Consider the following 57,671-nt stretch of genomic DNA (forward strand, 5'->3'; position numbering starts at 1 on the left):
AGACAGGCCAGTCCAGTGCGTCGGCCAGCTGCGTACTGGTGATCTGTCCCCCCGGGGCGGTGTACCGCAGTCCCCTCAGACGCACGCCCAACGCCTCCCGGGCCTGCTGATAGTCGGTCACCAGTACCTTCCTGCTTCTACTCTGCTGCGGCCACCTGCGCCGCGAGGCGCTCGTACGGGACGGCGTGATGCGTCGCTGTGTCCCGTGCGATGGAGTACCGCACCACTTCGGCGGGCTCCGTCTTGACCTCGTAACTGGCCAGTTCGTCGGCGTCGTTGAAGTGCAGCACCACCACCAGACGCGCATCGAAGATCCAGAAGTCCTCTTCGAGCAGCCGGATCCGCTGCGCGTCCTCGCGCCACAGGCAGCCGACGGCCTCGCCGGTGGCGGCGTTGCAGGCGGCGTAGCCGAGAAGGTAGCGCTGCCCGTCGGTGGGCGGGTTGTCCACGACGCGCACCCGGCCGATGGCTTTACCCGCGTCGGCCTGGCGCCGGATGGTCCGGTGCCACTCGCCGGCCATGTCCTCTTCCCATGCCACGATGCCGGTCCTGAGGAATTCCTCGAATGTCTCGTCGCGGTCCGAGGCGTAACCCTTCCGGGTCTCCAGGTGCCACGCACTGTGCTCGAAATCCCGGAAGAGGCGGGCAAACTCGGTCTTGTCGATCAGCTTGGGCACGGCGTCGGCCTCCTTGGGGCCCCAGTTCACGAGAAGCTCGCGCGGCACGACGACGGCCGCGTCCCTGGGGCCGAAGTGATGCAGCTGGGCGAGGTCGTCCGGGTCGGTCAGCGGCCTGCCCTGCACCACGACCTCTTGTGTGTCGGTGCTTTCGTGGAGGGCCGGGCAGTCGCCGATCTTGCTGTCGGTGCCGGTGAAGCGCAGTCGCATGTCGTGATCCCTTCATGGCGTCGGGTCACCTCAGGATGTGCGAGCTGCTGTTCACAGGCCACAGCGTGCAACCGAGGCTATGAGAAATGACGAGAAAAGCAATCGGCCGGTGAGAAAAATCGAGCAAGGACGCCGTGCGGTCCAGCCTGCCGTCTCTAGCGTCCTGTTCATGGCCACACCCGTCGAGGCAGGTGAGGACGGCCCACTCCGGTTGCAGAGCCCCTGCCCATCCCTTCGAGAAGGAGGAAGACAGCATGACCATCCTCGATGCGGACCCGGTTGTCACAGCGAGCCGAGACCCACGCGAACTCCTCAACGCGGTTCGGCCGTACGTAAAGGAGTGCACCTACAACGTTCTTGTCGCTCCCGGAAATGAGGGCGACCTGTGGGACCGTGAGATCGCGCTGCTCATGCGTGACAACACGCTGACCCGCTCATGGGCGGCGGAGATCCTGCGCAATGCGGTGATGTATCTGATCACTGCCATGGAGCGGCCGGACCTGCACATCGGAGTCGGCAGGATCGTGGACATGGGGGTGCACCAGATCATCCTCGACAGTCCCGTGTACTTCGCTTTCTGCGAGGTCTACAACGGTAAGCGGGGCGGCGGGTACAAGCACCATGCGCCGCTCGTGCAGCGGCGTACCGACGGCCTTGTGCTCCGTACCGCCGATGTCATCCGGGGGCGGGGCTTCGAACCGAGTGAAGACCTGTGGGAGACGGACGGCGCCGACTGCTCGCCGTGCGACGACAAAGTGCCCGACAGTCACTGATCGCCAAGAGCGCCCGCGCCGAGTGGCGGCGGGCGCTCACTCTGACCCACTGCGAAGGAACCACGCCGTGCCCGTACCTCACGACATCGCCGCAGAGGCCGAGCTCTGGGACGCCTACGCGGAGTCCGCGTTCAAGAGCGACGCCGAACCCGTCTTCAACTGGACGCAGTACGCCGGGCACGGGCCTGGGCCCGAGCTGCTCGGGAGGCCGACGAGCGTCCTGGAGATCGGGTGCGGTACGGGACGCGCCCTGGCCTCGCTCGCGCAGCGCGGCACCACCGCCCGGGGGGTCGACCTTTCGCCGGTCATGGTCAAGAAGTGCGGCGATCGGTGGGCGGGGACGGGGGCACAGTTCGAGTGCGGCGAGGTGCTCGATTTTCTGCGCGAGGACACCCGGACGTACGACGCGGTCTACTCGATCTTCGGTGCCGCCTGGTTCGCAGACCCGAGCAGGCTGTTCCCGCTGGTGCGTGAGCGTCTGGCTCCTCGCGGAGTGTTCGTGTTCAGCCAGCCTCCCGCGATCCCCGGCGCGTACGGTCCGCAGGGCATGTACAAGGGAGGCTTCGCGGGAAAGGCGATGTTCACCTACCGCTACAGCTACAAGCCCGCCGTCTGGGAGCGGCTGCTCCTGCGCGCCGGGTTCACCGACGCTGAGGCAGTGGTGCTGGGTGCGCCCGAGCCGGGACACATCGGGACGCTTGTCGTGCGTGCGGGGACGGCCGTGGGCTGACTCTCCCTCTCGGGGACGGCGCTCAGTGGTCTCCACCCCGCGTTTTCACGCTGCGTATGAACGCGGCGAGTTGGGCGGGGGAGGTGGACAGTTCCGTGTCGTGGGATTCGCTTTCGCGGAGGCGGATGGTTCCGGGCGTAGCGGTGAGCTCCACGTAGTCAGGGGCGTCGCCGCCGCCGGAGTACGAGGACTTCTGCCATACGGTGTCCTGCGCCATGTCCGTGCCTTTCACATGCCGTCGTCTACGGGCGGCTCCCGATCCGTGTCTTCACGCTGCGCAGGAGGGCGGCGAGTTGGGCGGGGGAGGTGGATAGCTCCGTGTCAGGGACTTCGCTTTCACGGAGGCGGATGATGCCGCCGGTGGCAGCGGTGAGCTCCACGCAGTTGGGGGCGTCTTCGTCGCTGGAGAATGAGGATTTCTGCCACATGGGGGCCATTGCCATGACGGGGCCTTTCAGGTGTTCTTCGCCAGCCGGTGAATGAAGTTCCTCGACTCTACGGGGTCCAGGGCGGCCCCTTCCACGTCGTTGATCACCTGTCGATACCGGGCGAGCTGTGCCTCGGCATCCATGTATCTCGCGCCGTGCGCGGTGTCCAACAGCACTGTGTCCAGGGTCGGTACGGAACCACCCGCAAGCAACATCGGATTGCCGATCCGCGTGAAACCGTCAACGTCAAACGGCACCACTCGAACGGAGACGCGAGGGCGTTCCGACTGCTTCACGATGTGCAGCAGTTGCCTCTGGGACGCCTCGCGATTCGCGACTCTGACACGCAATGCCGCTTCATGGATCACTACTTCGTAGCAGAACGGCTCTTCCCTGGCGAGCACCGTATGCCGGGCCAGGCGGAACCTCACGCGTGCCTCTAGCTGGTCGCTCGGAAGTCGCGCTGCGGAGGAAGAGTAGATCGCCCGAACGTGCTCCTCGGTCTGCAACAGGCCGGGGATGTGCACACTCTCGAACGACCTCAAGTACGCCGCGTGGTGTTCCAGTTCCGCCAAGTCCAGGAAATCCTGAGGGAGCATGCGGCGGTGCGTCTCCCACCAGCCGCGCACTCTTTCGCCAGTCATCGCTACCAGGGCGTTGACCAATGCGGTGTCCTCACAAGCGTATTGGCCGACGAGGAGCCGTACGCGGTCGGCGCTCGTCGCGACGCGCCCCGACTCCATGCTCGATAGCTTCCCCTCGTTGACCCCTGCGGCGCGAGCCGCGTCCCGAAGTGACATTCCTGCCCGCTCCCTGAGTCTGCGCAGCTCCTTGCCCAGGCGCTCTTGTCGTGCCGTGACGGTGACCCTGGCTGCCATGTGCGCCCGCTTTCAAGGTAGTTAACGAAGCCATCGTAGGGGGGAAGCTTGACCGTGGTCCAGTTTTACCCCTACCGTCAGTGACGCAACGCACACGCTGCGAAATCGCCGGGATCCCGGAAGCGCACCACCCCGTCATGCCAGGACGGCCGTGACACTGCCACCGCCCGCACCCGGCATCGCGGCGCCTCCACCGCCCCCTCACCTCGCCCGGAGCACCGCCATGCCGGAATCACCCGGAGACCGAGCCGCCGCCCCCGAACCCTGGGAGTACACCCTCTACGTCCCGCACGACCTCCGCGCCGTCACCATCTGCCGCCGTACCCTCCGCCTCATCCTGGCCGCCCACGGCCTGCCCCACCTCTGCGAGGCCGCCGAGCTCCTCGCCACCGAGCTGGTCAGCAACGCCCTGTGCCACACCAAAGGTCCCGCCGCCCTCCGGCTGCGCTGGGCGGGCAGCGGCCGGCTGCTCCGCATCGGGGTGTGGGACGCCGACCCGAGGCCACCCCTCCCGGCCGCCCCCGCCCCGCACGCCGAGCAGGGCCGAGGCCTCGCTCTCGTGCGGTCCTGCGCCGACGGATGGGGCTGGTATCCGCTCACGGACGCGGGGGACAGCGGCAAGTACGTGTGGTGCGAGCTGGCTGCCGCGTAGCCGTAGCGAGACTCGCAACAGCCCGAACGGCCCGGGACGTGGTCAGCTGAGTCCACGGATGTCGAGAACGTGAGATCGGCTCCGTCCCAGGGACATCAGGACTTCAGCGGCCACCACCGGCCGTGCACGCAAGCCAGAGGGAGAACACCAGCATGGCGATTCAGCGGATGGACAACGTAGGCATCGTCGTTGAGGACCTGGACGCCGCCGTCGCGTTCTTCGTGGAACTCGGTCTGGAGCTGGAAGGCAGGGCGGAGGTCCAGGGCCCCGTCGCCGACCAGTGCACCGGGCTCGACGGCGTCCACTGCGAGATCGCGATGGTCCGTACTCCGGACGGGCACAGCCGGCTCGAACTGGCGAGGTACCTCAGCCCCGCGGCGACCCGCACCGAGCCGCGCGACCAGCCGCACAACATCCTGGGCACGCACCGCGTCATGTTCGCCGTCGACGACATCGAGGACACCGTCGCCCGCCTGCGTCCGCACGGCGCCGAACTCCTCGGCGAGATCGCCCGGTTCGAGGACAGCTACCTGCTCTGTTACGTGCGCGGCCCCGAGGGCGTCATCGTCGGGCTGGCCGAGCAACTGGGCTGAGACACGGGCCGGGCACGGCCTCCGCGTAGCCGTACCGAGACCCGTTCGCAACGTCCCAGGCCGATCCTTCGAGCCGCCCCCCGCGTCACAGGCATGTAAGCCGACGACCGATGCAACCGATCCAGGGGGAGAGATGCGGACACGGAAGGTACTACGGCGCGGGCTGCTCGCCGCTGCCGTGGCGGGCGGAGTGCTGCTCACCGGCTGCAGCGGGAGCGGCGGCAGCGGCGCGAGCGACGACCGGGCCACTGCTGACGGCAAGGGCAGGCAGCACGGTGCGGCGCCGCTCCCCGGCCCCGCTTCCGGCACGGGCGACGCGGCACCCGGCGAGGACGGACGCCGTGCGGAGATCGCACCCTCACCCGACTACCTCTCCACCTTCGCCCTCGACGTCGACACCGCCTCGTACGGCTACGCGCGCCGCACCCTCGCCGAAGGGCGGCTGCCCGACCCCGCGACCGTCCGGCCCGAGGAGTTCGTCAACAGTTTCCGGCAGGACTATCCGCGGCCCGACGGGGACGGGTTCAGCGTGAGCGTCGACGGGGCGCGGACCGGCGACGACGGCTGGTCGCTCGTGCGCGTCGGCCTCGCGATGCGCGGAGAGGCGGCGGAGGCCGAACGGCCGCCCGCCGCCCTCACCTTCGTCATCGACGTCTCCGGCTCCATGGCCGAGCCCGGCCGCCTCGACCTCGCCAAGAAGTCCCTCGGCATCATGACCGACCGGCTGCGCCCCGACGACTCGATCGCGCTCGTCACCTTCAGCGACACCGCCGAGACGGTCCTGCCGATGACCCGCCTCGGCGGCACCGGGGAGGGCGAGAAGGGCGGGCAGGGCCGCACCCGAGCGCACCGGGCGATCGACGGGCTCGAACCCACCCAGTCCACCAACCTCGAAGCGGGCGTCACCAAGGGCTACGACACGGCCGTCCTCGGCAGGACAGCGGGCGCCACCAACCGGGTCGTGCTGCTCTCGGACGCCCTCGCCAACACCGGCGAGACCAGCGCCGACGGCATCCTGGAGCGGATCTCCGACGCCCGCCGCGCGTACGGCATCACCCTCTTCGGCGTCGGCGTCGGCAGTGACTACGGTGACGCGCTGATGGAGCGGCTCGCCGACAAGGGCGACGGCCACACCACGTACGTGTCGGACGTCGAGGAGGCCCGCGAGGTCTTCTGCGAGCGGCTGCCCGCCCACATCGAGCTGCGGGCCCGCGACGCGAAGGCGCAGGTCGCCTTCGACCCGGAGACCGTCGACCGGTTCCGGCTCATCGGGTACGACAACCGCGCGGTCGCCGACGACGACTTCCGCGACGACTCCGTGGACGGCGGCGAGGTCGGCCCCGGGCACACGGTGACGGCGCTGTACGCGGTGCGCGCCAAGCCGGGCGCGACCGGGCACCTTGCCACGGCGAGCGTGCGCTGGCTCGACCCCGAGAGCCGGACCCCGCACGAGGAGTCGGGCCGGATCGAGTCCGGTGATCTCGACGGTTCGCTGTGGCGGTCGGACGACGGACTCCAAGTCAGCGCCATCGCCGCGTACTTCGCCGACGGGCTGCGGCAGGGTGTGACCGGCGGGCAGGTCGAGAAATACAAAGTGGAGAAATACCAAGCCGAACCCCTGCCCGGCGCCCCGTCGCTCACCGAACTGGCCGCCCGCGCCCGCCGGTTGTCCGCCCAGGGCAAGCCCGTGCGCGAGCTGGCCACCGCCATCGACCAGGCCGCCCGGCTCACGGCCACTGCCACCGCCCCCGCCCCGGAGTCGACACCGTCGCCCCGGGGCGAGATCCGGCCCGGCGAATCCCTCGCGGGCTAGTCCACGGAGGAGCGGTCCGCCGCCCGCAGCCGGTACGCGTACGTATACGTGCGCCCCGCATGCAGCAGATAGGGCTCAAGCGGCGGCGCGCCCCACGAGTCGTTGCCGCCGACGCCCATCTGGCGGTGGGCGACCCGCAGCACGGTCTCCGCGCGGCGCTTCACCTCGTGCGGGTGGCGTGGCCCCGCCAGGTCGAGAGGGGTGTGGTGCAGGGCGCTTGCCTCCAGGAACGGCTCGCCGTCCGCCGGGTCGGCCAGCACGGTGAGGCCGTCTCCCGACCGGTCGGCGAGCGTGATCCGCCGTACGTCGGTCTTGTTCCCGGTCTCCTGCGGGCGTTGGTACGGGGCGGTCTGCTCGTCGACCGTCGAGCGGTAACGGCCTACGAAAGCACCGGACTTGCGGTCCTGGTAGTTCTCGTGCGGCCCTCGCCCGTACCAGTCGAGCCGCTCGAATCCCGCGGGCACCGTGAGGAGCGCGCCCACCAGCGGGAGGTCGGGCAGTCCTGCGGCGGCCTTCAGGGTGTGCCGGACGCGAACCTCGCCGTCGCCGCGCACCGTGAACACGGTGTGCCATTCGGAGGGCGCGGGGGAGGTCGGCAGCGTGGCGCTCACCTCGACGGTGACCTCGCCGAGGGAGGCCTGGGCAGCCTTGACACCGGTGACCTTCGCCTTGGCGCCCGCCTCGCGCCAGGTGGCCGCGTCCTGGGGAAAGTTGCGGCCGATGTCGTTGTCGGTGGGCGCGCGCCAGAAGTCCGGCACGGGGCCACCGGAGAGCAGCTTGCGCCCCTTGACCTCGTACGAGGAGAGCGTGCCGGTCGCCTTGGAGAGCACGACCTCCACGTCCCGGCCGCTGATCCGCACCTCCTTCGCGTCCTCCGACAGATCGAGGCGGGGCAGCGAGCCGGGGTCCGGGTCTGCGGGCGCGGGGGCGTGCCAGTCGAGGCGGAGCTGCTCGGCGGCGACGGTGTGCCCGGCCCCGGCCCAGCTGGTCTTCTTCCGCAGTACGAGGGCGAGGTTCAGCCAGTACTCGGCGCCGGGCGCCGGGTGCGACGGCTTCTCGTACGGGATGTGCACGGTCCCGGACGCGCCGGGTGCCACGTCGGGACCCGGCAGCTTCCCGTCCTGGATCTCCGTGCCCTCCCGGGTGACGGTCCACCGCAGGTCGTACGCGTCGAGGTTGGTGAACAGGTGCTTGTTGGCGGCCCGCACGGTGCCGGACCCGAGGTCGGCCGCCGTGAAGGACGCCTGCTGGTAGACCTTCTTGATCTCCAGGATGCCCGGGTGGAGCGCGCGGGTGGAGGCGACGAGCCCGTTGCCGCTGAAGTTGCCGTCGGTGGGGTACCCGGGCTTCCAGTCGCCGCCGTACGACAGGTAGGTGTGCTTGCGGTCGCCGGGGATGGGCAGCCGGATGTTCTGGTCGACCCAGTCCCACACGAACGCCCCGTGCAGGTTCGGGTACTTCTCGAAGATCTCCCAGTACTCGGTGAGGTTGCCGCTGCTGTTGCCCATGGAGTGGCAGTACTCGCACAGCAGGAACGGTGTCGGGTTGCCCGACGTGCCGTACTTCTCGACCTCCGCGGGCTTGGTGTACATCTCGCTGTGCACGTCGGCGACGGAGTTCATGCCTTCGTAGTGCACGGGCCGGGAGTCGTCGCGGGCGCGCACCCAGTCCGCCATCGCCTTGAAGTTGCCGCCCTCCCCGGCTTCGTTGCCGAGCGACCAGAGGACGACGCTCGGGTGGTTCTTGTCCCGCTCGACCATCGACCTGATCCGGTCCACGCAGGCGTCGGTCCACTCGGGCAGTGACCCGGGCAGCCGGTCCCGCACGCCGTGCGTCTCCAGGTTCGTCTCGCCGACGACGTACAGGCCGTACTCGTCGCAGAGTTCGAGCCAGTAAGGGTGGTTGGGGTAGTGCGAGGTGCGGACGGCGTTGATGTTGTGCCGCTTCATCAGCAGGACGTCCTGGCGCATCACCGACTCGGGGACGGCCTGGCCGTGGTCGGGGTGGGACTCGTGGCGGTTGGTGCCGCGCAGCATGACGGGCTCGCCGTTGACGGTGAACCTGCCGGGCCCGGCGTCGACCTGCCGGAATCCGACCCGGGTGCCGTGCACGTCCACCGCCTTGCCGGAGCCGTCCCGCAGGGTGACGACGAGGGTGTAGAGGCTGGGCCGCTCGGCGGACCAGAGCGCGGGCCGCTCGACGGTGGCCTTGAGGGTGAGGGGACGGTCGGGGACGGGCTCGCCGGTCAGCTTCGCGCCGGGCACGGGCCGCCCGTCGGCGTCGTGCAGCACGGCCTCGATCCGGAGCTTGCCGCCCGTGGCCTCGGCGTTCTCGGCCCCGCGCTCGCGTACGACCGCCGTCACGGACAGGACCGCGTCCCGGAAGTCACCGTCGAGATCCGTCCGCACCCCGAGATCGTGCAGATGCGTCCGGGGGAGGGAGTACGCGTACACGTCCCGGAAGATCCCGGACAGGTCGATCATGTCCTGGTCCTCCAGCCAGCTGCCGTCGGACCACCGGTAGACCTCTACGGAGAGGGTGTTCTCGCCACCCGGCCGCAGGTGCTCGGTGATGTCGAACTCGGCGGGCGTGTAGCTGTCCTCGCTGTAGCCGACCTTCTCGCCGTTGACCCAGACGAAGAAGGCGGACTTCACGCCCTGGAAGGAGAGCAGCGTGCGGCGCCCGCGCCAGCCGCGCGGCACGGTGAAGGTGCGGCGGTAGGAGCCGACGGGGTTGAAGTCCTTGGGCACGTCGGGGAAGTCGGGCTTCTCGTAGCCCTCCCACGGATACTTGATGTTGAGGTAGATCGGGTGCTCGTACCCCTCGATCTCCCAGTTGGCGGGCACGGGTATGCGGTCCCAGCCGCTCACGTCGTACGCGTCGGCCTCGAAGCCGGTCGGCCGCTGCTCCGGGTTGCGGGACCAGTGGAAGGCCCAGCGCCCGTTGAGTGAGCGGTAGTAGGGCGACTCGGTGAAGTCGCCGCGCAGGGCGTCGGCGGCGGAGGCGTACGGGACGAGGCGGGCGCGGGCGGGCTCTCTGTTGACCTGGAAGACGCGGGGGTTCGCGTCCCACTCGGGGGACCCGGCGGCCCCGCCGCGGGGGCTGCCGCCGCTCGCAGCGAAGGCCTGCTTCTGCGCGGCGAAGGCGGCCCATCCCGCGAGTGCGGTGCCGGTGGCGAGGAAGGACCTGCGGCTGGGGCGGCCGGGACGGCTCTGGCGGCTCGGATGGCTCGGACGGCTCGGACGGCTCGGACGGCTCATGCGGCAACTCCGAACGTAAGGCAACAAGAACCGGCAGCATCCAACGCAACCACTCACGACGCAAGAGGTCGGTACGCGCCGGGAGTTGCCTTCAAGCCGGTGATCGCCCCGTCACCACCCGGAACCGCCCGTCATCGCCCGGACCCGCCCGCCATCACCGTCGCGGGCCGCACAACTCCCGCTCCGCACGCACCGGATCGTTGGCGAAGCGGAACGAGGTGCGTCCCACGGCCCCCGTCAGGTTCCGCCAGAACCGCCCCGCCGTCATCGGCGCCCGCGTGGCCTCGCGCAGCTCAGCGAGCGGACCGCAGCGCAGCGCCCGGCGGGCCGCGTCGACCCGGGCGGGGTCGAACTTCCGGTTCGCGGACTTCCGGTTCGCGGACGTCCGGTCCGCCGCGCCCCTGGTCGTGCCGCGGTCGGCGACGATCCACTCGTCGGGCAGGCGCTTGTCGTGGCCGACCCGGCCGGGAAAGGACTCGGAGTGGGCGGCCAGCGGATAGGCGAGGCCGATCTGGTCGAGGGCGGCACCGGCGAGGGGGACGACGGTGCCGTTCATGCCGAGCACGTTGTAGACGCCGGTGACAGAGGCCGACTTGGCGGCGAGCGGTGTCCAGGCGATCAGGAGGGTGGGCTCGCCGGAGCGGGCCGCCCCGCGCACCGCGCGCAGGTAGGCAGCGTTGCCGGGGGAGCCGGTGAAGGCGTGGTGGAGGGGGTGCGGGGCGGCGTTCTGGATGACGTACACGCCTCGTTCGTCCGCGATCCCGGCGGGGCCGATCTTCCCCTCGTACGGGATGCGCAGCGCACTCGCGCACACCACGGCCCACACGCCGACGGCCACGGCGACGACGCCCCACGCGCGCGTGAGCGGCACCAGGAAGACGGGCAGCAGCATCAGGAGCAGTCCGGGCAGGAACATCCGCCCGTGCATGAAGTCGCCGCCCACCTTGATGACGTAGACCCAGCACAGCACGCCCGCGACGACCGGGGCGAGCACGGGGACGTGCACCCGGGACCGCCCCGGGAGGGAGGAGGCCAGGAAGACGCCGACGGCGATGACCAGCAGGGGCAGCCACAGCCAGTACGGACCCGTGAAGTCCCCCAGGTAGTCGAACCCCCGCCCCCACAGGCTCCGCGAAGCCTCCTTGGTGACGCCGGGCAGCGGCACCAGATGCCCGTAGTAGCCCATGCGGAAGATCTCGTACGCGACGGGCAGCGCACCCGCGACACCGGCCCCCGCGAGCACCCCGCGCCACGACGGCCTGACCACGATCCACTGCGCCGCGAGGAAGACCACGGAGACCAGGGCCAGGTCGGGCCGGACGAGCGGCCCGAGCCCCAGGAGCGCACAGGTCGTCAGGGACCTCGGCCGCGCGAGGAGCGCGAGCCAGGCTCCGGCGATCCAGCAGGTGGCGAGCCCCGTCTCCAGGCCCGACGTGGCGAAGTCCCAGACGGGCGGCAGCGCGAGCAGCACCAGCGCGCCGCACGGCAGCACGTACCCGCCGCCGCCCCACACGCGCAGCGCACCGGCCCCGGCAAGCGCGAAACCGGCGGCGGTGCACAGCAGCCCCCCGTACATCGCCACCGTCGCCACATCGAACCCCGGCGCCCCACCGGCCACGAGCAGCCACTGCCACAGGGTGCCGGTGGACGACTCCGCGCGCTCCCCGGCGTTGAAGACGGGCCCGTTGCCCGCGAGGATCTGGCGGACGGTGCGCACGTAGATGTGCCCGTCGTCGGACATCCACCGCCGCTGGAACCCAGCGAAGGCGATGACGAGAGCGGGCAGCAGACAGGCGCCGACCCGGACGTGGCCCCGCCATCGCCCGAGCCCTCCGCCGGGGGAAGCTCCGGCTTCGGCCTCCGACGACTCGCGGGCAATGGGGGAGTACGTAGATGTCATGACCCGTAGATCGGCGCAGGTCAGCACGGCCTTGAGTCGGGACGCCGCCAGGGGAGGTGCCGCTAGGGGATGTGCTGCTGGGGATGTGCCGCTAGGGAATGTGCCGCTGGGGATGTGCTGCTAGGGAATGTGCCGCCCCGAGATCGCGCGGGCGATCACCAGGCGCTGTATCTCGCTGGTCCCCTCGAAGATCGTGTAGATCTTCGCGTCCCGGTACATCCGCTCCACCGGGTGCTCGCGGCTGTACCCCGCGCCGCCGAGCACCTGCACCGCCTTTTCGCTCGCGGACACCGCGAGTTCCCCCGCCCGCAGTTTGGCCATCGAGCCCTGGCCCGCGTCGAACACCTTGTCGTTCCTGGCCATCCACGCGGCCTGCCAGATCAGCAGCCGTACGGACTCGATCTCGGTGCGCAGGTCGGCGAGGGCGAACGCGATGGACTGGTTCTCGATGATGGGCCGCCCGAAGGCGACGCGGTCACCGGCGTACTCCAGGGCGTACTCGTACGCGGCCCGTGCGATGCCGAGCGCCTGCGCGCCCACCGTGGGCCTGCTGACCTCGAACGTGGCCATGGCGGCCTGCCCGCGCCCCTCGCGCCGGCCGCCCTCCCGGGCGCGGGCCAGCCGCGCGTCGAGCCGTTCCCTGCCGCCCAGCAGGCAGTGCCCCGGCACCCGCACGTCGTCCAGGAACACGTCCGCGGTGTGCGAGGCCCGCAGGCCCAGCTTCCGTATCTTCCGGCCGCCTTCGAGGCCGCGCGTCCCCGGCGGCACGACGAACGCCGCCTGCCCGCGCGCGCCCAGCGAGGGGTCCACGGACGCCACCACGACGTGCACGTTCGCGATGCCGCCGTTGGTGATCCACGCCTTCTGGCCGGACAGCGTCCACTCGTCGCGCGCCGCGTCGTACGTCGCGCGCGTGCGCAGCGCGGAGACGTCGGAGCCCGCCTCGGGCTCGGAGACGCAGAACGCCGCCACCGCGGGCGCGTCCTCGTCCCCGAAGCACTGCGGCACCCACTCCGCCAGCTGGTCGGGTGTGCCCGCGGAGAAGATCCCGGCGACCGCGAGGGACGTGCCGAACAGGGCCATCCCGATGCCCGCGTCGCCCCAGAACAGCTCTTCGTTGGCGATCTGCAGGGAGATCCCCGAGGGGTCGCCGAAGAAGTCGGCCAGCGACTCGAATCCGTAGAGCCCGATCTTCGCCGCCTCCTGGATGACGGGCCACGGGGTCTCCTCGCGCTCGTCCCACTCGGCGGCGGCCGGGCGCACCACACCGGCCGCGAAACCGTGCACCCAGTCGCGCAGATCCCGTTGTTCCTCGGCCAGTTCGAGGGAGTAGGCCATGGCGGGCTCCTCAGGCCTTCGGGATGTCGAAGTAGCGGGTGAGCCCGGCGGCGAGCGCCACATCGCCCGCGATCTTGACCTTGCGCATCATGAACAGCGTGACGGGGCTGGCGTTCCCGGAGACGAGCTTGAGGAACTCGGGGTCGGCCATGATGAGCGTGACCCGCGGCTCGGCCTCCGAGCGTCCCTGGCGCACGGCACAGGTGCCGTCGGCGATGTCCGTCTCGTACACGGCTTCCTCGTTGTCACCGCTGCCCGTGATCTTCCATCGGATGAGAGCCTTCAGCGGCCCGGCCGCATCCGGCTTGAACTGCCGCTCCATGCGCCCGAAGACCTCGTCGAGCACGCGGGCGCGCAGGGAGCCGTCGTGGGCGATCTCCGCGATCTCCTTGCCGGAGAGGCCCTTCACGATCCGGGCGAACTCCTCGGGCGTGACACTGGCGAAGTCGAGGTCGGCGATCCTGCTGATGTCGTCCGCCACCGCAATCTCCTTACTCTGAAGTAAACTTACTAAGGGGTAAGGTAAGGCGGAACCGTGAGGCTGACAAGGGCGCCAGGAGGCTGACGAGAGTGAGCGACATGTCCGAGGGCGCACCGGGGCCGCGCAGGCGCCGGGTCCCGCGCCGCGAGCGCGAGCGGCAGATCGTCGACGTGGCGGTCCAGGTCTTCGCCAAGCGTGGCTACCACGGGGCATCGGTGGACGAGATCGCCGAACTCGCCGGGATCTCCAAGCCGATGGTGTACCTGTACCTGGAGTCCAAGGAGGGCCTCTTCCTCGCCTGCCTGCGCCGCGAGGCGGACCGCCTGGTCGGCGCGTTCCAGGGCGCGGCGGCGGCGAGCGGCGCGGCGCCCGAACTCCGGCTGCACGCCGGGCTCCTGGCGTTCTTCACCTTCGTCGCCGAGCACCGCGACAGCTGGGTCGTGCTGCACCGGCAGGCCTCGGAGCTGAGCGAGGCCATCGCGACGGCCGTCGCGGAGGCCCGCCGCGCGGTGATGGGCGAGGTGGCGGGCCTGGTGTGGGCGGGCATCGCGGAACGCGGTCCCGGCGTACAACTCTCCGACGAGGACGCCGACTTCGTGGCGCACGCCCTGGTGGGCGCGGCGGACTCGCTGACGGACTGGATGGCGGGCCACCCCGGCCAGTCCCCGGAGGGCGTGACGCTGCGGCTCATGAACATGGTGTGGGCGGGGATGGGCCGGGTTCTGGAGGGGGATGTCTGGAGGCCGACGGCTTCCGGCTGAGGCGGCGGCCTCCGGCTGGAGCGGGCGGGTCGCGGGGCTTTCCCTGTTGCCGTCCATGGGGCTCCTCCCGTCCGACCCATTGAATTTTCCTTACGGGTGAGTAAGTTGACTCCCGAGTAAGTACGCGCCGATCGCCTGCACATCAGCTGGGAACCGGAAGCCGGGGAGCCGTCATGGGCGTACGCAAGGATCTGAAAAGAGCACAACGCCACAGCGGCCTGGCCGACCGTGCCGAGGCCGTCCTCATCAGGGACGAGCACGGCACCGTGCGCGAGGTCCGCACCGCACCGCTCGTCCCCCCGGCCACCACCGGAAGCACCGCCGACATCCCCTTCACCAACGCCGCCGAGGCCCCCGACGCCGTGGTCCTGCGCCGCAAGCAGGACGGCCGGTGGCGGCCCGTCACCGCCGCCGCCTTCGCACGCGAGATCACCGAGATCGCCAAGGGCCTGATCGCGGACGGCCTCGAACCCGGCGGCCGGGTCGCCCTGATGTCGCGCACCCGCTACGAGTGGGCCGTGCTCGACTTCGCGATCTGGGCGGCGGGCGGGCAGAGCGTGCCCGTCTACGCCACCTCGTCGGCGGAGCAGATCGAGTGGATCGTCCGGGACTCCGGCGCCCGCATGATCGTCGCCGAGACCGCGGAGAACGCGGCGACCGCCGAGGAGGCCGTGCGCGACCACGCGGACCCGCCGCGCGTCCGGCATCTCGACGGCGGCGCGATGGCCGAACTCACCGCACTCGGGCGGGACCTCTCGGACGAGGAGGTGACCAAGCGCCGGTCCGCGCTCACCCCGGACTCCATCGCCACCCTCTGCTACACCTCGGGCACCACGGGCCGCCCCAAGGGCTGCGTCCTCACCCACGGCAACCTGCACGCGGAGGCGGCGAACACCGTCGACCTGCTGCACCCGGTCTTCAAGGAGATCACCGGACAGGTCGCCGCCACGCTCCTCTTCCTGCCGCTCGCCCACGTCCTCGGCCGCACCATCCAGGTCGCCTGCCTGCTCGCCCGCATCGAGCTCGGCCACTGCCCCAGCATCAAACCCGACGAACTCCGCCCGGAACTGCGCTCGTTCAAGCCGACGTTCGTCGTCGGCGTCCCCTACCTCTTCGAGAAGATCCACGACACCGGCCGGGCGACCGCCGAGAAGATCGGCCGCGGCGCCTCCTTCGACCGCGCGGAGCGGATCGCGGTGCGCTTCGGCGAGACGTACCTGAACAAGTTCCTGGACAAGAGCGGCCCCGGCCCCTCCCTCGGCCTCTACGCGGGCTGGGCGCTCTACGAACTCCTCGTCTACCGCCGCATCCGCAAGGAGGTCGGCGGCCGCCTGCGCTACGCGATCAGCGGCGGCTCACCCCTGGACCGCGACCTCAACCTCTTCTTCTACGCCGCCGGAATCGTCATCTACGAGGGGTACGGCCTGACCGAGACCTCCGCCGCCGCCACCGTCACCCCGCCGCTGCGTCCCCGCCCCGGCACGGTCGGGCTGCCCGTACCCGGCACGTCCGTGCGCATCGCGGACGACGGGGAGGTGCTGATCAAGGGCGGCATCGTCTTCGGCTCGTACTGGAACAACCCGGCCGCGACGGACGCCGTCCTCACCAACGACTGGTTCGCCACCGGCGACCTCGGCGCACTGGACACCGACGGATATCTCACCATCACCGGCCGCAAGAAGGACATCCTCGTCACCTCGGGCGGCAAGAACGTCTCGCCCGCCGTCCTGGAGGACCGCCTGCGCAGCCGCGCGCCGGTCGGCCAGTGCATCGTCGTAGGGGACAACCGCTCGTACGTCGCCGCCCTCGTCACCCTCGACCCCGAGGCCGTGGCGCACTGGCTCGCCGTACGCAAACGCCCGAAGGACACGCCCCTCGCCGCACTGGCCCGCGACCCGGAGATGACCGCGGAGATCCAGAAGGCGGTGGACCACGCCAACGCGGCGGTGTCGCGGGCCGAGTCGATCCGCAGATTCGCCGTCGTGGGAGGCGAGTTCACGGAGGACAACGGCCTGCTGACGCCATCCCTGAAGATCAAACGTCATGCGGTGACCGCGGCTTACGCGACGGAGATCGAGGCGCTGTACGGGGAGTGAGGGGCGCGGCACGCACGTACGGACACGCACGTACGGACACGCACGTACGGACACGCACGTACGGAACGGTCCTCACCAGCCGGTCAGCAACAGGTGGTTGACCAGGAGCGCGACGGTGGCCTGGGCGGCGAGCCAGCCGCGGGGGCGCCCGAGGAACGCGCAGGCCGGGAGCAGCCACACCGCGAACGGCAGCCAGATGCGCTCCGTCTCCGCCTTGCTCATTCCGGTCAGATCGGCGACGAGCAGGGCGAGCAGCGCGGCGAGGACGAGCAGGGCGAGCCGGGGTCCGGCGGCTGGGCGGCCCGTGCGGAGGTCCGTGCGGAGGCTCGTGCGGAGGTCCGTGCGGAGGCTCGTGCGGAGGCCCCTGTGGAGGCTCGTGTCCGGTCGGGCGAGCGCGGCCGCCGCCCGCCGTAGACCCGCCGCCGTCGCGAGGCCCACCACGAGCACGGTGCACGCGAGGTTGGCCCACACCCAGTAGCCGTAGGGCCGGATGCCGCCCGCCCCCTGGTAGTAGCGCTCGACGAGCAGCCGGTACGCCTCCCACCAGTTGAACCCCGCGAGCGTGAACAGGGCGGGGACGACCACGAACCCGGCGAGCACGAGGGGCAGCAGCCTCAACCGGTCCCGGACCGGCGCGCTTCCCAGGAGCAGCACGCCCGCCCCGATGAGCGCGAACAGCGTGAGCCCGTACGAGAGGTAGCCGGTCAACCCGAACAGCAGCCCCGAGCCGAGGGCGGCAAGCCGCGGTCGGGACCCCGTCACCGCGAGCGCGAGGAGCGCCAGGGCCCAGGCGGCGACCGCCGCGAAGTAGCCGTCCGCCGAGGTCCCCATCCACACCGCGGCGGGCGCGAGGGCCAGGAACGGCGCCGCCCGTCGCGCCAGAGCCTCACCGGCCAGCGCCCGCACCGTCACCAGGACGGCCGCGCCCACCGTGGCGCCGACGGTGATGCACCAGACCCCGGCCCAGGCCCCGCCGCCGAGACCGATCCGGTCGAGGAGCACGAAGGTGAGGGTCGCGCCCGGTGGGTGCCCGGCGACGTGCGCGGGCCAGTGGTCGGGGGAGTCGATCAGGATGTGCCGGGTGAAGTCCCGCAGGGTGCCGTGGACATCGTCGAAGCGGTCGATGACCTGGAGGTACTCGTACTTCGTGGTGAGGCGCCCCGCGATGCCGCGCTGCCAGCCGTCGATCAGCGCCAGCGACCACGTCCACGCCGCCGCCGTCCCCCACGCCGCGCCGAGCAGCACCCGCCAGGGCAGCCGCCGGGCCAGCGAGGGCCCGTACGCCACCACGGCCACCGCGACGGCGAGCGCGGCCGGGGTGCCGGGGCCGACGTGCGGCTCCCAGTGCGCGTACAGCGGTGGCAGGCGGACGTGCAGGGAGCCGTCCTCGCGCTCGATGGCGGTGCCGACCAGCACGGCCGTCACGACGAGGAGGACGGCGGCAAGGGCGGTGCCCAGATCACGGACAAGATCGCGGTTCACGTCGGGAACGCTAGGGCGGCGGGGCCCTTACCGGGACGATCACGGCCCTGACGTCAGCGTTTCGTCATGAGTCGCACGTCAGCGTTTCGTCATGAGTCGCGCCCGCTTCGGAGGGCCGGTTCCGGCCTACGGTCGGGACATGCGCGACCCACGGCATCCACGGCATCCACGGAGCCCACGGAACCTACGGCATCCAAGGCTCCCCACCTCGCCCGGCTTCTGGCGCAGCCCCGTGCGCGGCCCCTGGTTCACCTCCGTGCTCGGTGTCGTCCTGCTCGGCGGCATCACCGTGCTGTTCGTGACGGGACTGCTCTCGTACGCCGCGTACAACCCGAACCTCGCGCCGGTGAACGACAAGACCCCGGACAAGGGTCTCCTTGGCCTCTACCTCTACCTCTTCTCCTGGCCCACCGACCCGCCCTGGCTGTACCGGCTCACGCAGGGCGTCCACGTCACGCTCGGGATCACCCTGATCCCCGTCCTGCTCGCGAAGCTCTGGTCGGTGGTGCCGCAGCTGTTCGCGCTGCCGCCCGTACGGTCCCTCGCCCACGGCCTGGAGCGGCTCTCGCTGCTCCTGCTGGTGGGCGGCGCGCTCTTCGAGTTCGTGACCGGCGTACTGAACGTGCAGCTCGACTACCTCTTCCCCGGCTCCTTCTACCCGCTGCACTTCTACGGAGCCTGGGTCTTCTTCGCCGCGTTCCTCACGCACGCGGTGCTGCGGGTCCCCGTGGCCTTGCGCAACCTGCGCGCGCCGCGCCGATCCCGGCTCGGTGGCGAGGAGGAGGAGAAGGGGGAGGAGAAGGGGGAGGCGGAGACCGGTGAGCTGGTGTCGCCGCGACCGGACCGGCCGACGGTGTCCCGGCGCGGCGCGCTCGGACTGGTGGGCGGCGGCTCGCTGCTGCTGTTCGGCACGACGGCCGGCCGCAGCTTCGAAGGGCCGCTGCGCGAGACCGCGCTGCTCGCCCCGCACGGCGGCCCGGAGCCGGGCGGCGGTCCGAACGGATTCCAGATCAACAAGACGGCCGCGTACGCGGGGATCCACGCACGCGAGACGGGTGAGGACGCGTGGCGGCTCGTGGTCACCGGGCGCGGCGGAACCGTCCGGCTCGGCCGGTCCGAGTTGCTCCAACTCCCCCTGCACAGCGCCGCGTTGCCCATCGCCTGCGTAGAGGGCTGGTCGACGTCCGACCAGTGGTGGCGCGGCGTACGGCTGCGGGAGCTCGCCGCGCTGGTCGGCCACGACGAGCCGCCGGACGTCCTGGTGGAGTCCCTGCAACGGCGCGGCGCGTTCCGCCGTGCCGCCCTGCGCGCCAACCAGGTCGCGGACGCCCGTTCCCTGCTCGCTGTGCAGGTCAACGGCGAGGACCTGACCCTCGACCACGGCTATCCGGCGCGGATCATCGTGCCTGCCGCGCCCGGCGTACTCAACACCAAGTGGGCGGCTCGTATGACGTTCGGAGAGCTGTGATGGGGTGCGGGTGCGGGTGCGGGTGCGGGTGCGGGGGCGAGTGCGGGGGCGGTGGACGGGTGTCCGGTATCGGGAGCCCACTGCGACTCCTCCTGCTGGCCTGCTCGTTCGCGCTCGCCGGATACGCGGGGGTGCGGCTCCTCGCGGGGGACGCGCTCGGTGTGGCCCTGTGGTTCGTGGGGGCGGCGCTCGTGCACGATTTGGTGCTGCTGCCGCTGTACGCGCTTGCGGACCGCGCCCTCGTGCGGACGGTCGCCCGGCGCCGGGAGCGGGCCGGGTACGTACGCGTACCGGCCGCGCTCTCCGGGCTGCTCCTGCTTGTGTGGTTTCCGCTGATCACCGGGCAGGTGTCCGGGCGTTACGCGTCCGCCACCGGGCTCTCGGGCGACGGGTTCGCGGCGCGCTGGCTGCTGATCACGGCCGCTCTCTTCGGCGGCTCGGCGCTGCTTCTGGTGCTGCGGCTGCGGCCCCGGCTGTGTTCCCGGCTGTGTTCCTGGCTGCGTGCCTGGCTGCGTTCCCGGCTGCGCAGGGCGACGAAGGAGCGGCCGCCCGCGCTCCACTGACCAGCGTCCCGCCACCCCGCGCGCCGGGCGTGCCGGAGCAGGGCGGGGGTGCCGAGGCGGGCCCACGGGAAGGCGCTGCCGTGCGCGCCGTACGGGCCGTGCGCGTCTCCGGCGGGTACGAGGTGGACGTCCACGCGCTCGTCGATGTCCACCGGAGCGGTCTCGGCCAGCAAAAGACCGCCCGGGGCCAGGAGTTGGGCGACCCTCTCCAGGAGGGCGGCGGGGTCGCCGCCGATGCCGAGGTTGCCGTCCATGAGGAGCGCGGTCCCCCAGCGGCCCTCGCCCGGCAGCGGCCCGAAGACGGAGCGGTGCAGGGCCTGGCCGCCGAGCTCAGCGGTGTGCTCGACGGCGGCCTCGCTGACGTCGATGCCCAGGGCGCGCCGCCCCGTCGCGGCGAGCGCGGCGACGAGCCGTCCCGGCCCGCACCCGATGTCGAGCACGGCCCCTTCACAGTGCTCCACCACGCCCAGGTCCGCCTCGTCGGCCGCCGCGCACCAGCGCTCCACCTCAAGGGGCAGCAGCCAGCCGTCGGCGCGGCGCAGGAAGAGCGGGCCTCGTCCGGCGCGCAGCGCGTCGGCGTACGGATCGGCGCCCCAGGAGAGCGGCGGCGCGTCGAACGGACGGTGGCCCGGAGCGGTGACCGGTCGTGCGACCTCGCGCGCGGTGCTCATCGTGCCACCTCGCGCGCGGTGCTCATCGTGCCACCTCGTATGCGGTGCTCATCGGCCCGTGACCGCCCTGGACTGCCTCGGCCCCATGCCCTGCGGGGGCCCGAGCCGGGCCAGTTGGGCCGCGAACCGGCTGTGCGGCGCCGCGGCCGCGACCGCCGCCGCGTCGGCCGCCGTGTCCACGTCCCGCAGCCGCGGCAGGTCGCGTACGCACAGTCCCGCGGCCATCAGCCGGGCACGCTGCGCGGCACCCGTCGTGGGCGTCGACATCGGCACGCCCCGCAGCAGCCCGGGGTCGGGCTCCGCGAGCCCGAGCGCCCAGAAGCCGCCGTCCTCCGCGGGCCCGAAGAGGGCGTCGCACCCGGCGAAGTCCACGCTCAGCAGCTCCGGTGTCACCTGGGGGGTGTCCATGCCGATGAGCAGGGTGGGCCCGGTACAGGCCGCGAAGGCGGCGGCGAGACGCTCGTCCAGGCCACCCGCGCCCTGCGGCACGACCTCGAAGCCGGTCGGCAGCCAGGGCCCCGACGCACCGTCAAGGACCAGCACGCGCCGCCGCGCGGACGCGTCCGCCACGGCCCGCAGCGTGTCAGCGAGGGCTGCTTCCGCGAGGCGGGCGGCCTCATGGGGTGTGAAGGGTGGCGTGAGCCGCGTCTTCACCCGCCCTGGCAGCGGTTCCTTGGCGATGACGAGGAGCGTGGTCACTGGGATGGTCACCGGGATGGTCACTGGGGGGTGCCTCCTGGGGGAGAGGGGCGGGTGGGGTGGGTGGAGTGTGGTGCTGCGGGTGTCGTCTCGCGTGTAGCAGTCGGCGCCGCCAGCGGTGGTTCGGCCAGGACGCGGCTCATGTCCCGTACGGCCTGCCAGGTCCCGCGCCACGTGCCGGTCACCTTCGACGCGCCGGTCCGGGGCAGATAGGGGACGTCGTGCTCGGCGACGCGCCAGCCCGCGTCGGCCGCGCGGACCACCATCTGCAGCGGGTAGCCGCTGCGGCGGTCGGTGAGGCCGAGGGCGAGGAGGGGCGCGCGGCGGGCGGCCCGCAGGGGGCCGAGGTCGTGCAGGCGCAGCCCGGTGCGGCGGCGCAGCATCCGGGCGAGCGCGAGGTTTCCCGCGCGGGCGTGCGGGGGCCAGGTGCCCCGGCTCCGGGGGCGGCGGCGGCCGAGCACCAGGTCGGCCTCGCCGTCGCGCACTTCCCGTACGAAGGGGACGAGTTCGGACGGGTCGAGCGAGGCGTCGCAGTCGCAGAAGCACACGATGTCGGCGGTGGCGGCGGTCAGCCCCGCGTGGCAGGCGGCGCCGAAGCCGCGCCGCGTCTCGCGTACGACGGTCGCGCCGAGCCCGCGGGCGATCTCGGCGGAGCCGTCCGTGGAACCGTTGTCCACGACGAGGGCGCGCCAGCCCGCCGGGATGCGGGCCAGCACCCAGGGCAGGGCGCCCGCTTCGTCGAGGCAGGGGAGGACCACGTCGACTGCCGACTGCGGGGGACCCGTCGGCTGTGGGGGATCCGTCGGATCCGGGGGAGGGGTCGTCACGACTTTCACCCTACGAGCGCAAAAGGCGCATATCGGGTGGCGGGTCCTTACGAAACACGGACGTCAGCGGCGGCGGCCCGCTCGGATGCGGCGCGGTCGGGGCGGCGGTGCGAGGCTGGCGGCATGGAGCAGCAGCAACCGCAGGACCCGCAGGATCCGGCAGAGGCTGGGGCCGGTACGCACCGGACCGCCGGGGCCGGTACGCACGGGGCCGCCGGGGCCGGTACGCACGGGGCCGCCGGGGCCGGTACGCACGGGGCCGCCGGGGCCGGTACGCACGGGGCCGCCGGGGCCGGTACGCACGGGGCCGCCGGGGCCGGTACGCACCGAGCCGCCGGGGCCGGTACGCACCGAGCCGCCGGAGCCGGTACCCACCGGACCGCCGGGGCCGAACGGGTCCTCGTCGTCGACGACGACCCGACCGTCGCCGAGGTCGTCTCCGGATACCTCGCCCGGGCCGGCTACGTCGTGGACCGCGCGGGGGACGGCCCCGCCGCACTGGCCGGCGCCGCCGCGCACCGGCCCGACCTGGTGGTCCTCGACCTGATGCTGCCCGGCATGGACGGCCTGGAGGTCTGCAGGCGACTGCGCGGACGCGGGCCCGTACCGGTCATCATGCTCACCGCCCGCGGGGACGAGGACGACCGCATCCTGGGCCTGGAGGTGGGAGCGGACGACTACGTCACGAAGCCGTTCAGCCCGCGCGAGCTGGTCCTGCGGGTGGAGTCGGTACTGCGCCGCACCCGGCCGAGCACCGCCACGCGCCCCCTGAGCGCGGCCGGCCTGACCGCCGACCCCGCCGCCCGCCGCGCTACCAAGCACGGCACCGAACTCGCCCTGACCCTACGCGAGTTCGACCTCCTCGCCTTCTTCCTCTCGCACCCTGGCCACGCGTGCAGCCGCGAGGACCTGATGCGCGAGGTCTGGGGCTGGGACTTCGGCGACCTCTCCACGGTCACGGTCCACGTGCGCCGCCTCCGCGGCAAGATCGAGGACGACCCGGCACGCCCACGGCTGATCCAGACGGTCTGGGGGGTGGGGTACCGCTTCGATCCGGCGTCGAGCCCGGCGTCCGATCCGGCGTCGAGCCTGGCGTCCGATCTGACGTCGAGCCTGGCGTCCGATCTGACGTCGGGTCCGGCGTCGGGTCCGGCGTCGGGTCTGGCGCCCGATCCGGCGGAGGTGACCGGGCCCGGCCCCGCCGTGCCGCCGGACGCGACGCACTCTTCCGCCCCCTCCGCCCCGTCCATCCCGTCCGCCTCCTCCGCCCTGCCCCTCCCGTCCGTCCCGTCCGCCCCGTCCGTCCCGCCCGTCCCGCCCGTCCCGTTCGCCTCCTCCGCCCTGCCCCTCCCGTCCGCCCTGCCCGTCCCGCCTATCCCCTCCGCCCTACCCGTCCCGTCCGCCCTGCCCGTCCCGCCTATCCCCTCCGCCCTACCCGCCCCCTCCGCCCAGCCCCTCCCGTCCGCCCCATCCGCCCCATCCGCCCCATCCGCCCCCTCCGTCCTCGTCGGGAACGACCAACCGCACGCCCCCACCCGGAGCTGACCGTGCGCGACACCCTCCTCATCGCCCTGTTCGCCTTCCTCGGAGCCGTCGCGGCCGGGCTGCTCGGCGCGGTCGCGCTGCGGCTGCTCCGGCGCCGTTCGCTCACCGCGTCCCTGGCCGTCGTGGCCTCCGTGGCCGTGGGCGCGATGCTCGCGGGAACGCTGGCCGTGGCCTGGGCGATGTTCCTCTCCCCGCACGACCTGACCGTCGTCACCACCGTCGTCGCGATGGCGGCCGTCGTCTCGCTGGCCACCGCGCTCGTGCTCGGCCGCTGGGTCGTGGCCCGCAGCCGTGAACTGGCGGTGGCCGCCCGCTCCTTCGGAGACGGAGGCGACTTCGCGGCGCCCGCCGCGCCCGCGACCGCGGAACTGGAGGCGTTGAGCCGGGAGTTGGCGGCGACCAGCGCCAAGCTCGCCGAGTCCAGGGACCGGGAGCGTGCTCTGGAGACCTCACGGCGGGAGCTCGTCGCCTGGATCTCGCACGACCTGCGCACCCCCCTCGCGGGCCTGCGCGCGATGTCCGAGGCGCTGGAGGACGGCGTCGCCACCGACCCCGACCGCTACCTGCGCCAGATCCGCACGGAGGTCGAGCGCCTCAACGACATGGTCGGAGACCTGTTCGAGCTCTCCCGCATCCACGTCGGCGCCCTCGCCCTCTCGCCGTCCAGGATGTCGCTGTACGACCTGGTCGGCGACGCCCTCGCCGGGGCCGACCCGCTCGCCCGCGAACACGGCGTCCGGCTCGTGGGCGACCGCGTCGAGCCGGTGCCGGTGGAGGTGGACGGCAAGGAGATGAGCCGGGTCCTCGGCAATCTGCTGGTCAACGCGATCCGCCGGACACCGGCCGACGGCACGGTCGCGGTGGCGGCGGAGCGGTCGTCCGAGGGTGTGGTCCTGTCGGTCACCGACGGCTGCGGCGGCATCCCCGAGGAGGACCTGCCGCGCGTCTTCGACACCGGCTGGCGCGGCACGCACGCGCGTACGCCTCCCGCCGGGGCGGGCCTGGGCCTGGCGATCGTACGGGGCATCGTGGAGGCCCACCAGGGCCGCGCCGCCGTACGCAACATCCCGGGAGGCTGCCGCTTCGAGGTGACGCTGCCGACGCTCGAGGCCTGAACCCCGAGCCGTCCCCCGTCAGCATCCCTCCCATCCCCATCCCCATTACCGCTACCGGCTTCGGTGGCTCCGCAACCGGGCCCCGGCGAACTCCGCCATCCCTACCAGGAAGCCGACTTCGGCCTCGCAGCCCAGCTCGGCGCGGAGCCGGGACGAGTCCGCGGTGATGTGGCGCACGTCGCCGAGCCGGTACTCGCCGGTGACGACGGGCTCGGGCCCGCCGTACGCCGCCGCCAGCGCCCGCGCCATCTCGCCGACGGTGTGCGGTTCGCCGCTGCCGCAGTTGTAGACGCGGAGCACGCCACGCTCACCGCCCGGCCCCGCCTCCAGGGCAGCCACATTGGCGGCCGCCACATCCCGTACGTGGACGAAGTCCCGCCGCTGCGCTCCGTCCTCGAAGACGCGGGGGGCCTCGCCGCGCGCGAGTGCGGAGCGGAAGAAGGAGGCGACGCCCGCGTACGGGGTGTCGCGGGGCATCCGGGGCCCGTACACGTTGTGGTAGCGCAGCGACACGGCCGAACCGTCCGTCGACCGGGCCCAGGCGGCCGCCAAGTGCTCCTGGGCGAGCTTGGTCGTCGCGTACACGTTCCGGGGGTCGACCGGGGCGTCCTCGCCGACGAGTCCGGGGGCGAGGACCGAGCCGCAGGCCGGGCAGGCGGGCTCGAAGCGCCCGGCCGCCAGGTCCTCGACGGCCCGGGGCCCTGGCCGCACGACCCCGTGCCGTTCGCACGCGTACCGCCCCTCTCCGTAGACGACCATCGATCCGGCGAGGACCAGCCGCCGCACCCCGGCCTCGGCCATCGCGCCGAGCAGCATCGCCGTACCGAGGTCGTTGCGGGAGACGTACTCCGCCGCGTCGGTGAAGCCGTTGCCCAGCCCGACCATCGCGGCTTGATGGCAGACGGCGTCCACGCCGGACAGGGCGCGGGAGACGGCGTCGCGGTCCCGGACGTCCGCACCCGGGTCCTCGCGCACGTCGAACACGACGGGCTCGTGCCCGCGCGCCGCCAGCACCTCGACGACATGGGATCCGATGAACCCGGCTCCGCCGGTGACCAGTACACGCATGGGCCGCACGCTAGGCCCGCCACCGCGCACGGCACAGAGCCGCGCCGGTGATGTCACCGCTCCGTAAGACCTGTCCGGGGACAGCCGGTCAGTCAGATGCCGTGCGTCTCCGGAGAGACCGGTTCGCCACCCGCGACGGTGAAGGCGGTCAGAGCCTCGACGAGCGAGGAACGCTGCTCCGGGGCGAGACGCTCGACGATCGCGGCGATCTCGGCGTGGCGCCGTGCCGTGACCTCCGCGACGGTGCGCCGGCCCTCGTCGGTGAGCCGGAGCCGGGTCTCGCGGCGGTTGCCGGGGGTGGCCTGCCGGTCGGCGAGGCCGGTGGCGATCAGCCGGTCGACCATCCGCATGGCGGTGGAGGGCGCTACGTGGAGCAGTTCGGCGAGGGCCACCAGCTTGGTGTCGCCCCGGTTGGAGAGGGCGGCCAGCATCCGGAACTGAGGAAGCGTCACCCGGTCCTCGACCGCTGAGAGGCACCGGGCGGACAACCCCGTCAGGAGCCGCGAAGCGGCCAACACAGCGTCGGTCACCGCATCAACATCATCCACGCCCCCGTGCGGGGTCCCAGGCTCGGCCATGCCCCCTTTCTACCGCCCACCACTGCCGTCGCGTCACCGACTACGCCTCAGAGGCTCAGCACTTGAGCAGAAAGGTGAAGTCGCCGGAGAGCCTGCCGCTCAGCCGGACGGCCGAGACGAGGTTCCCCTCCACATGGAGTCGCTCGACCTCTGCCCGTGCGAGACCGCAGCCTTCAGCGATCAGCCGCACGGGCCGCACAGGTATCGGCGCCGCGAAGCGAACCGAGACGTCGAGCACCTCGTGGTCGCCCCGGGCCGGGTGATCCGGCTCGCCGGTGTCGAGACGCCAGGCGTCGCGCCAGTCGAGGGCGATGCGGTTCCGGCGCCGCACGCCGGGATCCTGGAGCAGCTCGGCTGCCAGGCCAGGGTCGTTGTCGTGCAGCCGGTCCAGCAGTTCGGGTCGTACGGAGCGTACGTTCGTCCGCTCCAGGACCGTGAGCTTCACGGTCTCCCCGCACGCGGTGCAGAGCGCGAGGAGCCAGGCGTCGAGGAGCTTGTGATGGGCGTTGACACGGAATTTGCCGTTCGCCCGGAAGTGTCCGGACGCGCATGTGTGGCAACGGCGCAGGACGAGGGGCAGGCAGGTGGGCATGACCACCCAGTTCTGGAGCACAGGAGTACACCGGTTTCAGTGAGAAGTCCGCAGCAAGAAGAAGCGCGGCGCACAGGTGCGACACGCGACGGTTCAGCTCTCGGGAGGTCTCACACGGTGTACAACGGCCACGTCCTCGACTGGACAACTCAACTCGGTTCGGCAGCACGGTAATCGCGCGCGATGGCGCTGTTCCAGTGATTTACGGCGGCGCGGGACCTCACGACGTGATCACTGTCATGTCACGAACGTGTCCTGAGCACGATCAAGATGCAACTGGGCGAACCGCACCGACCATCTGACAGGACAGAAAGCCACACGGCCGAACAGCCCCCGGCTCACCACCCCCCCCGCTCCTCCCGAGCGCCCCCCACACACACAGAGGACAGACACCAACATGCGCACTGGCACTGGCACCGGCACTCGCACTCGCACCGGCATCCGCACTCGGAAGATCTCGGTACTGACCATGACTGCGGTGGCCCTCGGCCTGTCGCTGACGGCATGCAACAGCGACGGCGGCGACAACGCGTCCTCTTCCTCGAGCGACACGTCGGCGGCGTCCGAGAACACTCCGAAGTCGGACACCTCGAAGTCCGGCACCACCGACGACAAGCCGGCGGGCACCCCGGCCAAGTCCGACAAGAAGTGCACGGACCAGGTGAACTACGCGGGCGACTCGCGCTCGAACGCCGAGATCAACTCGATCGGCCAGGACACGGGCACGTGCCCGCCGGTCAAGAAGTCGTCGTCCGACACGAAGTGCACGGACCAGCTCAACTACGCGGGCGACTCCCGTTCGAACGCCGAGATCAACTCGATCGGCGAGAAGACCGGCACGTGCCCCCAGCCCGAGAAGGGCGACAAGTCGGCGGCGGGCACCCCGAAGGACCCCAACAAGAAGTGCACGGACCAGGTGAACTACGCGGGCGACTCGCGCTCGAACGCCGAGATCAACTCGATCGGCGAAGACACGGGCACGTGCCCGCCGGTGAAGCAGAAGTAATCCACCGACCAGCCACGAATCGCTGACGCCCCTGAACCACCTGCCGACACACAGCCCCGCTCGCACCACGGCGAGCCGGGGCAGCGGCCCCCTGCGATCGCAGTGATGTGCCCCGCACACGAACGAACGAGCCCCTCACGCGCCACCGCAGGTGAGAGGCGGTTGCGCCCCCGGCAGGACTCGAACCTGCGGCCAAGCGCTTAGAAGGCGCCTGCTCTATCCACTGAGCTACGGGGGCCGGGTGTGGCCGGGTGGCATGGGGCTCGGATGTGGGGGTGATCCGTGACCTTGCCGCAGACAAGGATAGGGCTCCCGGGTCCCTGTCCCTGATGCTTCGCCTCCGCGCCGTGATGTGGAGGTTCGGTGAAGCGATCCTGATAATCGCAGGCAGGTGCGAATCTCGCATCGCTTTTGGCGTCTCCCGCCCCGGGTGTTGTGCACTCGTTATGCCTGCGCCCCAGTCGCCCCTTCCATCCCTTGTGTCCGATCGGCGCGCAGGGACCACCATATGCTTCAGAAAGCCGTCAAAATTGGGCATTCTTCGCATGTGGTGACCTTGGACGTACGGCCTCAGTTGCTTGACGCACTCTCCGCCCTGCGCGAGCGTGTCGCCGCCGCACGCTTTCCGCTCCCCCTGCCGGGGGCGCCCCGCGCGCGTGCCAACCGGGACGAGTTGCTGGCACAGCTCGATGACTATCTGGTGCCCCGCCTCAAGGCGCCCGAAGCTCCCCTTCTGGCCGTCGTCGGCGGCTCCACGGGGGCAGGCAAGTCCACCCTCGTGAACTCCCTCGTGGGGCAGCAGGTCAGCGAGGCGGGCGTGTTGCGGCCCACCACGCGTACGCCGGTGCTCGTCTGCCACCCCGACGATCACCACTGGTTCTCGGGGATGCGCGTCCTGCCCGACCTCACGCGCGTGTGGGTGCCCCGGCACGACCCTCCGGAGGACGGTGACGACGACGGCAGGGACGACGATCTGGACGCGCGGGCCATGGCGGACGAGGAGGAGCACGCCCTGCGGATCGAGACCGCACAGAGCCTGCCGCGCGGACTCGCCCTCCTGGACGCCCCCGACATCGACTCGCTCATCTCCGACAACCGCGTCCTGGCCGCCGAGCTGATCTCCGCGGCCGACGTGTGGGTCATGGTCACCACCGCCTCCCGGTACGCCGACGCCGTCCCCTGGCACCTCCTGCGCACCGCAAAGGAGCACGACGCCACCCTCGTCACGGTCCTCGACCGAGTGCCCCACCAAGTGGTGACCGAAGTGTCACGGCAGTACGGGGCGCTGCTCACGAAGGCCGGCCTCGGCGACGTGCCGCGCTTCACCGTGCCGGAACTGCCCGAGTCCGCGGGCGGTGGCGGGCTGCTGCCCGCCACCGCCGTGGCCCCGTTGCGCGCCTGGCTCACCCACCGCGTCCAGGAACCCGCAGCCCGCGCCCAGACCGTGGCCCGCACCGCGTACGGCGTCCTCGGCTCCCTCGACGCCCGGATGCCGGAGCTCGCGGGAGCCGTCGCCGCCCAGTACGCGGCCGCGCTCCGGCTCACCTCCGCCGTCGACGAGGCGTACGAGCACGAGCACGCGCGCGTGCAGGGGCGTTTGCGAGCCGGTGGAGTGCTGGCGGGCGACGCCCTCAAGCGCTGGCGCAGCTACCCGCTCGACTGCGGCCCGGGCGAACTGCTCGACGCCATCGCCGAGAGCCTGGAGGCGCTGCTGCTGTGCGCCGTCACTGCCGCCGACGAGCGCATCGACGAGGTCTGGCGGCGCGAACCCGCCGCAGGCGCCCCCGGCCTCGCCGACCGCGACCCCGGAGTGGAGAGCGCCGAGCACCGCATCGGCATGGCCGTCCGCAGGTGGCGGCGCGTCCTCGAGGAGTACGCCGAGGACGAGGTGCGCGGCATCGAACGCGTCGACAAGAACCCCCTCCCCGACCCCGAGGTCGTCGCCGCGCTGCTCGCCACCGCCCTGCTCGGCGGGCACCGGGCGCGTTCGGCGGGAGAGACCCTCGCCGAACGGATCGGCGCCCAGAGCGCGGTCCGGCTGCGCGACCGGGGCACGCGCCTGCTGGGCGAGTACCTGGAGAAGGTCCTCACCGTCGAGCGGGAGCGGCGCCTCGCCCCCCTGTACGCCCTAGAGGTGCACCCCGAACCCCAGGCCGAGCTGATCGCCGCCCTGTCCGTACTGCAGAAGGAGAGGTGACCGCGGTGACCGCAGTCACTGATCACGCCGACCGCGCCGACCACGGCGAGGGGAGCGAGCCCGACGGGACCGATGGGACCGACGGGACGACCGACGAAGGCCCCGGCAGCGGTGCCGAACGTGCCTGGGACGACGGGCTCATCGCGCGGCGCGTCGCGGGCGGGCCCCGGGGTGCGGCCCCGGACGCCGACTCCGTAGTGCGCTCGTACACCCTCGCGGGGAGTCCTGCTCCCGCGAAGAGTCCCGCTCCCTCGGCGAGTCCCGCCCCCCTCGGGAGCCCCACCCCCTCAGGGAGCCCCACCACTCCGGGGAGCCCCACTTCTTATGAAGGGCCGCTGCGCGCGCGGCTCGACGCGCTGCGCGAACTCGTCGGGCTCTCCCGCACCCGCCTCGACAGCGGCACGCTCGCCGAGGCGGGCCGGGTCCTCGATGAAGCCGCCGCCCGGCGCAGGCTCTCCGATCAACACACCGTCGTCGCCGTCGCGGGCGCCACCGGCAGCGGCAAGTCGACGCTCTTCAACTCCCTCGCCGGAGTGATGATCTCGGACACCGGTGTGCGCAGGCCCACCACCGCCGCGCCCATCGGGTGCAGCTGGACGGACGGCGCCGCGGGCCTCCTCGACAGGCTCGGGATCCCGGGTCGACTGCGCCGCAGGCCACTGCAGGGACCGGGCGCCGACGAACTGCGGGGGCTCGTGCTGATCGACCTGCCCGACCACGACTCGGCGGTCGGCGCGCACCGCGAGCACGTCGACCGGATCCTGGCACTCGTCGACGCCGTCATCTGGGTCGTCGACCCGGAGAAATACGCCGACGCGATGCTCCACGAACGCTATCTGCGGCCCATGGCCGGCCACGCGGAGGTCACCTTCGTAGTGCTCAACCAGATCGACCGCCTCCCCGGGGACGCCGCCGACCAGGTCCTCGACGACCTGCGGCGGCTCCTCGACGAGGACGGCGTCGCACTCGGCGAGCACGGCGAACCGGGCGCCACGGTCCTCGCGATCTCCGCGCTGACCGGCGAGGGGGTCGGCGAACTGCGCGAGGCCCTCGGCCAGTTCACCCAGGAGAGGGGCGCCGCGGCTCGCCGGATCTCCGCTGACCTGGACGCCGCCACGGACCGACTGCGTCCGGTGTACGTCGCCGGGGCGCACCCGGGGCGCCACCGCGGCCGGATCGGGCTCAGCGAGGAGGCGCGCGAGGAGTTCGCCGACCGGCTCGCGGACGCCGTGGGCGCGGCCGCGGCCGGAGACGCCGCCGAGCGGGCCTGGCGCAGGAATGCGGGCAAGGCGTGCGGCGACCCCTGGCTCAGGCTGTGGCGATGGTACGAGGCCAAGCGTTCCTCGCAGGGCCCTCCGACGCCGACCGCGCTGGCACCCATCGACGAGGAGGCGACGGCGCGCCAGCGCGTGGAGCACGCCGTACGCACGGTGGCCGACGAGGCGGCATCGGGGCTGCCCGCGCCCTGGGGGCAGGCCGTGCGGGAGGCCGCGGTACGCGGTGCCGCGGGGCTGCCCGAGGTGCTCGACGAGCTGGTGGTGACGGCGGGCGTGCCGCTCGGACGGCCACCGCGCCCCGGCTGGTGGCCGGCCGCCGTTCTCGCGCAGGCGGCGATGACGCTGCTCCAAGTGGTGGGCGGGATCTGGCTGGTGGGGCAGATCATCGGGGTCGTCACACCGAACCTGGGCGTGCCGGTACTGCTGATGCTGGCGGGCATCGTGGGAGGCCCGTGCGTGGAGTGGGCGAGCCGGATGGCGGCGCGAGGGCCCGCGCGCAGGTACGGGTACGAGGCGGAACGGCGGCTGCGCGAGGCGGCAGCCGGGTGCGGGCGGGCGCGGGTCCTCGATCCGGTGGCGGCGGAACTGCTGCGCTATCGGGAGGTCAGGGAGCAGTACGTGCGGGTGTCGGGTTCGCCGGTGGGGTGAGGCACCCAAGGCGTCCTGCCGCCCTTCTCGCTCTCCCTCGCCGCTCCTCTCCCTCTTCCGCTCCCTCTTCCGGGTGACGAGGATTTCCACAACCGGGCAGTGGTCCACAGGGCTCAGCGGGATCTGGCGGGCCGGTGCAGTCTGAGATCGCAGTCGCGGAGGGCGCGGCGGCAGGAGCGGACGAGGCGGGGGAGGGGTTCGGCGATGAACGAGACCTTGGTGACGGTAGTGGGGAATGTCGCGACGACACCGGTGTACCGGGAGCTGCCGTCGGGGCCGGTGGCGCGGTTCCGGCTCGCAGTGACCTCGCGGTACTTCGACGCGGCGCAGAACACATGGAACGACGGGCACACCAACTTCTTCACGGTCTGGGCCTGGCGGGCGCTCGGGACGAACGTGCAGGGCTCGGTTTCCGTGGGCGAACCGGTCATCGTGCAGGGCAGGTTGAAGGTGCGCGACGAGGAGCGGGGCGGGCAGCACTGGACGTCGGCGGACATCGAGGCGCTGGCCGTCGGACACGATCTGTCGCGCGGTACGGCGGCCTTCCGGCGGGTGGCGAAGGGCAATCCGGCGCTGACGACGCCGGCGGCGGAGCGGGAGACGGAGATCGCCGGGGCGAGGGGCAAGGAGCCGGTGAGCGCCGGATGACGGGCCGTCAGCGACGGGTGCGGGGCGGCGACCGATGTGTGGCTTATCGGCGATTGCGGTCGGTTGATTTGTCGATAAGCCCAGCTCGGAGCGGGTGTTGGGGGATAACGATTCCGAGTCGGATCCGCCGTCCGATGGGATGCGTGGGGCTCGTGATCCACCGCTTCCTTAGGATGCCGGACGTAGCTCACGGGGCAGTCGGCAGGTGATGCCACCCAGGTGGCAGGTGACACCTGCCCCATTCAGTCTGCTGGCGGAACCACCCCCCAACGTTGTGAACGGGTCCCGCCCGGAGGGGAATTCTGTGTTTTCTGCGTTGTCCATACGTAGCCGAGGTGCCGCACGCTTCGCCGCAGTGACCATGGCGGCGGCGCTGGCGGTGGCGGGAGGGATGACCGCCGCCACCGCCGCCGTGGCGGAAGAGGCGCCGCAGCACCAGGGCGGCGCGACCGCGACGCTGGGTGGGTTGCAGACGTACGACCAGGCCGTCGTGCATGACAACGGCAGCTCGCAGCAGGTGCCCGCGGGGCTCTTCGAGATGACCGTGGAGGGCGGCGGCACCCTGCAGACGTACTGCGTCGACATCCTCAACCCCACGCAGAATGACGCCAAGTACCAGGAGACCCCCTGGAGCGGCACCTCGCTCAACGCCAACCGCGACGCGGGCAAGATCCGCTGGATCCTGCAGCACTCGTACCCGCAGGTTAACGACCTCGCGGCGCTGGCCAGAAAGGCGGGCGTGCGCTCCCTCACCGAGCAGACCGCCGCCGCGGGCACACAGGTGGCGATCTGGCGGTACTCCGACGGCGCGAAGGTCGACGCCATCGACCCGAAGGCCGAGAAGCTCGCCGACTACCTGTTCCACAGTGCGCGCGACAGCGCGGAGCCGAAGGCGTCGCTGACGCTCGACCCGCCCGCCGTGTCGGGGCGCGCGGGGGAGCGGCTCGGCCCGGTGACCGTGCGGACCGACGCCGACTCGGTGACGGTGACCCCGCCCGCGGACTCCGTGGCGAGCGGCGTGAAGGCCGTCGGCAAGAACGGCAAGGCCGTGAAGTCCGCGCACAACGGCAGCCGCCTGTACTTCGACGTGCCGAAGGATTCCCCGGACGGTTCGGCGGCGCTCTCCTTGCAGGCGTCCACCACCGTGCCGGTCGGGCGGGCCTTCGCGTCCGAGACCAGGAGCCAGACGCAGATACTCGCGGGCTCCAGCGAGTCGACGGTCTCGGCGACGGCGACGGCGAACTGGGCCGAAAAGGGAGCGGTGCCCGCGCTCTCGGCGGAGAAGAACTGCGCGAAGAGCGGTATCGACATCGCCGCGGACAACAAGGGCGACGAGCCGTTCACGTTCCGGCTGATGGGCGTCGAGCACACCGTCAAGGCGGGCGCGTCACAGACGGTGACGATACCGTTGCAAGAGGATCAGCCCTACGACTTCACGATCAAGGGCCCGGACGGCTTCGAGAAGCGCTTCAAGGGCGTGCTCGACTGCCGGACCGAGGGCGCCGCGACCGTAAACAGCAAGGCCCAGCCCGTCTCCGAGCCCAGCCCCGCCTCGGCGGGCGGCACCTCGGGCGGCACCTCGGGCGGCGGCGACCTGGCGGCGACCGGCAGCTCCAGCAATACGCCGCTGATCGTGGGCATCGCGGTGGTGTTCGTCGTCCTCGGCGGCGCTGCGGTCTTCTTCCTCCGCAGGAAGGACGATTCGCCGCTGGATGCTGAACCCGGAGGGACCGGCAACGACAACCAGTGACCGGGTAATTACCCCAAGCGGTCAAGGAACGTCCAGGTCATGGCCCCCCAGCCATACTGGTTTCCCCCGGTAGGTGGCCGTCAGGCAAGATGGGGTGTATCTGCCCACTCACTGATTGCCGGACGGTTTCTCTTGGCTGAGTACATCTACACCATGCGCAAGACGCGCAAGGCGCACGGCGACAAGGTGATTCTTGATGACGTCACCCTGAGCTTCCTTCCTGGCGCCAAGATCGGTGTCGTGGGTCCCAACGGCGCCGGTAAGTCCACGGTGCTGAAGATCATGGCCGGGCTCGAGCAGCCGTCCAACGGTGACGCGTTCCTCTCGCCCGGGTTCAGCGTCGGCATCCTCATGCAGGAGCCGCAGCTCGACGAGTCGAAGACCGTTCTGGAGAACGTCCAGGACGGCGCCGCCGAGATCATGGGCAAGCTCAAGCGCTTCAACGAGGTCGCCGAGCTCATGGCGACCGACTACTCGGACGCGCTCATGGAGGAGATGGGCAAGCTCCAGGAGGACCTGGACCACGCCAACGCGTGGGACCTCGACGCCCAGCTCGAGCAGGCCATGGACGCGCTCGGCTGCCCGCCCGGCGACTGGCCCGTCACCACCCTCTCCGGTGGTGAGAAGCGCCGCGTCGCGCTCTGCAAGCTCCTCATCGAGGCGCCCGACCTGCTCCTCCTCGACGAGCCCACCAACCACCTCGACGCCGAGTCGGTGAACTGGCTGGAGCAGCACCTCTCCCAGTACGCCGGTGCCGTCGTAGCGGTCACTCACGACCGGTACTTCCTGGACAACGTCGCCCAGTGGATCCTCGAGCTCGACCGCGGTCGCGCCCACCCCTACGAGGGCAACTACTCCACGTACCTGGAGAAGAAGCAGACCCGTCTCAAGGTCGAGGGCCGCAAGGACGAGAAGCGCGCCAAGCGGCTCAAGGAAGAGCTCGAGTGGGTGCGGTCCAACGCCAAGGGGCGGCAGGCCAAGTCCAAGGCGCGCCTCGCCCGTTACGAGGAGATGGCGGCCGAGGCCGACAAGATGCGGAAGCTGGACTTCGAGGAGATCCAGATTCCGCCGGGCCCGCGGCTCGGTTCGATCGTCGTCGAGGTCGAGAACCTCTCGAAGGCCTTCGGCGACAAGGTGCTCATCGATGACCTGAGCTTCACGCTGCCGCGCAACGGCATCGTCGGCATCATCGGCCCGAACGGCGCGGGCAAGACCACGCTGTTCAAGATGATCCAGGGCCTGGAGACGCCGGACTCCGGCGCGATCAAGGTCGGCGACACGGTCAAGATCTCGTACGTCGACCAGAGCCGCGCCAACATCGACCCGAAGAAGACGCTGTGGGCCGTCGTCTCCGACGAGCTCGACTACATCAATGTCGGGCAGGTCGAGATGCCCTCGCGGGCGTACGTCTCCGCCTTCGGGTTCAAGGGTCCGGACCAGCAGAAGCCTGCGGGTGTGCTCTCCGGTGGTGAGCGCAACCGCCTGAACCTGGCGCTGACCCTCAAGGAGGGCGGCAACCTGCTCCTCCTCGACGAGCCGACGAACGACCTGGACGTCGAGACCCTGTCCTCCCTCGAGAACGCGCTCCTCGAGTTCCCGGGTGCCGCCGTCGTGATCTCCCACGACCGGTGGTTCCTCGACAGGGTCGCCACGCACATCCTCGCCTACGAGGGTGACTCCAAGTGGTACTGGTTCGAGGGCAACTTCGAGTCGTACGAGAAGAACAAGATCGAGCGTCTCGGTGCGGACGCGGCCCGCCCGCACCGTGCCACCTACAAGAAGCTCACGCGAGGCTGAGGCGACTGTGGCTCGACACATATACCAATGCCCGTTGCGCTGGTCGGACATGGACGCCTTCGGGCACGTCAACAACGTCGTCTTCCTGCGGTATCTGGAAGAGGCGCGCATCGACTTCATGTTCCGGCTCGCGCCCGGTGACGGTTCCCCCTCGTTCTCGGGCGGTTCGGTCGTGGCCCGCCACGAGATCGACTACGTACGGCCGTTGGTGCACCGGCACGAGCCGGTCACCATCGAGTCGTGGGTGACGAAGATCGGTGCGGCGTCGCTGACCGTCGCGTACCAGATCAAGGACGCGGACCAGGTGTATGTGCGGGCCTCGACCGTGGTCGTCCCCTTCGACCTGGAGGCGCAGCGGCCCCGCAGGATCACCGCCGAGGAGCGGGCGGTCCTGGAGACGTACGCCGACGACAGCGCCGACAGTGGCTCGGGGGCGCTTGCCGCATGACCACGCGGCTGCACTTCGCCGATGCCGGGGAGGCGGCGGACCTCGCCGCCTTCCTGGCCCGGCTGATCCACTACGACAAGGCAGCCGCGGTGCGGCTGCAGGCCGCCGGGGACACGCTCGCCGTGTTCGGGCGGCCGCCGTCGTTCGAGGTGCTCGTCATCCGGACGGCGCGGCTCGCCAAGCCGTACGAGGACGGGCTCGACACCACGCTCGACGTCACCGTCTCCGCCGGTGAGTTCCTGGAGCGTGTCGGCGAATCGGTGGAGTCCGGGACGGCGAAGGGTGTGGCGGGCGTGCCGGAGGCCGTCACCGGGCCGCCGTGGGCGGGCGTGCTGCCGCCGCGTGGCGGCTGGCGGCCGGAGCCGGGGCTGCCGGTTCCGGACGTACTGCGGGCCGTCGTGCAGGCGGCCGTCGCCGAATTCCGTTCCCGTATCGAGGAGTTGCCCGCCGAACGGCGGGTGCGGGCCGAGCTCGACCGGGTCGGGCGGGAGATCTGGTCCAGGACCGTCGGCGACACACAGCTGCCGGTGCGGGCCGCCCACGCGGCGCAGTCCCTGGGATTCCTGCGCGGGGACGCCCTGACGCTGCTCTCGTCGGGGGCGTGGCTGCGGCTGCGTACGGCCTACGGGTCCGTCGCGGTGCGCCGGGCCGGTGTCGGAGGCCTCACCGTCACGCCCGCGTGAGGGAGTGACGGTCAGTCCCGGTCGTCCGGGCGTACCGCGATGTGGTCCCGTTCCAGTTCGAGGGCGACCCTGTCCCGCATGTCCAGGGCGGCCGTGTACTCGGCGGGGAGCTGGAGGCGGCCCGCCCGGTCCAGCATCGCGTACTCGCGGGAGATCAGGGACTCCTGGCCGGTGGCGGCGTCGACCTCCGTACGGCGCAGGACCTCCGTCGACGTGCGGCCGTCGCGGATGGCGACCGTGCGGCGGACCTCGGAGGCGACCGCCTGGTCGTGGGTGACGATGACGATGGTGGTGCCGAGCTCCTCGTTGGCGGTGCGGAACGCCGCGAAGATCTGCTCCGCCGTGTGCGAGTCCAGTTCGCCGGTGGGCTCGTCGGCGAGGAGGACCGCGGGGTCGTTGGCCAGGGCCACCGCGATGGCGACGCGCTGCTGCTGACCGCCGGACATCTGGTGGGGGCGGCGGTCGCGACAGTCCGACACCTGGAGCAACTCCAGTAGGTGCAGGGCGCGTTCAGATTTCTTCGCGTGTTTCCCGGGCCGGTCCGGGCGGCTTTGGGCGGAGCGGCCCCTCAACTGCATCGGTAGCGCCACATTCTGAGCTGCCGTCAGGTACGGCAGCAGGTTGCGGGCGGTCTGCTGCCAGACGAAGCCGACCACGTCACGCCGGTAGCGCAGGCGTTCCTTCGCGCTCATGGCGAGAAGGCTGTGGCCCGCCACGCGCGCCGCACCCGCGGTCGGCTCGTCGAGGCCCGCAAGGATGTTCATCAGCGTCGACTTGCCGCTTCCGGAGGCGCCGACCAGGGCCATCAACTCGCCCTCGCTGACCAGGAGATCGAGGCCCTGGAGCGCCTGCACCTCGACGCCGTCCGTCGCGAAGACCCGGACCAGGCGGTCGCAGCTGATCAGCGCGTCGTGGCCGTAGGAGGGCAGGTCGCGGCGGGCGGCCGCGCGGGCTTCCAGGTCGGCGAGGGACGGCGGGGGCGCCGTGGTGTCCGTGCCTGTACGCGTACGCGTGCGCGTACTCGTGCCTGTACCCGTGCGCGTACTCGTGCCCGTATCCGCGCCCGTACCCATACCGGTCATTGGTTGTCTCCTGCTCTCAGGTCGGCGGCGGGGGTGCGCCGGGTGGTCCACCAGGCCTGGGCGAACGCCACGCCCGCGGTGAGCGCGACGACGCCCGCGGCGGGCAGCAGCAGGGACCACGGATCGGCCCGCAGCGTGCTGTCGCCCAGGCCCGTGAGGCCGCCGCGCGCGGCCAGGGCGATGCGGCGCAGATCGAGGCCGTCCGCGAGCAGCTCGACCGCGGCCCATCCCGCGAGCGCCCCGCCGACCGCCGCGAGCAGCGCCTGCGGCAGGGCTTCCAGGGCCAGGAGGAGACGGCCCTGGCGTGCGCCGAGGCCCATGGTGCGCAGCCGGGCCAGGAGCGCGGCGCGCTGCGGTGCGGACTGCAGGAGGGAGAGCAGGACGGCGAGGGCGGCGTAACCGGCTCCGGCGGTGACGGCGGCCACGTAGACGTGTTCGGCGCCGCTCTGCAGGGGGGAGTCGGTGAGCGCGGCGCGTTCGGCGGTGCGGAGGCGGATGTCGAGCGCCTTGCCGGGTGCCTTGCCGGGTGCCTTGCCGGGCGTCGGGCCCGCCGCCTTGCCGGGCGTCGGGCCCGCCGCCTGCGCGAGTGCCTTCCCGGTGACGCCGCCTCCCGTCACGAGGAGAGTGGTGTCCTTCGCCTTCGGGAGCGCGCGGCGGTCGATGAGGAGGAAGGCGCCCTGGGTGGGGACCGCGGGCGTCGTCGTACGGGTGGCGGTGATCTTCGCGGTGAAGGTGCCTGCCGGGGTACGGAAGGTGTGGGGGCCGGTGCCGAGTCTGCGGGCGACATCGGGGGAGGCGAGGGCGGGGACAGCGGGCGCGGGGGCGGCGCCCTTCGCCCGCGGCGCCGCGAGATCCGGTGCGGCGAGATCCGGTGCGGAGAGCGGGCCCAGGCCGGTCGTGCCCGTCAGGCGCGCGTACGTCGCCGGGTCGGCGGCGACCAGCGGCACCTCCGAGCCGTCGGGCATCGAGAGGTCCCAGTCGATGTGGACGGCCGCTACGCCGCGCACCCCGGGCGCCCGGCGCACCTCGTCGGCCAAGTGCGGGGGCAGCGGGGCGTTGTCCCGGGTCACTCGGGCGTCCGCGCCCACCGCGAGAAGCGCCGTGCGGTCCCGGGCGTCCTGCACACCGGCAAGGACCGAACCGCCGAACGACGCCGTCGTCAGCGCGAGGAGCAGACCGAGCAGCGGCAGGAGCTGAGCGGTCGACGACCGGCCCGCGCGCGCCGTGGCGAGGAAGCCGAGCAGGCCGCGGCGGCGCGCGAACGGGCGCATGAGCAGCCGCAGCGGCAGCGGGTAGAGGCGTACGAGGAGGAGCGCCGCGATGCTGCCGACCAGCAGCGGGGCGGCGCTGACCAGCCAGTCCACCGAGCCGCCCGCGCCACCGCGCTCGGCGCCGCCGCCTCCCGTACCGCTCCCGGTCCCTGTGTCCCCCACGCCCCGCCGCCGCAGCGACTCCACCGCGCCCACCGCCAGGACGAGCAGTACCAGTTCGGCGACGGTGCGGCGCCGGGACGGGCGGGCCGTGGCGAGGTCCCCGCGGCCCGCGTGGGCCCGGGGCCTGCGGTGCGTGAGCGCCGCCCGTACCGGCAGCGCCGCGCACGCGAGGACGCAGACGGCGGCCGCCGCACCCACCGCGGGACCCACGCGCGCGTCCGGCACGACGAGGACCGCCGCGAGCAGGCCGAGAGCCGCCGCGGGCACCGCCACCACGGACGTCTCGGCGAGCAGCCGCCTCGCGATGCCGAGCACGGAGGCGCCGCGGGAGCGGAGCAGCGCCAGCTCGTCGTGGCGCCGTGCGGCGCTCAGCGCGCAGGTCATCAGGAGGACGACGGCGGCCACCCCGCCCACGCCGTACGCGGCGACGGCGACCACCGGCGCGACGGCGTCCCGCAGCCCCGCGTGCTCGGTGAGAACCTTGTCCAGATCGGTGGAGAGCAGTGCCTCCGGGTCCGTGAAGGAGCGCAACTCGCGGAGCAGCGGGCCCCTTTCGAGGGAGGCGATCCGGCTCTTGAGGGCCGGCAGGTCGCGGGCGGTGAGGCCACCGGGGTCGGGGGCGACGCGCCAGTACTGCTGCGGGGTCCGGTCGACGGCCGCCACGACCGGGCCCGCATCGGGCGCGAGGAGCAGCCCCGCGTGCCAGCGTTTGAGCGGCATGCTCTTGCGCGCCACCATGACTTCGGCGGGGGTGCGCAGGACCTGGTCGAACGACCAGTAGGCGCCCTTCGGCCGCAGCGGTTCCAGGATGCCGGTGATGTGGACGGTGACGGGATCGGCAAGTTCGGGGGCAAGGTGGATGTCCGCGCCGACCTTGACGTGCATCACGCGCGCGGTGTCCGCGGTGACGGCCGCCTCGACGCGGCGGCTGTCCGACGTGCTGCCCTTCCCGCTGGGCAGCCTGCCCTCCCGTACGCGCGCGTGGTCGCCGGTCCCGGCCTGTGCGGCGAGCGTGAACGCCGGATCGATCGGATCGAGCCGGGGCAGCCAACGGTCCGTCGCCGACGGGGCCTTGAGGGTCCGCACGCCGTACGCGGACTGCGTCGTGTCGGCGCGGATCGGCGCGGGCAGGGCGCCGAGGGTCTTCTCGTAACGCTCCCGCAGGTACGCGGGGCGCAGGGCGTCGTCGCGTTCGCGCTGGGGCTTCTCCAGACCCGGTGCGAGCGTGGCGAGTTCGAGCCCGTTGCGAGTGGGCCCCGCGTCGGTGATGGCGGCGCGCACGCCCTCGCTCTCGTACGCGTCGACCGCGCGGGGGAAGAGGGCGGCGAGGAAGGCGGTGGCGGCCACGAGGAGGGCGAGGGCGGCGGCGGGGGCCGGGGCGGTGCGCAGGCGGGTGCGGGTCCAGGGAGCGGGAACGGGGGTGGCTGGGGGTACGGGGACGGGGGTGGCGGGGGGCACCGGGACGGGGAGGCGCATGTCAGTTGCTCCCGTCGTGGCGCAGGGACACCGTGGGGTCGCCGCGGCGCAGCGAGAGAGCCGTGATGATCAGGAGGGGGACGGCGGCGACCGCGGCCAGCAGGGTCGCGGCCCGGGCGACGGGGAGCTGGACCAAGACCGGGGGGACCGGCTGGGTCGCCTCGCCGGTGAGGACGATCAGGGGGACCACGGCGCGGGTCAGGGCCACGCCGAGGCCCAGGCCCACCAGGAGCGCGAGGCCGAGGAGGAAGCCCTGTTCCGCCGCGATCAGCAGGGCGAGGCGGCGGCGCGGGGCACCGAGCGCGCGCAACACCGCGAACTCCGCGGTCCGTTCGCGCAGCGACCCCGCCGCACTCACCGCGAAGCCGACCGCGGCAAGGGCGGCGGCCGCCGCGGCGACCGCGAGCAGCGCCGACTGCGGGCCCGCGCCGAGCGGGTCGTCGCGCAGCTCCGTGGCGATCTCATCGCGTACGAGGATCTGGTCGGGGTCGACGTCGGGGCGGGCGCGCAGAGCGGCGGCCGTCCGGTCGGCGGTGCCCCGCCGGGTGGTCAGCCACCACTCCGTAGGGGGCAGCGGGGTCTTGCCGGTGTCCGCGAGGCGGGCGTTCACGCTCGGCAGGTCGAGCAGCACGGCGCCGCCGTCCGGACCGCCCCCGGAGGCGCCGGAGCCCTCACCGCCGACGGACGCACCCGAACCCGCCCCGTCCTGCGCCGCGGTCGTCGGCAGCTCCCGTACCGCCTTCACGATCCGCACCCGCAGCGTTCCCTTCCCCGTCGGCACGTCCATGCTCGCGCCGACCTTCGCGCCGCCCGCCCGCAGGAACGCGTCCGTCACGACGGCCCGCAGCGGGGAGCTCCCTTCGCGCCGCGCCGGTCCCGGCGCGAGCGCCGCCGCGACCGCCGCACGGCCCCCGCCACCCTCGCGGCTCCCGCCACCCTCATCGCCCCCGTCGTCCCCGCTTCCGTCGTCCCCGCGGATCAGCAGTCCCGCCGCCGCGTGCGTCATGTCGAGGGCCAGGACCGTGGCCTGCCGGTCGTCGGACAGTTCCATGGAGAAACGGGTCGCGGGCGCGGCCGCCCGCACCCCGGGCAGCGCCCCGAAGACCTTGCACTGCTCGCTCTCCGGCACCCGGCTGCCGAGCACCCGGATCTGGGCGCCCGCCCGGAAGTCCGCCTGGTCTTCCTGAGAACGGTTCCATGACGCGCCCTGCCCGATGGCCAGCAGCCCCATCGCCACGGCCAGGACGAGCAGCAGCACAGGACCCGCCCCGCGCAGCGGCCGCCTGCTGAGCTGCCAGCCCGCGAGCGCCCCTGGCAGCCCGCGCCCCTTCGCCGCCCACCGCTCGGCGAGCCTGGCGGCGGGCGGCAGGAGACGCAGCGTGACCACGGTGCCGGCGAGGAGCGCGAGGGCGGGCGCGGCCACCAGGAGCGGGTCGATGCCGAGCTGCCCGGACCGGTCGTCGCTGAGCGCGCCCGAGCCCGAAGTGCGGCTGTCCAGTTGCCAGTACGCGACCGCGGCGATCACGAGGAGCCCCACGTCCGCGCCCGCCCGCAGCGGCGCGGGCAGCGCGGCGGCCCGTACGGAGCGCCGTACGCCCGCGGTGGCCGAAAGGGCGGGCGTGACCACCGCGAGCGCGCAGCCGAGGGCGGTGACCGCGGCGGCCGACCAGACGGCGGCCCTCGCCGACACGTCCAGGTGGAGACCGGTCCGCGCCAGGGCGCCCTGCCCGGCGAGCAGCCCGGTCAGCGGGCCCGCGAGGAGCGGTGTGAGGACGGCGGCGGGCAGCGCGAGCAGCAGCGCCTCCACCGCCGCGAGGCACGCGACGCGGCTCCGTGCGCCGCCCCGGGCGAGGAGCAGTTCGGTCTCACCGCCGCGTTCGGCGGCGAGCAGCCGGGCGACCAGGAGCAGCGCGTAACCGGCGAGCATGATCAGCTGCAGGGCGACGATGAGCAGGGTGGATCGGGACACGAGCAGCGCGCGTTCGGCCCGGTCGAGAACGTCGGGCAGCGCGGTCGTGGCGCTCGGACTGCCGCTCAGGGCAGGGCTCTTGACGAGGGCGGCGGGGCCTTTGGCGGCCGCGTCGCGCAGCGCGCCGATACGGCCCGTGGTGACGGCCTCGAAATCGGCGGTGGCCAGCCACTGCGTGCCGTCGGCGGTGACGCGCGAGCCGGTGAGCACCGCCGGGTCGACGAGCAGCGGCCCGTACACCCTGAACACGCCCTGGCGCAGGCCGCGTCCGCCCAGCTCGTCCAGGCGCCAGTACGGATCGGCGGGATCGGCGGGGCGGTAGACGCCGGTGACACGGACGGTGACCTTCGGGCCGGTCAGGCGGTCGGTGAGGGTGACGGGGGCCGATCCCGGGCCGAGGCGGAGCCGGGCGGCCGCGGCCTCGGGCAGAGCCACCTCGACGGGGCGCTCGCCGTGGCCGGTCCGCCGCTGCGCGCTGCCGTCGGCACTCGGCCAACTGCCCTTGGTGAGGCGGAGCCTGGAGCGGTCGAGGGCCGCGAAGCGGGTGAGGTCGGGCTGGTCCGCGTGGCGGCTGCCGGGCAGCGCGTACGTACCCGAGCGGGTCAGGGAGAGCAGTCGCACGGGGAGGCCGTCGAAGGTGCGCCGCGCCCCGTCCCGTACCGCGCGGTCCGCCGACTCGTCCTCGCGCGAGGCGACTTGGCTGCGGACGACGAGCGCCGCCGGGTCCGCGGAGCGGGTGCGCAGGGTGTGCCGCAGCGCGGCGTCGCCGATCGCCCCGGAGAACGCGGTGAGGGTGGCGAGGACCGCCGTGGTGAGCAGGATGGCGAGGAGCGCGGCGGCGAGCAGCAGCCGGTGGGCACGCACGCGCAGAAGAACGAACCCTGTCACCCGGTCGACCCCCCGTGCCCCTGCCCGCGCATGCAGGTGCGCATGGGCGTGTGCTTGTGCCTGTGCCGCTGTTCCGCCCCCCGGCAGTTACCGGATGTTTTCAGAGGGAAGGCAGTTACGGAAGGGGCGAGAGCGCTGACAGAAAGGGCAAACGGGACCCTGACATGAGGGGCCGACGAGGGGCCGACGAGAGGCTGGACGGGCAGGGGGGAGGGCCTCAGCCCTCGGAGTTGACCATGGACGCCGCCGCGTACGTCAGGTAGTTCCACAGCGTCCGCTCGTGCTCCTCGGAGAGGCCGAGCTGGTCGACCGCCGTGCGCATGTGCTTCAGCCAGGCGTCGTGCGCGGCCCGGTCGACGGTGAACGGCGCGTGCCGCATGCGCAGGCGGGGGTGGCCGCGGTTGTCGCTGTACGTACGAGGACCGCCCCAGTACTGCATGAGGAAGAGCGCGAGGCGCTCCTCGGCCGGGCCCAGGTCCTCCTCCGGGTACATCGGCCGGAGCAGCGGGTCCTCCGCGACCCCCTGGTAGAAGAAATGCACCAGGCGCCGGAAGGTCTCCTCGCCGCCGACCTGTTCGTAGTAGGTCTGCTCCTGAAGCGTGCCGCGCGGGATCTCTTTCACACGTTCCATGGTCTCAGACGGGGCGGCCGAGTACGGAAGGCTTAGGACCATCCATGGTCATTCATGGATGGTCCATGGTCATCCATGACCATCCCCGGGACGGCGGGGTGGCCCCCGGCCGGGTTCCGCCACTCGCATCGCGGCCGTCGGCGCAGCACAGTGGACCCATGGAAGCCGATCCTGTCCATGTCCTCGACGCCCGGGCCGCCCTCGTGCGCGAGATCGGGGCGAGCGGGGCCTGGCAGGAGGCCCCTGCCTGGCGGGCGGCGTTCGAGGCCGTCCCGCGGCACCTGTTCGTGCCCTACTACTACGTGGGCGCGAGCGGTGGGTACGAGCGCCTGTGGGGCGAGGACCCCGACGAACGGCGCCGCGCCCGCTGGCTGCGCGGCTGCTACACCGACACCCCGCTGGCGACCCGCGTGCGCGACGGGGAGCTCGTCTCCTCCAGCAGCCAGCCGTCCCTGATGGCGAAGATGCTCGCGGAGCTGGCTGTGCCGGACGGCGAGAGCTGCGACGTGCTGGAGATCGGCGCGGGCACCGGCTACAACGCGGCGCTGCTCGCCCACCGGCTCGGCGACGACCACGTCACGACCGTCGACCTGGACCCCGAGATCACGGAGTCCGCGCGCCAGCACCTGGCGGCGGCGGGCTACCGTCCGGCCGTGGTGACCGGGGACGGCGCGGCCGGCTGCCCCGAGCGCGCGCCCTACGACCGGATCATCGCCACCTGCACCCTGACCTCGGTGCCCAGGGCCTGGCTCGGCCAGTGCAGGCCCGGCGCCCGGATCCTCGCGCCGCTGGCCACCGGCCTGATCGCGCTGACCGTCGCGGACGCGGAGCACGCCGAGGGGCGCTTCCTGCACACGCCCGCCTATTTCGTACCGCTGCGCGGCGGTGACGCGCGGGCCCCGTACGAGCAGCACATCGGGGGCCTGCCGCGCGGAGCCCTGCAGAACGAGCTCTTCCGCTTCCTTCTCGAGCTGACCGCGGGCAGCCTCGATCCGCACGAAGCGCTCGCGCTGTGGCAGCGCGAGGGGCTGCCGGTGCGCGAGCGCTTCGGGATCACCGTGCGGGGGCCGTACGAATGGGCCTGGCTGGACGACCCCGAAGGGCCGTACGTCTGGCCGCTTTAGAGCCTGTCTTCGATCCGGCTCAGTCGCGGCGGACCGTGATCGTCGTCCAGGCGCCCACGTGCACCTGGTCGCCGTCCTGGAGCGGGATCGGGACGAAGGGCTGGATGGGCTCCTCGCCGCCGTTGACCGTGGTGCCGTTGGTCGAGTTCTGGTCGACGACCGCCCAGCTGCCGTCCGGCTGCTGGACCAGGACCGCGTGCTGGTGAGAGACGCCCGGGTCCTCCGGCGGCACCGACAGGTCGATGTCCGGGGTGTCGCCGGTGGAGTGCCGACGGCGGCCGATGGTGAGCTGGTTGCCGACGAGCGGGCGCTGCTGCTCCGGCGAGTACGCGGGCAGGTTCAGGCCCGATGCCTCCGGGCCGCTGCGCTGCATCATCGCCATGAAGTACTCGCGGTCGGGAGCGATCGTCGCCGTCCACGTGCCGGGGCCCTGCTGGGGCTGCGCCTGGGGCTGGTGTGCCTGCGGCTGCCCGGGGCCCTGCGGGAACGGTTCCCGGGGCTGGAAGGGCTCCTGAGACTGGAACGGTTCCTGGGAGCGGAAGGGCTCCTGGGTCTGGAACGGTTCCTGCGGGGCCTGGGTCGGGGCCGGAGCCTGGGCCGAGGGCGGGGCCTGAGCGGCGGGCGGGGCCTGAGCGGTGGGCGGGGCCTGGGCCGAGGGCGGCGAGATCACCCAGTCGTCGTCTCCGCCGCCGAAGGACGGGCCGGGCGGCGGCGGGCCCTGCGGCGCGCCGGGTCCCTGCGGGAACGCGGGGGGCGCGGGCGGGCCCGGCTGCTGGAACGCCTGCGGGGCGCCGGGCGGCATCTGGCCTTGACCGGGATGGCCCTGACCGGGGTGGCCCTGACCGGGATGACCCTGACCGGGATGACCCTGACCGGGGTGGCCCTGCGGGCCGGGCTGACCGTGCTGGCCGGGGCCGGGGCCGTGCGGACCGGGGCCCTGCTGACCCGGACCCTGCTGCCCCGGACCCTGCTGGCCGCCGCCGTTTCCGAACGGCGGGATCGGCTCGGCGGGGCGGTTCATCTGCGAGGGGCGCGAGCCCTGGTACTCGTATCCCGGCGGGGGCTGCTGGAACTGCTGCGCCGGGTTCGGGCCCGGCGGCATGCCCGGGCCGGGGCCGTGACCAGGGCCATGACCGAGCCCGGGTCCGCGACCTGAGCCGGGGCCGCGACCGGGGCCGGGGCCGCGACCGGGGCCGGGGCCGCCCTGCGTGCTCGGCAGCGGCGGGTTCGGCGCGGCCGGAGTGTACGAGGTGGCCGTGTTCGTCAGGAAGTTCCAGCGGCACTCCTCGCAGAACGGCGCGTTCGCCTCGCGGGGGGTGCGGCACTGCGGGCAGAGCTCCGCCTCGGGGGCCGGATCCGGCACGGCGGCCAGATGCGGGCGGCCCGGCGCGGGCTGCGGGAAGCCCGGGTCCTGGCCGGGCGGCGGCGGGGGATAGCCGTACCCGGCCGGGGCCGGGGGCGGGGGAGGCGGCGGGGGCGGGACGGCACCGGCCATGCGGTGACCGCAGACCTCGCACCAGTCATCGGAACCCGACTGGTGTCCGTTCGGGCAGGTCGGCATGTCGGCGCTTCCCCCTCTCCTTCTCCGGCCCGAGGGCCGTACATCGCTGTGGTGCACGCTGCGGTGCACGCCGTCGTGCATCGCTGTCATGCATCGCTGTGGGTCGAACGGCGCGTGCGCGCCGCGCTACTGCTTCTTCACGCGAACGGTCTTCGTCGACCGGGTCTCGAGTGTCATCTCGTCGGCCTCGGCGACCTTCGCCTTCAATCGAACAGTACCTGCCGCGGCGTCCACGACGTCCACCACCTTCGAAAGCAGTTTCGCCGTATCGGCGTTGCCCGAGGCGCCGGCGAGCTGCACCGCGCGGCCCAGTTTCGCCGTCGCGCCGTCGACATCTCCCGATTTGCGGGCGTCGAGTCCCTGCTGGATGACTTGTGCCAGTTCCGCCTGGCCCGTGTAGTGCGCGACCTGCGGATTGATCGATGTGGAGGCCGTCATGTCGTCCGTCCACACCGCCCGCACCAGGCCCTGCGACAGCGTCTGCGCGCTGCCGTCCTCACTCGGCACGATCAGCGAGACCCGGGCCGCGAGCATCTCCTGGCCCAGCTCGGCGCCCGGCACATGTACACAGATGTGGTAATCCCGGGACTCGTCGCCCCAGGACCCCGTGGGGTAGTCCCCGGCGCGTGGGCCCGCCTCCGTGCGGCGCTCGGTCAACTCCTCGACCGTGGGCGCCACTTGCTTGACGAACCTGATCTCCACGCCCACCGGCGTCCACAGCCGCAGGCTGACGTCCGCGACCTCCTTGCCCATCGCCGTCTCCATCATCTGCGTGAAGTCGGCGGCGAGCCCGGCCGGGTCGGCGACGATGTCGGCGGTGCCGAGCAGCGCGGAGGCGATCCCTGTGACCTCCTTCACCTCCCAGTCCGTGCCGACACCGCGGGCGTCGCAGGTGAAGCGGCCCGCGCAGGAGTCGAGCGCGGCCTGGAGGTCGCCCGGGGACTCGTGTTCATTGCGGCCGTCGGTGAGCAGGATGCCGTGCCGGATGGTGACGTCGGCGGAGGACAGGAGGCGGTCGGCTAGGCGCAGCCAGGTGCCGATCGCCGTGCCGCCGCCCGCGCTCAGCCTGCGCAGCGCCTGCTTGGCCTGGTCGCGGGTCTGCGCCCCTGCCACCGCGAGACGGCCGCCGCCCGGGTAGATCTCCTTGGCGACGTGCGTGCCGCCGATCACCGCGAAGTGCACGCCGTCGCGCACGGCGTCGATCGCCGCGGCGGTCGCGTCCCGCGCGCCCCGCATCTTCGTCGGCGGGTAGTCCATCGAACCGGAACAGTCGACCATGATCGCCACGGCGGCGTCCGGGGTCTGCCCGGCCGCGTACAGATGCGGGGCGCTCACGGCGGACCCGACGGTCCCGCCGCCGGTCGAGGTGACCGTGGCGATGGCGTTGACCTCCCGGCCGCCTTCCGGGAGGTACTCGTTCTGGTAGACGTCCACCGAGAACTGCGGCACGTTCGATTTCGAGAAATTGGCCATGGAACTGCTCCCCCTCAGATCCTGAAAACCTCACACCACACGAACCGGCACGGCCCCCCGCCCGGCTTCCGGGCCGATCTGCCCGGCCCTGTGGCCTGTCCTGCGGATCAGGCCCTAGGCCGATCCTGCCCCTTGCGGCACGAACGGGAACGGCACGACGGCCACTGTTACGTTGTCGTGCCCCCCGCCGTCCAGCGCGTGACCGACCAGGACCTGGGCGCTGTGCAGCGGCCGGTCCGCGGAGTCGGCGGGCACCGCGTCGGCCATCTCGTCGACGCCTTCCGCGTAGTTCCACAGTCCGTCCGTGCACACCACCACTACACCCGCACGGTCCGGCTTGAAGGAAGCGGTGTGCGGCTCCAGTTCGTACGCGTCCGCGCCGAGCCAGCCGGTGATGGCGTGCGCGCGCTCATCGGCGTACGCCTCGGCCTCGTTCATCAGTCCCGCGGCGACCATCTGCGCGGCCCACGAGTCGTCCTCGGTCAGTCGGACGGTGGGGCCGCCGCGGTCGTCGGGGACCCAGTAGGCGCGGCTGTCGCCGACCCAGCCGACGACGAGCAGGCCACCGGCGACGACCGCGCCGACCAGCGTGCAGGCGGGCGCGTTCTGGTGGGGGCTGTGTTCGCGGGCAGCGGCCGGTTCGGCGGCGAGCGCGTTGACGGCGTCGGCCGCCGCGAGGATCGCGTCGTGCATGGCCTGCTGCGGGTGGCTGCCGCGTTCGAGGCCCGCGAGCAGCGAGGCGTCGGCGGCGCGGGAGGCGGCGAGCGAGGCCTCGTCCGGGCGGGTCGCGGAGGAGACGCCGTCGCAGACGATCGCGACGACGGCGGGCGAGCCGTCGGGCAGCGTGGCCTCGGAGATCGCGAAGGCGTCCTCGTTGCGGTGGTGGCGCAGGCCGCGGTCGCTGACCGCGGCGACCGTGCCGAGCTCCTGCTCCATGTGGTCGCGCTCGCGCGGCTGGGCGTGCCCGCAGTTCTCGCAGTACCCGTCCGGGTCCACCCGGCCCGAACGGCAGGCCACGCAGAGCTTGGTGCCCGCGGCGGGCGTGGGGTCGGGGGCCTCCGTACGAGGGTCCGCGGGGGCGGGCAGAGGGTACTCGTCCGGCTCCTCGGCGGCTCCGGCGGCGGGCGCTGCGGCTCCGGCGGCGGCGGGCGCTGCGGCCCCGGTGGCGGGCACGGCGGCTCCCGAGAGCTCGCCGCCCGCCGAGTCCGTGCCCGCCAGGTCCGTCGGCAGGTGGGGCGGCACCGGCAGGTCGGAACTGTCGGCGTCCGGAGCGACGGGCCACCGCGCGGACTCGCCGTCGGTGGCATCCGTGGCATCCGTGGCATCCGCGGCGGCCATGGCCTCCGTGGCGGCGGGTTTCGCGGCGCCGTTCGGGGAAGCGGCCGGTCGCGGTGGCACCGCCGACAGGTCGAACCCGCACGCTCCGCAATACAGGTCGCCCGACTCCAGCGGCTCCTCACAGCTGGGGCAGGCAGACAGCTGGGGCATCTGCGACATACTCACACCCACGTCCGGGGGCGGAAACGGTTTGCCCGTTCCACCAGTTCGATCCTCTCCTCGCCACCCTGTGCGAGCCGGGCCAGTGTCCGGTACGAACGCTCCAGACCGAACCGGAGGCCGCGCTCGTCCAGATCACTGCCGAGCAGTACGGCCCGCGTTCCGGTGGTGGCCGGTGACGCGGAGACGTGACCAGAGTGCTTACCGGAGAGTACCCAGTCGAGGGCCGTCCCCAGAACCTCGGTCGACAGGCGCTCCCTGCGCACCGCGTCGAGGCCGAAGCCCGCGAGCGCCTCGATCTGCCCCGCGGCGGCCGTCAGGTCGTCCAGGAATGCCGTGTCCGGCGAGAGCGCGGAACCGGAAGCCATGCGCTGCCGCAGCCGCGCCCGCACCGCCGCGACCCGGGCCGCGGTGTAGTGGATGGACGACTCCGGCACGGACTCCAGGGTGCCCACGGCGCCGGTCCTGTCACCGGCGGCGAGCCGCACGCGGGCCAGGCCGAACGCCGCGCTCACATAGCTCGGGTCGGTGGCCCACACCAGCCGGTAGTACTCGGCGGCGTTGTCCAGCTGGCCGAGGACCTCCGCGCACACGCCGAGCGCGAGCTTCGGCGCGGGTTCGCCGGGGAACGCGTCGTAGACCGCGTCGAAGGACAGCGCCGAATTCTCGAAGTCGCCGGTGGCCAGGGCGGCCACGCCCCGGTACCAGACCACCCGCCAGTCGTCCGGATGCTCCAGCTCCAGATCGGCGAGCGCCTGGGCGGCGGGCGCCAGTTCGCCCATGGTGAGGCGGGCGCGCAGGCCGCTCAGCTGCAGTTCGAGCGAGTCGGCGGGCGCCGCCCGCAGCGCCGTGATCAGCTCGGCGGGCGCGGACGCGATGAGACCGGCGAGGAACCCGGCGTTCGGGTCGTTGGGGTCCACGAGGGGGACGGGCAGCGTGAGGGCCGTCGCGACCGAGTCGATGCCCCTGACGATGCCCGGAGCGATTTCAGGGGTGGTCTGCGGGGCGATCTCCGGGGCGCCCCGGGCACCTGACGTGCCCCAGGCACCTGACGTGCCCCGAGCACCTGACGTGCCCTGAGCGCCCGCTCCGTTCGCCTCGGCGCGCGCCCCCAGGAGGGACACGTCCGCCGTGAGCTCCGCGAACAGTTCGGTGTCCGGCACCTTCACCTCGGGCCCGAACAGCGTGGAGAGCGCGGGCCGCGGCCGCCCCGTCTGCAGCGCCACGACCTCCCGCAGGACGCCCGTGAGCTGCTCGGCCATCTCCTGCGCGGTGGCGAAGCGGCGGACCGGGTCCGGGTCCGTGGCCCGTACGAGGAGCCGGTAGAACGACTCGTACGTACGGAAGACCTCGATGTTGTCCGGATCGGGCAGGGAGTCCACGAACACGTTCGTATAGCCCTGGAAGTCGAAGGTCAGGACCGCGAGCGTGCGCGCGACGGTGTAGAGATCGGAGGCCACCGAGGGCCCCGTCTCGGCGACTTCGGGAGCCTGGTAGCCGACCGTGCCGTAGATCGCGGACTCGTCGTCGTCCATCCGGCGGACCGCGCCCATGTCGATGAGCTTGAGCTGGCCCTCGGTCTGGATGGCGTTGTCGACCTTGAAGTCGCAGTACAGGAGGTTGCGGCTGTGCAGGTGCCCGAGGGCTTCGAGGGCCTCGATGCCGTACGCGCACGCCTGCTCGACCGGCAGCGGATCGCGCCGTCCCTCGGCCGTGCGGCGGCCGTTGGCGATCTCCTTCAGCGACTTGCCGCCCACGTACTCCATGACGATGTACCCGTCCATGGAGCCCGTGCGCTGGTCGAGGTGCTCGACGAAGTTGTAGATCCGGACGATGTTGGCGTGCTCGATCTCGGCGAGGAAGCGGCGCTCGGAGATCGCGGCGGCCATCGCGTCCTGGTCGCCGGTGTCGAGCAGGCCCTTGAGGACCACCCAGCGGTCGGACACCGCGCGGTCGATGGCGAGATAGACCCAGCCGAGGCCGCCGTGCGCCAGACAGCCCACGACCTGGTACTGGCCGTGCACGATGTCACCGGCCTGCAGCTTCGGCACGAAGGAGTACGGGTGACCGCACTTGGTGCAGAAGCCCTCGGTGCGGCCGGGGCGGTCACCGCGCGCCCGGCCCACCGGCGCCCCGCAGTCCGAGCGCGAGCAGAACCGCTTCCGCTCGGGGACCTCGGGGTTCTCCTGGACCGCGCCGTGCGGGTCGGGGCGCGGCACGTCCGGCACCGCGACCAGGCCCATGCCGAGCCGCCCGCGGCCCGAGGACGAGGCCGCCGAGCCCGAGCTGCGCACCGACACCGAACGGGACGTCGAACCGCCGGACAGGGAGCGGGAGAGCCGCCCTGAGACCGACCTGCGCGAGGACTGCGACCGGGACGACCGGGACGACCGCGACGAGCGCGAGGACGACCGGGACGAGCGTGCGGACGAGCCGGAACCGGAACTCCCGGAGCCCCGCGACCCCTTGCCGCCGCCCGTGATGCCGGTCGGCGTCGAGCCCACCATGCCGTTGGACGCGACGACCGGGGCGAGACCGCAGGTGTCGCAGTACAGCTCGCCGCCGCCGACGTCCTCGTACGACCCCGTGCATCCGGGCCGCTGACACTGCCGCTGGCTCACGATTCCCCCGTCCGGTCGGTGGGCCCGCCCTGCTGCGGGACTCTCGGCGCGAGCGCCTCGGCGGCGGCCTGCTGGTAGCGCAGGACCGCCTGCTCCGCCACGCGGAGATCGCAGGGCGCGCTCCACAGCATCCGGCGCGCCGCGTCGTACCGCTCGATCAGGAACGGGTCCTCGGCGTGGCCGAGCCGGGCGACCTTCGCCTTGTACGCGTCCAGGCGGCCGCGCAGCTCCGCGCGGACCGCGAGCGGGGCCGTGACGGCCGACAACGACTCGCGGGCGCGCAGGAGTTCGTCCTCGGCCTTCTCCTCAAGGGACTCCAGGAGCGGGGAGAGGCGGTGCCACTGCGCGCTCCTGCGGTAGTCGGAGGCCATCGCGAGCTGCTCCTGCAGCGCGGTCGGCGGGCCGCTGACCGCGGGCACCTCGGAGGCGGCGATCTTCGCGAGGACCTCGCCGCGGGCGCTCCTGGCCTCGGCGAGGGTGCGGTCCGCGCGCGAGAGCACGTCGCGCAGCCTGCCGAGGCGGACCTCCGCGTCCTGACGGACGGTGAGCACCGCGTCGATCTCGCGGCGCACCTCCTCCAGGGCGCGGGCCTCGCGGTCGTACCGATCGGTGTGCGGGCGGCCGCCGCCCGGCGCCGAACTGCCCTCCGCGCGCCGCCAGAAGGCCAGCGGGTCGGAGACCACCTGCTCGCGCAGGACGGTCAGGGTGCGCGTGATGCGCTCCAGGTCGTCGCCCGAGGGATGCTCACCGGGGCGGACCCCGACGGAGTGGGCGAGCTGGCGGGTACGGGCGAGCTCGGCGGCGAGCAGGTCGATGCGGGCGGGCAGCGCGGACCACACCGCGTCGGCGGCGACGACCATGTCGAGGGAGTGCGCGTACAGCTCGTTCATCCGGGCCACGAGCTGTTCGAGCGTGAAGCGTTCGGTCAGCTTGGCGGGGCTGGTGATCGAGGGGGACGTGCCGGACGCGGAGGCGCCCGCGACGGTCACGGAGTCGCCGCGCAGCAGCTCCGTCAGCTCGACGAGGTCGTCCCGGTTCGGCCAGCGCCTGCGCTCACGCACCTCGCGCGCGGTGTGCAGCGCACCGGCATACGCGTCGAAGTAGGCCCAGAGCAGCGTGATCCGGCTCTCCGTCGCCGTCCAGCGCTCCTCGGTGACGCCGGTCAGCCGGGCGCCTTCGAGGAGGCGTCGGCCCGCGTGGTCCTGGAGGGCGAGGAGCGACGTCTCGATCGCCTCGTGCTCGGCGTCGAGGCGCGCCAGCGCACGGTCCACCTCGTCCCGGTCCATCACCGGACCGGGGGGTCCCGCGCCGCTCATCGATCACCTCTCCGCTCTGTGTTGCCGCTGTGCGTTGCCGCTGTGCGTTACCGCTCCGGGTTGCCGTGAGTCCTCGGCCGTGAGTCCCCCTTCGTAACTCTCCCGTCGTAACTCTCCCGTCGTAACTCTCCAGTGGTACCAGGTCGGTTGTCTGTTCCGGATCAGTCGCGGTACTCGGGGTCCGGCGGGCTGGCCTTCTTCTTGAGGCCGTCCTTCAGCCACTTGTCGTACGACTTCTGCCAGCCGTCGTCCTTGCGGTAGTCGTCGAGGACCTTGTTGACCCGGCGAACCAGGTCGTCGGAGCCCTTCTTCATCGCCACGGCGTAGTGCTCCGTGGTGAACGGCTCCTTGCCCTTGAGCTCGACGGTCGGGTCCTGTGCGGCCTGACCGGCGGCGAGCGCGCTGTCGGTCACCACGGCGTCCACCTCGCCGAGCTGGAGCCGTACCAGGCAGTCGAGTTGGTTGGGGACCGTGGTGGAGATATCGGCGCCGTAGTTCTTCTTCTTGAGCTCTTCCTCGGCGATGGAGCCGGAGGCGGAGCAGATCTTCTTGCCGGCGAGCGAGGGGTTGTAGCCCGTGATGCCCTTGACCTTCTTCGGGGCGAGCACCTGCTGGCCCGTCTCGAAGTAGCCGGTGGAGAAGTCGACGTCCTCAAGGCGCTTGCAGTTGACCGTCATGGTGCGCACCACCATGTCGACCTGGCCGCTCTGGATCGCCGGTATGCGCTGGTTGGTGGGTATGGCGCGGAACACGACGGCGTCGCGGTCGCCGAAGATCTCCTCGGCGATCTTGTGCGCGAGGTCGATGTCGAAGCCCTCCAGCTCGCCGCCCGGCTTGTTCGGGTCGCGGTAGCCCCAGCGGTAGCTGTTCTGGTCGACGCCGACGACGAGCTTCTTGACCTCGCGGTTCTTGATCTTGTCGATCGTCGGGCCGTCGTCGGAACTGGGGGACAGGCTGCGGTCATTGCAGTCGTCCGCGTCGGCCCGCCCGGGAGCGGCCACCGAGGCGGCCGGACCGCCGCGGTCCGCTCTGTCGTCCCCGCCCTCGCCCCACTGCGGGAGCACCAGGAGCAGCGTTCCCGTGAGGGCGCAGGCCAGGCCCATCGCCCCCGTGCCGCCCCAGCCGCGCAGCCTGCCGGCCGTGCCGCGTCGCGTCCGCATCGTCTGCGCGCCCCCTCTCACATCTGGCCCGGTCACATCTGGCCCGGTCACATCTGGCCCGGTCACATCTGGCCCCGTCACCGGTACTCCGAAAGCCTGCGGCCGATGCCGAGGACGGCGCCCGCCGCGGCGAGCACCGCCAGGACCGCGGCGCCGACCGGCAATCCGCTCATGGCGCCCCTGCCGTCCTCGGCCGCCTGCTTGAACTGGCGCTGCTCGTGCGCGAGAGCCAAGTCGAGGGCCGCGTCCACGTTGTCGAAGCACTCGCCGGTCGGCTCGTCGACCTTGGCGCCGATGACCTTGTCCAGTGCGCCCTGGTAGTCACCGGAGTCGTCGCTGGCGCGGGCCACCTTGTGGCGGTCCTTCCAGACGCCCACGTTGGCGACGGCGTCGGCGACCGGCTTCTTGCCGTCCGAGTCGTCGCCCGCGAGGTCGGCCGCCCTCCCGAGCAGGCCCTTCTCGCCGTCGCCCAGCTGCTTCATCTGGGCGCGGTAGGCGACGTCGAACTTGTCCTGCGGCTCGCCCGCCACCTCGGTGGTCTCGGCGCCCCTGCTGACCAGCGTGAGGTTCTCGTTGCCGCGGGCCTTCAGAGAGCTGATGCGGGCGTCGTTGAGGACGTTCAGGGACCGGACGCCGTGGTCGTACGAGTCGTTGAGGCCCGAGCGCGCGACGGTGTGGCCGACGACGAGCCAGAGCATCACGACCGTGGCGGCCGCGGTCGCGGCGAGCAGTCCGTGGTTGAACACCCGGTTCGTGCGGCGGTAGTTGCGGCGCTGGGCCCAGCCGAGTGCGGCGAGCGCGAGGACGCCGAGGGCGATGGCGAACCAGGGGTACGGCTTGGCGCTGTCGTAGTCGGAGCCGAGCCGTGCGTTCTCCGCCTTGTAGAGCTTCTCGGCGGCCGGGAGCATCTGGTTCTGCATCTTGTCGTTCGCGTACCGCAGATAGGCGCCGCCGAGCGGCAGGCCCTGGCGGTTGTTGGCGCGGGCACGCTCGATCAGGCCGGTGTACTGGGGCAGGAGCTTGTTCAGCTTGCTCACGGAGGCCGCCGACGACGATCCCGATCCGGCGTTCGACGCGGCGGTGGCCAGCTTCTCGGCGGCCCGCTCGACGTCGTGCTCGTACCGGGCACGGACGGCGGTGGGCTCCTGGCCGCCCGCGAGGAAGCCGCTGGACGCCGCGGTGTTGGCGTCCGCGAGCGAGCGGTAGATCTCGGCCGCGGCGGCGCTCAGCGGCTGGCTGCGGTGCAGCACGTCGTCCGCGGCGGCCGAGCGGTCCGTCATCTGCCAGGTGGTGATCGCGCCGAACGCGACGACGAGCAGGGCCAGTACGGCGCCGATGATGCGGAGCTTGCCCGGTTCCGTGGTCGCGGCGCCGCGCAGCCGGTCCACACCTTCCGACCAGGCGGTGCGGCGAGCGGCGGTGGCGGTCTGCGCGGTCTGCACCGTTTGCGGCGCCTGCGGTGAGGCCGCGGGCGGGGTGCCCGGTGCCTGTGGCGGCACGGCGGGCATCGCGGGCGCGGTCTGCCCCGGCGCCCCCGGCACCTGTCCGGGCGGACCCGGCGGGCCCGGCGGTGCCGCGCTGCCGTGCGGCGGATGTGTCACCTTGACCTCGACCTCCCCCTCGGTCTCCGGACGGTTGCTTCCGCTGCTCCGCCAGGCGTGCGCGGCGCGGGAAGAAGTGCTCGGCCGCAAGTATCGCCGCCGGGACCGACATCCGCACAGGCCTTGACTCGATCTTGTGCGGTTCCCTGCCCATGTACACGAGATTGAGGGGTGTTCGGTTCCGTCC

The 57,671-nt window shown here is 72.4% G+C and carries 45 protein-coding genes, 1 tRNA gene and 2 pseudogenes (1 of these 48 only partly in view); 20 read left to right on the forward strand and 28 right to left on the reverse strand.

Translation table 11 applies throughout. The features are described from left to right. On the reverse strand, positions 1 to 124 hold the beginning of the coding sequence (locus ABZ953_RS31910) for a helix-turn-helix transcriptional regulator (protein ID WP_361731362.1). The gene continues 728 nt to the left of window position 1, outside the view; only the first 124 of its 852 coding nucleotides appear in the window; the start codon lies at positions 122 to 124; its stop codon lies off the left edge, out of view. A 13-nt stretch (positions 125 to 137) separates the two neighbouring features. Continuing rightward, positions 138 to 887 (reverse strand): DUF6879 family protein, encoded by a 750-nt coding sequence (locus tag ABZ953_RS31915; RefSeq protein ID WP_361731224.1) that lies wholly within the window; start codon positions 885 to 887, stop codon positions 138 to 140. A 254-nt stretch (positions 888 to 1,141) separates the two neighbouring features. On the opposite strand from ABZ953_RS31915, the gene ABZ953_RS31920 reads away from it, so the two are divergent. Together ABZ953_RS31920 and ABZ953_RS31925 are read left to right on the forward strand one after the other, a co-directional pair. Next, positions 1,142 to 1,660 carry a hypothetical protein gene (locus tag ABZ953_RS31920; RefSeq protein ID WP_361731227.1) on the forward strand — a complete coding sequence of 173 codons (519 nt, stop codon included), beginning with the start codon at positions 1,142 to 1,144 and terminating at the stop codon, positions 1,658 to 1,660. 67 nt (positions 1,661 to 1,727) lie between these two features. After that, positions 1,728 to 2,390 carry a class I SAM-dependent methyltransferase gene (locus ABZ953_RS31925; protein ID WP_361731230.1) on the forward strand — a complete coding sequence of 221 codons (663 nt, stop codon included), beginning with the start codon at positions 1,728 to 1,730 and terminating at the stop codon, positions 2,388 to 2,390. A 22-nt stretch (positions 2,391 to 2,412) separates the two neighbouring features. Here ABZ953_RS31925 and ABZ953_RS31930 read toward each other — a convergent pair whose 3' ends face one another. Genes ABZ953_RS31930 through ABZ953_RS31940 form a run of 3 tightly spaced genes read right to left on the reverse strand, consistent with a single transcriptional unit; the run spans position 2,413 to position 3,696 of the window. Continuing rightward, entirely contained in the window at positions 2,413 to 2,607 is a 195-nt protein-coding gene (locus tag ABZ953_RS31930; RefSeq protein WP_361731232.1) for a DUF397 domain-containing protein, read from the reverse strand. A 25-nt stretch (positions 2,608 to 2,632) separates the two neighbouring features. After that, complete coding sequence (locus ABZ953_RS31935; RefSeq protein ID WP_361731235.1) at positions 2,633 to 2,833, reverse strand: DUF397 domain-containing protein; 201 nt, start codon at positions 2,831 to 2,833, stop codon at positions 2,633 to 2,635. A gap of 11 nt (positions 2,834 to 2,844) precedes the next feature. Beyond that, entirely contained in the window at positions 2,845 to 3,696 is an 852-nt protein-coding gene (locus ABZ953_RS31940; RefSeq protein WP_361731238.1) for a helix-turn-helix transcriptional regulator, read from the reverse strand. 223 nt (positions 3,697 to 3,919) lie between these two features. On the opposite strand from ABZ953_RS31940, the gene ABZ953_RS31945 reads away from it, so the two are divergent. The 3 genes from ABZ953_RS31945 to ABZ953_RS31955 all read left to right on the forward strand — a co-directional run bounded on the left by ABZ953_RS31945 (position 3,920) and on the right by ABZ953_RS31955 (position 6,754). Continuing rightward, a complete protein-coding gene (locus ABZ953_RS31945; protein WP_361731241.1) occupies positions 3,920 to 4,348 on the forward strand; it encodes an ATP-binding protein in 429 nt (142 codons plus the stop codon). A gap of 152 nt (positions 4,349 to 4,500) precedes the next feature. Then, positions 4,501 to 4,941 carry a VOC family protein gene (locus ABZ953_RS31950; RefSeq protein WP_361731244.1) on the forward strand — a complete coding sequence of 147 codons (441 nt, stop codon included), beginning with the start codon at positions 4,501 to 4,503 and terminating at the stop codon, positions 4,939 to 4,941. A 133-nt stretch (positions 4,942 to 5,074) separates the two neighbouring features. Continuing rightward, positions 5,075 to 6,754, forward strand: coding sequence for a von Willebrand factor type A domain-containing protein (locus ABZ953_RS31955; RefSeq protein WP_361731247.1), 1,680 nt, complete (start codon positions 5,075 to 5,077; stop codon positions 6,752 to 6,754). Here ABZ953_RS31955 and ABZ953_RS31960 read toward each other — a convergent pair. The 4 genes from ABZ953_RS31960 to ABZ953_RS31975 all read right to left on the reverse strand — a co-directional run bounded on the left by ABZ953_RS31960 (position 6,751) and on the right by ABZ953_RS31975 (position 13,733). Next, complete coding sequence (locus tag ABZ953_RS31960; protein WP_361731250.1) at positions 6,751 to 10,014, reverse strand: glycoside hydrolase family 2 TIM barrel-domain containing protein; 3,264 nt, start codon at positions 10,012 to 10,014, stop codon at positions 6,751 to 6,753. The two genes, ABZ953_RS31955 and ABZ953_RS31960, sit on opposite strands and share 4 nt — an antisense overlap. Positions 10,015 to 10,168: 154 nt before the next feature. Continuing rightward, the gene (locus ABZ953_RS31965; RefSeq protein ID WP_361731253.1) at positions 10,169 to 11,914 is read right to left on the reverse strand and encodes a hypothetical protein; all 1,746 of its coding nucleotides are present in this window, start codon (positions 11,912 to 11,914) and stop codon (positions 10,169 to 10,171) included. A 120-nt stretch (positions 11,915 to 12,034) separates the two neighbouring features. Then, positions 12,035 to 13,252 carry an acyl-CoA dehydrogenase family protein gene (locus tag ABZ953_RS31970; RefSeq protein WP_361731256.1) on the reverse strand — a complete coding sequence of 406 codons (1,218 nt, stop codon included), beginning with the start codon at positions 13,250 to 13,252 and terminating at the stop codon, positions 12,035 to 12,037. A 10-nt stretch (positions 13,253 to 13,262) separates the two neighbouring features. Continuing rightward, complete coding sequence (locus ABZ953_RS31975) at positions 13,263 to 13,733, reverse strand: SCP2 sterol-binding domain-containing protein (RefSeq protein WP_361731259.1); 471 nt, start codon at positions 13,731 to 13,733, stop codon at positions 13,263 to 13,265. A 98-nt stretch (positions 13,734 to 13,831) separates the two neighbouring features. Here ABZ953_RS31975 and ABZ953_RS31980 point away from each other — a divergent pair, with 98 nt between their 5' ends. Beyond that, positions 13,832 to 14,494: a TetR/AcrR family transcriptional regulator gene (locus ABZ953_RS31980; RefSeq protein WP_361731365.1), complete on the forward strand. Its 663-nt coding sequence runs from the start codon at positions 13,832 to 13,834 to the stop codon at positions 14,492 to 14,494. Between the two features lie 173 nt (positions 14,495 to 14,667). After that, entirely contained in the window at positions 14,668 to 16,590 is a 1,923-nt protein-coding gene (locus ABZ953_RS31985) for an AMP-dependent synthetase/ligase (RefSeq protein WP_361731262.1), read from the forward strand. A gap of 72 nt (positions 16,591 to 16,662) precedes the next feature. Here ABZ953_RS31985 and ABZ953_RS31990 read toward each other — a convergent pair whose 3' ends face one another. After that, positions 16,663 to 18,072 (reverse strand): hypothetical protein, encoded by a 1,410-nt coding sequence (locus ABZ953_RS31990; protein ID WP_361731265.1) that lies wholly within the window; start codon positions 18,070 to 18,072, stop codon positions 16,663 to 16,665. Between the two features lie 139 nt (positions 18,073 to 18,211). On the opposite strand from ABZ953_RS31990, the gene ABZ953_RS31995 reads away from it, so the two are divergent. Next, entirely contained in the window at positions 18,212 to 19,540 is a 1,329-nt protein-coding gene (locus ABZ953_RS31995) for a molybdopterin-dependent oxidoreductase (protein WP_361731268.1), read from the forward strand. Beyond that, positions 19,540 to 20,004 (forward strand): annotated as a pseudogene (locus ABZ953_RS32000) (hypothetical protein); the annotation flags it as partial. The gene ABZ953_RS31995 and the pseudogene ABZ953_RS32000, both read left to right, overlap by 1 nt. Here ABZ953_RS32000 and ABZ953_RS32005 read toward each other — a convergent pair. Genes ABZ953_RS32005 through ABZ953_RS32015 form a run of 3 tightly spaced genes read right to left on the reverse strand, consistent with a single transcriptional unit; the run spans position 19,899 to position 22,231 of the window. After that, the gene (locus ABZ953_RS32005) at positions 19,899 to 20,774 is read right to left on the reverse strand and encodes a class I SAM-dependent methyltransferase (RefSeq protein WP_361731271.1); all 876 of its coding nucleotides are present in this window, start codon (positions 20,772 to 20,774) and stop codon (positions 19,899 to 19,901) included. The pseudogene ABZ953_RS32000 and the gene ABZ953_RS32005 overlap by 106 nt on opposite strands. A 48-nt stretch (positions 20,775 to 20,822) precedes the next feature. After that, complete coding sequence (locus ABZ953_RS32010; protein WP_361731368.1) at positions 20,823 to 21,473, reverse strand: DUF2064 domain-containing protein; 651 nt, start codon at positions 21,471 to 21,473, stop codon at positions 20,823 to 20,825. Positions 21,474 to 21,493: 20 nt separating this feature from the next. Further along, positions 21,494 to 22,231 (reverse strand): glycosyltransferase family 2 protein, encoded by a 738-nt coding sequence (locus tag ABZ953_RS32015; protein WP_361731371.1) that lies wholly within the window; start codon positions 22,229 to 22,231, stop codon positions 21,494 to 21,496. Between the two features lie 462 nt (positions 22,232 to 22,693). Between ABZ953_RS32015 and ABZ953_RS32020 the strand changes: the two are divergent. Both ABZ953_RS32020 and ABZ953_RS32025 read left to right on the forward strand, forming a co-directional pair. Then, a pseudogene (locus ABZ953_RS32020) lies at positions 22,694 to 23,356 on the forward strand (response regulator transcription factor); the annotation flags it as partial. 491 nt (positions 23,357 to 23,847) lie between these two features. Beyond that, complete coding sequence (locus ABZ953_RS32025) at positions 23,848 to 24,960, forward strand: HAMP domain-containing sensor histidine kinase (RefSeq protein WP_361731274.1); 1,113 nt, start codon at positions 23,848 to 23,850, stop codon at positions 24,958 to 24,960. Positions 24,961 to 25,011: 51 nt separating this feature from the next. Here ABZ953_RS32025 and ABZ953_RS32030 read toward each other — a convergent pair whose 3' ends face one another. The 3 genes from ABZ953_RS32030 to ABZ953_RS32040 all read right to left on the reverse strand — a co-directional run bounded on the left by ABZ953_RS32030 (position 25,012) and on the right by ABZ953_RS32040 (position 27,219). Next, positions 25,012 to 26,028, reverse strand: a complete 1,017-nt coding sequence (locus ABZ953_RS32030) for an NAD-dependent epimerase/dehydratase family protein (protein WP_361731277.1) — start codon at positions 26,026 to 26,028, stop codon at positions 25,012 to 25,014. Between the two features lie 92 nt (positions 26,029 to 26,120). Continuing rightward, positions 26,121 to 26,606, reverse strand: a complete 486-nt coding sequence (locus ABZ953_RS32035) for a MarR family transcriptional regulator (RefSeq protein ID WP_361731280.1) — start codon at positions 26,604 to 26,606, stop codon at positions 26,121 to 26,123. 55 nt (positions 26,607 to 26,661) lie between these two features. Further along, a complete protein-coding gene (locus ABZ953_RS32040) occupies positions 26,662 to 27,219 on the reverse strand; it encodes a DUF1062 domain-containing protein (protein WP_361731283.1) in 558 nt (185 codons plus the stop codon). 376 nt (positions 27,220 to 27,595) lie between these two features. Between ABZ953_RS32040 and ABZ953_RS32045 the strand changes: the two genes are divergently transcribed. Next, a complete protein-coding gene (locus tag ABZ953_RS32045) occupies positions 27,596 to 28,204 on the forward strand; it encodes a hypothetical protein (RefSeq protein ID WP_361731286.1) in 609 nt (202 codons plus the stop codon). Positions 28,205 to 28,369: 165 nt separating this feature from the next. Here ABZ953_RS32045 and ABZ953_RS32050 read toward each other — a convergent pair. Beyond that, a tRNA-Arg gene (locus tag ABZ953_RS32050) sits at positions 28,370 to 28,442 on the reverse strand. A gap of 309 nt (positions 28,443 to 28,751) precedes the next feature. On the opposite strand from ABZ953_RS32050, the gene ABZ953_RS32055 reads away from it, so the two are divergent. From ABZ953_RS32055 to ABZ953_RS32085, 7 genes are all read left to right on the forward strand, one after another. Next, positions 28,752 to 30,401, forward strand: coding sequence for a dynamin family protein (locus ABZ953_RS32055; RefSeq protein ID WP_361731289.1), 1,650 nt, complete (start codon positions 28,752 to 28,754; stop codon positions 30,399 to 30,401). After that, positions 30,398 to 32,326, forward strand: a complete 1,929-nt coding sequence (locus tag ABZ953_RS32060) for a YfjP family GTPase (RefSeq protein WP_361731292.1) — start codon at positions 30,398 to 30,400, stop codon at positions 32,324 to 32,326. The genes ABZ953_RS32055 and ABZ953_RS32060 overlap by 4 nt, the downstream gene beginning before the upstream one ends. A gap of 204 nt (positions 32,327 to 32,530) precedes the next feature. Next, a complete protein-coding gene (locus ABZ953_RS32065; protein ID WP_361731295.1) occupies positions 32,531 to 32,974 on the forward strand; it encodes a single-stranded DNA-binding protein in 444 nt (147 codons plus the stop codon). Positions 32,975 to 33,335: 361 nt separating this feature from the next. Beyond that, a complete protein-coding gene (locus ABZ953_RS32070; protein WP_361731374.1) occupies positions 33,336 to 34,724 on the forward strand; it encodes a Cys-Gln thioester bond-forming surface protein in 1,389 nt (462 codons plus the stop codon). A gap of 132 nt (positions 34,725 to 34,856) precedes the next feature. Then, positions 34,857 to 36,521, forward strand: coding sequence for an energy-dependent translational throttle protein EttA (gene ettA / locus ABZ953_RS32075; RefSeq protein ID WP_361731298.1), 1,665 nt, complete (start codon positions 34,857 to 34,859; stop codon positions 36,519 to 36,521). A gap of 7 nt (positions 36,522 to 36,528) precedes the next feature. Then, positions 36,529 to 36,969, forward strand: coding sequence for a thioesterase family protein (locus ABZ953_RS32080; protein ID WP_361731300.1), 441 nt, complete (start codon positions 36,529 to 36,531; stop codon positions 36,967 to 36,969). After that, the gene (locus ABZ953_RS32085; protein ID WP_361731303.1) at positions 36,966 to 37,652 is read left to right on the forward strand and encodes a hypothetical protein; all 687 of its coding nucleotides are present in this window, start codon (positions 36,966 to 36,968) and stop codon (positions 37,650 to 37,652) included. Before ABZ953_RS32080 ends, ABZ953_RS32085 begins: the two co-directional genes overlap by 4 nt. An 11-nt stretch (positions 37,653 to 37,663) precedes the next feature. Here the strand turns inward: ABZ953_RS32085 and ABZ953_RS32090 are convergent, their stop codons facing one another. The 4 genes from ABZ953_RS32090 to ABZ953_RS32105 form a co-directional block, all read right to left on the reverse strand. Further along, on the reverse strand, positions 37,664 to 38,734 hold the full coding sequence (locus ABZ953_RS32090; RefSeq protein WP_361731306.1) for an ABC transporter ATP-binding protein: 1,071 nt from the start codon (positions 38,732 to 38,734) through the stop codon (positions 37,664 to 37,666). After that, positions 38,731 to 41,643 (reverse strand): ABC transporter permease, encoded by a 2,913-nt coding sequence (locus ABZ953_RS32095; protein WP_361731308.1) that lies wholly within the window; start codon positions 41,641 to 41,643, stop codon positions 38,731 to 38,733. Before ABZ953_RS32095 ends, ABZ953_RS32090 begins: the two co-directional genes overlap by 4 nt. A 1-nt stretch (position 41,644) precedes the next feature. Further along, entirely contained in the window at positions 41,645 to 44,500 is a 2,856-nt protein-coding gene (locus ABZ953_RS32100; protein ID WP_361731311.1) for an FtsX-like permease family protein, read from the reverse strand. A 217-nt stretch (positions 44,501 to 44,717) separates the two neighbouring features. Then, complete coding sequence (locus ABZ953_RS32105) at positions 44,718 to 45,131, reverse strand: globin (protein ID WP_361731314.1); 414 nt, start codon at positions 45,129 to 45,131, stop codon at positions 44,718 to 44,720. A gap of 158 nt (positions 45,132 to 45,289) precedes the next feature. On the opposite strand from ABZ953_RS32105, the gene ABZ953_RS32110 reads away from it, so the two are divergent. Continuing rightward, positions 45,290 to 46,255 (forward strand): methyltransferase domain-containing protein, encoded by a 966-nt coding sequence (locus ABZ953_RS32110; protein WP_361731317.1) that lies wholly within the window; start codon positions 45,290 to 45,292, stop codon positions 46,253 to 46,255. Positions 46,256 to 46,274: 19 nt separating this feature from the next. Here the strand turns inward: ABZ953_RS32110 and ABZ953_RS32115 are convergent, their stop codons facing one another. From ABZ953_RS32115 to ABZ953_RS32145, 7 genes are all read right to left on the reverse strand, one after another. Further along, complete coding sequence (locus ABZ953_RS32115) at positions 46,275 to 47,816, reverse strand: FHA domain-containing protein (protein ID WP_361731319.1); 1,542 nt, start codon at positions 47,814 to 47,816, stop codon at positions 46,275 to 46,277. Between the two features lie 126 nt (positions 47,817 to 47,942). Then, entirely contained in the window at positions 47,943 to 49,289 is a 1,347-nt protein-coding gene (locus ABZ953_RS32120; RefSeq protein WP_361731322.1) for a VWA domain-containing protein, read from the reverse strand. Between the two features lie 114 nt (positions 49,290 to 49,403). Then, positions 49,404 to 50,786: a PP2C family serine/threonine-protein phosphatase gene (locus ABZ953_RS32125; protein WP_361731325.1), complete on the reverse strand. Its 1,383-nt coding sequence runs from the start codon at positions 50,784 to 50,786 to the stop codon at positions 49,404 to 49,406. A gap of 2 nt (positions 50,787 to 50,788) precedes the next feature. Then, entirely contained in the window at positions 50,789 to 53,407 is a 2,619-nt protein-coding gene (locus tag ABZ953_RS32130; RefSeq protein ID WP_361731328.1) for a tetratricopeptide repeat protein, read from the reverse strand. Continuing rightward, on the reverse strand, positions 53,404 to 54,723 hold the full coding sequence (locus tag ABZ953_RS32135; RefSeq protein ID WP_361731331.1) for a hypothetical protein: 1,320 nt from the start codon (positions 54,721 to 54,723) through the stop codon (positions 53,404 to 53,406). The genes ABZ953_RS32130 and ABZ953_RS32135 overlap by 4 nt, the downstream gene beginning before the upstream one ends. Before the next feature lie 161 nt (positions 54,724 to 54,884). Further along, on the reverse strand, positions 54,885 to 55,883 hold the full coding sequence (locus ABZ953_RS32140) for a glutamate ABC transporter substrate-binding protein (RefSeq protein ID WP_361731334.1): 999 nt from the start codon (positions 55,881 to 55,883) through the stop codon (positions 54,885 to 54,887). Positions 55,884 to 55,960: 77 nt separating this feature from the next. Then, on the reverse strand, positions 55,961 to 57,484 hold the full coding sequence (locus ABZ953_RS32145; RefSeq protein WP_361731336.1) for a hypothetical protein: 1,524 nt from the start codon (positions 57,482 to 57,484) through the stop codon (positions 55,961 to 55,963). Positions 57,485 to 57,671 lie beyond the last annotated feature (187 nt).

It is taken from the genome of Streptomyces sp. NPDC046465 (assembly GCF_040646035.1).
In the GTDB taxonomy this organism is placed as follows: domain Bacteria; phylum Actinomycetota; class Actinomycetes; order Streptomycetales; family Streptomycetaceae; genus Streptomyces.

Coding starts and splice junctions, on each gene's coding strand:
- ABZ953_RS31980 (WP_361731365.1), top strand. CDS start 13,832: ATGTCCGAGGGCGCACCGGGGCCGCGCAGGCGCCGGGTCCCGCGCCGC.
- ABZ953_RS32090 (WP_361731306.1), bottom strand. CDS start 38,734: ATGACCGGTATGGGTACGGGCGCGGATACGGGCACGAGTACGCGCACG.
- ABZ953_RS32095 (WP_361731308.1), bottom strand. CDS start 41,643: ATGCGCCTCCCCGTCCCGGTGCCCCCCGCCACCCCCGTCCCCGTACCC.
- ABZ953_RS32110 (WP_361731317.1), top strand. CDS start 45,290: ATGGAAGCCGATCCTGTCCATGTCCTCGACGCCCGGGCCGCCCTCGTG.
- ABZ953_RS32030 (WP_361731277.1), bottom strand. CDS start 26,028: ATGCGTGTACTGGTCACCGGCGGAGCCGGGTTCATCGGATCCCATGTC.
- ABZ953_RS32125 (WP_361731325.1), bottom strand. CDS start 50,786: ATGTCGCAGATGCCCCAGCTGTCTGCCTGCCCCAGCTGTGAGGAGCCG.
- ABZ953_RS31955 (WP_361731247.1), top strand. CDS start 5,075: ATGCGGACACGGAAGGTACTACGGCGCGGGCTGCTCGCCGCTGCCGTG.
- ABZ953_RS32035 (WP_361731280.1), bottom strand. CDS start 26,606: ATGGCCGAGCCTGGGACCCCGCACGGGGGCGTGGATGATGTTGATGCG.
- ABZ953_RS31960 (WP_361731250.1), bottom strand. CDS start 10,014: ATGAGCCGTCCGAGCCGTCCGAGCCGTCCGAGCCATCCGAGCCGCCAG.
- ABZ953_RS32120 (WP_361731322.1), bottom strand. CDS start 49,289: ATGGCCAATTTCTCGAAATCGAACGTGCCGCAGTTCTCGGTGGACGTC.
- ABZ953_RS31985 (WP_361731262.1), top strand. CDS start 14,668: ATGGGCGTACGCAAGGATCTGAAAAGAGCACAACGCCACAGCGGCCTG.
- ABZ953_RS32005 (WP_361731271.1), bottom strand. CDS start 20,774: ATGAGCACCGCGCGCGAGGTCGCACGACCGGTCACCGCTCCGGGCCAC.
- ABZ953_RS32070 (WP_361731374.1), top strand. CDS start 33,336: ATGGCGGCGGCGCTGGCGGTGGCGGGAGGGATGACCGCCGCCACCGCC.
- ABZ953_RS31995 (WP_361731268.1), top strand. CDS start 18,212: ATGCGCGACCCACGGCATCCACGGCATCCACGGAGCCCACGGAACCTA.
- ABZ953_RS31970 (WP_361731256.1), bottom strand. CDS start 13,252: ATGGCCTACTCCCTCGAACTGGCCGAGGAACAACGGGATCTGCGCGAC.
- ABZ953_RS32115 (WP_361731319.1), bottom strand. CDS start 47,816: ATGCCGACCTGCCCGAACGGACACCAGTCGGGTTCCGATGACTGGTGC.
- ABZ953_RS31930 (WP_361731232.1), bottom strand. CDS start 2,607: ATGGCGCAGGACACCGTATGGCAGAAGTCCTCGTACTCCGGCGGCGGC.
- ABZ953_RS31945 (WP_361731241.1), top strand. CDS start 3,920: ATGCCGGAATCACCCGGAGACCGAGCCGCCGCCCCCGAACCCTGGGAG.
- ABZ953_RS31965 (WP_361731253.1), bottom strand. CDS start 11,914: ATGACATCTACGTACTCCCCCATTGCCCGCGAGTCGTCGGAGGCCGAA.
- ABZ953_RS32105 (WP_361731314.1), bottom strand. CDS start 45,131: ATGGAACGTGTGAAAGAGATCCCGCGCGGCACGCTTCAGGAGCAGACC.
- ABZ953_RS31940 (WP_361731238.1), bottom strand. CDS start 3,696: ATGGCAGCCAGGGTCACCGTCACGGCACGACAAGAGCGCCTGGGCAAG.
- ABZ953_RS32045 (WP_361731286.1), top strand. CDS start 27,596: ATGCGCACTGGCACTGGCACCGGCACTCGCACTCGCACCGGCATCCGC.
- ABZ953_RS31950 (WP_361731244.1), top strand. CDS start 4,501: ATGGCGATTCAGCGGATGGACAACGTAGGCATCGTCGTTGAGGACCTG.
- ABZ953_RS32065 (WP_361731295.1), top strand. CDS start 32,531: ATGAACGAGACCTTGGTGACGGTAGTGGGGAATGTCGCGACGACACCG.
- ABZ953_RS31920 (WP_361731227.1), top strand. CDS start 1,142: ATGACCATCCTCGATGCGGACCCGGTTGTCACAGCGAGCCGAGACCCA.
- ABZ953_RS32085 (WP_361731303.1), top strand. CDS start 36,966: ATGACCACGCGGCTGCACTTCGCCGATGCCGGGGAGGCGGCGGACCTC.
- ABZ953_RS32140 (WP_361731334.1), bottom strand. CDS start 55,883: ATGCGGACGCGACGCGGCACGGCCGGCAGGCTGCGCGGCTGGGGCGGC.
- ABZ953_RS32135 (WP_361731331.1), bottom strand. CDS start 54,723: ATGAGCGGCGCGGGACCCCCCGGTCCGGTGATGGACCGGGACGAGGTG.
- ABZ953_RS31915 (WP_361731224.1), bottom strand. CDS start 887: ATGCGACTGCGCTTCACCGGCACCGACAGCAAGATCGGCGACTGCCCG.
- ABZ953_RS31935 (WP_361731235.1), bottom strand. CDS start 2,833: ATGGCAATGGCCCCCATGTGGCAGAAATCCTCATTCTCCAGCGACGAA.